The following is a 57,671-nucleotide window of genomic DNA, read 5'->3' as shown; positions in this document are numbered from 1 at the left end:
TCTCGACGGGGCGCGCACGGACCTTTTCCGGAACGCGCCGGAACGACCGCAACGTTACCGGCGGCGCGCAATTCCCGGCTCAGCGTTTGTTGCCCCAGGAATTGCGCGCCGCTCCCTTTCTAGCCTATTTTCTCGCCGGCCAGCCGTGCGTATTCCGGCCATTGTGCGGACTCGTCCGCCGGGAGCCACACCCAATCCTTCATGGGCCGCCCGCCGGCCGGATCGAATTCCGCCGCACCGGGCAACCGCTGCGCCGCGGCATGCGCCGCACTGCCGTTGCCGAGCTTGACGGCGGCGCCACCGGAGTGCAGCGCGACCACCGCCTTGCCGCCGTACTTGAGGCAGCGCAGGCCGAACATCTTGCCCTCGGCGAAGCCCTCCGCGGCCAGGGCCGCGGCGAGTTCGCTGAACGCGGCGTCGGCCTTGCTGTCATCCACCATGATCATCCTCCTTGGCTGGTGCTCGGTGCGGGGCCGGACAGGCGGGTCTCGGCCGGGCGCGGTGGTTCGGCCGGGGGCGCGGCCTGGTCCGCCGAGGGCTCGGCCCGCTCCGCCGGGGGCGCGGCCCGCTCCGCCGGGGGCGCGGCCCGCTCCGCCGGGGGCCGGCCGGGCAGCATGACGAGCGCCAGGACCACGCCGAGCAGGGCGAGCGCCGCGCCCACGTACAGCGCGACCCGGAACCCGCCGGTGAGAGACTCCGCCGCCGGGCCCGCCGGGGCGGCGCTGGCCGCCAGCGCGATCAGCACCGCCAGCCCGATCGCCCCGCCCACCTGCTGGGTGGTGTTGATCAGGCCGGAGGCCAGGCCGGCCTCCTCGCGGCGCGCGTCGGCGGTGCCGGCGATGGTCACGCTCACCACCCCGAGGCCCAGCCCGACGCCGATCAGCAGCGCCGGACCCAGCACGTCGCCCAGGTAGGTGCCGTCCGGCGACAGCTGGGCGAACCAGGCCAGGCCGGCGCACGACGACGCCAGGCCCAGCGCGGCGGTGATGCGGAGGCCGTAGCGGGCGATGAGCTGCGCCGCGAGCGCGGCCGCCGCGACCATCATGGCCAGGGCCAGCGGCAACTGGCCGAGGCCCGCCTGGAACGGACCGAATCCGAGCACCTGTTGCAGGTACAGCGTGACGAAGAAGAAGAACGGGAAGATCGAGGCGGTCATCAGCACGGCCAGGATGTTCGCCGAGCGCAGCAGCCGGTGCCGGAACACCCGCAGCGGCACGAGCGGGTTGCGGGCCCGGGACTCGATGCCGACGAACGCGACGAGCAGCACGGCGGCGACCGCGAGCAGGCCGAGGGTGCGGGCCGACGCCCAGCCGGCACCGGGCGCGCCGACCACGGCGTACGCCAGCACGGTCAGGCCGCCGGTGACGGAGAACGCGCCGAGCAGGTCGAACGACCGGTCGGTGCCGGTGGCCCGTTCACCGGTGAGCAGCACCGGGGCGAGCAGCACCGCGGCGATGCCGATCGGCACGTTCACCGCGAGGACGGACGGCCAGCCGAGCCACTCGGTCAGGACGCCGCCCAGCATGAAGCCGGCCGCACCGCCCAGCCCGGACATCGCGCCGAAGATGCCCAGCGCACGGTTGCGTTCGGCGCCGGCCGCGAACATGGTCACCACCAGCGTCATCGCGGCGGGTGACACCAGCGCGCCGCCGAGGCCCTGCACGGCACGGGCCAGCACCAGCCAGAGCGGCGTCTGCGCGACCGCGCCCAGCAGCGAGGCCGCGGTGAACAGGACCAGGCCGGCGATGAACATCCGGCGGGCCCCGACCAGGTCGGCCATCCGGCCGCCCAGCAGCAGGAAACCGCCGAACGCCAGAGCGTAGGCGTTCGTGACCCAGGCCAGGTCCTCGGCGGCGAAGCCCAGGTCGGTCTGGATCGTCGGCAGGGCGACGTTCATGATGCCCGAGTCGAGGGTGAGCACGAACTGGGTGGACGCCAGCAGGGCCAGCGCGAGACCGAGCCGGGCCTGCGGGACACGGGCTTGCGGGACAGCAGTCACCGGACCTCCAAAGGGAACGGGAGCACGGGCCGCGCCGGGGGACAACACGGCCCGTGCGGATCGGGCGTCAGGCCGCGCTCTCCCAGATCGGCCGCACCTCGGTGGCCGCGCCGGTCGGGCACATCCGGGCGATCTCCACCGCCTCGTCGAGGTCCTTGACGTCGATGACGTAGAAACCGGCGAGCTGGGCCGGCTGTCCCGGCGCGAACGGCCCCTCGGTGGCGGTCAGCGTGTCCCCGTCGCCGGCGCGCCGCAGGGTGACCGCGCTGCCGGAATCCTTGACCGCCTCGCCGGAGTACGCGATGCCCTTGTCCTGGAGCATCTTGGTGAAGGCGCCGTGCTCGGCCAGCGCCGCCTCCAGTTCCTCGGGCGGCGCCGCCTGCCAGTCCGTGTCCTTCTCGAACAACATGATCATGAACTTCATGTCAGCTCCTGGAGTGCGGTCGCGCGGGACCGGCCCTGGTCGTCGCGCGACGATCGTCGGATGGCTTCCCGAGGTAGTCGCGCACCGGACCCCGGAATCGACAGCACCGGGAAGAAATTTCCGGCGTCACGTGTACGGCATGGTCGGGAACCAGCCGAACCCGAAGATGGCGGGCACCCGGACCACCCAGTACACGACCGTGAACACGCCGAGGGCGATCAGCAGTGAACCGGTCACCGCCATGGCCCGGCGCGGGCTCGCCGTCATCAGCCGCAGGAAGCCGCCCCGGGTGACCGCGGTGAGCAGCGCGAACAGGGCCACCACCAGGAGCACGTTGCCGAGCGACTGGAGCACGAAGGCGGCCGCACCGTTCAGCGGGTTGCCGGTGTCCACGGCCCAGTGGAACAGCTTGTTGAACAGCGGGTACGGCCGGCCGATCAGGAAGCCGCCGATCAGCGCGCCGAGCACCACGACCCGGGCCCGCGGCCGCCCGGCGAAGACGTCCGGGATCACCCGCAACGCGGCCAGGCCGATCAGCAGCAGCGCCAGCCCGATCACGCCGAACACCACCGACGACTGGATGATGCGTACCGGCATCTCCCCCACCGTCCGGGTGGAGAGCTGCGGGAGGCGGTCGCCGAGCAGCACCCCGGCGAAGCCGTACACCGCCGAGACGGTCACCATGCCGAGCGTGAGGTAACCGACCGGGGCGAGCAGCGCCCGCCAGGTGCCGGCCGGCCGGGCCCGCGGACCGTCGCCGGCCTGGGCCATCGGGCCGATCGAGGCGGCCATCGCGATGTTGCAGGCGGTGAACGTGCCGGCCAGCCCGGAGACGAAGGCGAACACCAGACCGGCCGTGGTGCCCGCGATGGCGCCGGATCGGGCGTCGTACCCGAGCAGGCGGTCGGCGACGTTGTCGCCGATCACCCGGTCGACCAGATGGTACGACCAGAGCACGGCCAGGGCGATTCCGGCGAGGACGCTGGCCACGACGATCCGTCCGGTGCGGACCGGACGGTCGGGTGCGGTGGCCACGGGTGTCGACAGTGGACGGGACAGGGGCTCATGCGTGGCGGACATGAGCGCGACGCTGCCATCGGCCGGACAGACCGACTCGGTACATCTTGCTGACCTGGCCGGCCAGACATCATTTGGCACAGTCCCGCGGCGCCGGGAAACGTCGCGGCAACGCGCACCGCACGCACCGGAAACCGGACGTTCATCCAGGTCAGCGCAAGGTGGCACGCTCGATGCCGGCAACCGGACCACGCACCGCAACGTTCACATGATATTGACAGTCGTAGAAATCCGGGACGTACGATCGCGTCCTGAGGCGGGCCGAACCACCTGATGTCGGGGGACCGGTGTGATGGCAGACCGATTACTGGGCCGCGAACGCGAGCTCACCCAGATCTGCGGAGTGTTGGAGACGCTGGGCGACCGGGCCCAGGGCGAGGTGGTGCTGATCGAGGGCCCGCCGGGCAGCGGCAAGACGCGGCTGCTGGAGGACACCCTCGCGGAGGCGCAGCGGCGCGGCTTCACCGTCATGGACCGTCCCGCCGGGCGGGCCGGCGCGGTGATCGACGTGCACGAGATGGGCGCGCTGCTCGGCGCCCGCTCCTGCCGCGCCGCCGACGCCACGGCCGGGCCCTGGATCGCCGCCGTGGACGACCTGCACCTGGCCATGTCCGGGGCGGGCCCGGCGCCGTTCCGGCTGCGCGAGCAGATCGCGGCCGAACCGCTCGTCTGGGTGCTCACCGCGCCGTCCGGAGAACCCGGGCCGGAGGTACGGCGGCTGCTCGCCCGGAGCACCGTGCTGAGCCGGATCGAGCTGGGACCGTTGCCGTGCGACGCCGTCGTCGCCCTGGTCGCCGGGCGGGCCGGCGCGGTGCCGGCGGACGACCTGCGGGCCGTGGTCGCCACCGCCGCCGGCAACCCGCTGCTGATCGTCGAACTGGTGGAGGGACTGCGCGAGGAGGGCGGCATCGAGGTCCGGGACGGCCGGGCCCACCTGCTGGCCGACCGCGTCCCGCGGCGCGTGCACGAGGTGGTGCGGTACTGGTTCAGCGCGCTCTCCCCGCCGGCCCAGCAGTTCCTCCAGATCGCCGCGACCCTCGGGCAGACGTTCTGCTTCGAGACCGTGGCCGGCATCCAGGGCGGGACCGCGGCCGGGCTGCTGCCGGTGCTCAACGAGGCGATCGCGGCCGGGCTGCTGCGTTCCGTCGACGAGCAGACCACGTTCGTGCACGGCCTGGTGTGGCGCGCCATCGCGGAGAACGTGCCCCCGTCGGTTCGCCACGCCCTGCACCGGCAGTTCCGCGGGACACCACGCGACGGCGCGGCCGTGGGCGCGAGCGCCGACGCGCTCGTACCCGCCGTCCTGCTGGCCCGCGCCACCCTCACCGAACCGCTCGCCGCCGACGTCGTCGACGACCTGCGCCGCCTGCTCGCCGGCACCCCGGCCACCTGCCGGCTGCCCGGCACGGCCGACCCGGTGGGCGCCGCGGCGGACCGGATCGTCGGCCTGTTCGGCACGGACACGGCCGCGGTGACCGCCGAGGCGCGGACCATCGTCGCCGCCCACGCCGACCGGCCCGCGGACGCCGACCTGCTGGCCGCCACGACCGTGCTGTCCAATCTCAGCTGGGCGGCCGGGCAGCTGGACGACGGGCTGCACTGGGGCCGGACGGCGGCACTGTCCGCCGACGACTCGGCGCCCCCGGCCTGGCGTCCCTACCCGCGGCTGACGCTGGCCGCCAAACTCGCCGAGATCGGCCGGCGGTCCGAGGCGGAACGGCTGATCCAGGAGGCCCGGGACACCATCGCCCGCCTGGGCCTGTCCGCCCACCAGGCCCCTCCCCTGGTCATCCACGCCCGGATCCTGCTGCAGGCGGGTCGCACCAGCGACGCGTACGAGCGGGCCCAGGCCGGCCTGGCCCTGGCCGCGGAGGCGCCCAGCCGGTGGGTGACGCCGTACGCGCAGGCGGTCCTCGCGCTGGTGACGCTGCGGCTGGGCGACATCACCACCGCCGCGGACCACGTCTGGCGGTGCCGGGCGGCGGCCCGGGCGTACGGCACCGTGTTCCCGTCGGTCCGGATCGGCTGGTGCGAGTTCCTGATCGCGGTGGCCCAGCTCGGCGAGCAGCGGGCCCTGGACCTGCTCACCACCCGGCACGCCGACCTGCTGTCGCAGCGCTCGCTGTACCTGGAGGAACCGGGTGCCGCGGCCTGGCTGATCCGCATCGCCCTGGCCGCCGACCAGGTCGCGCTGGCCGCCAGCGTCGCCGCCACCGCCGAGGAACTGGCCGCCGCGAACCGCGGCTTCCCCACCGTCCGGCTGTCCGCCCGGCATGCCCGTGGGGTGCTCGACCAGGACCCGGACGCGTTGCGGGAGGCCGCCGCCGGCCACGGCGACCCCTGGGCCGCGGCGCTGGCCGAGGAGGACCTCGGCCGGCTCGGACGCTCCGGGCACCCGGTGGGTTGCGCGGAGACCGCCGAACGGCTCGGCCGGGCGCTGGCCGGCTTCCAGCGCATCGGCGCCCGCAACGACGCCGCCCGGGTGAGCACGCTGCTCAACTCCGGCACGCCGGCGCCGGTTCCGGCCGCACCGAACGGCACGGAGGTGACCTGGGCCCGGCTGAGCGACACCGAACAGGCGATCATCCGGTACGTCGGCGAGGGGCTCACCAACCGGCAGGTGGCGCGCCGGGTTTCCCTGTCGCCGCACACCGTGAACTATCACCTGCGGGTGTTGTTTCGTAAGTTCGGGGTGGGTTCCCGTGTCGAACTCGCCCGCCATCTGCCGCACGCCGACTGATCCGCCCGGAAGGACGCCCGTGCCGACACCGTTCACCGTCCCGGTCACCGTGCGCGTCTACGAGACCGACTCCCAGGGCCACCTGACCAGCAGCGCCTACCTGCAGTACGCCGAGCACGCGCGCTGGGAACTGCTGCGCGCCGCCGGGATCCGCCAGGCGGACCTGCTGGCGCACGGGATCGGGCCGGTCAACCTGGAGACGACCATCCGTTTCCACCGGGAGGTGCTGGCCGGCGACGAGGTGGGCGTGACGTGTGCCTTCCGGTGGGGCGACGGCAAGACGTTCCGGGTGGAGCAGGGGCTGCACACCGCCGGCGGCGACCCGGTCGCCGAGGTGCTGAGCGTGGGCGGGCTGCTCGATCTGCGCGAGCGACGGCTGCTGCCCGGCCCGGGCGGACACTTCCGGGCCCTGGCCGACCGGCCGGAGCTGCTCGGCCTCTGACGACCCGGCGCCGGCCGGACCGGTCAGCGGCGGCGGACCGCGGCGAACAGCGCCGGCACCTCGGCCGGGGTGGCCGCGCCGGGCAGGTACACCACCATCGTGGCCGCGGTCAGCTCGTCGACCTGCCACCCGTCCGCGAACGCCTCGGTCACGTCCGCCGGCCGCAGCTGCGGCATCCGGCTGGTGAGCGTCCCGGGCAGGCCCACCGCGGCGAAACGCTCGCGCATCACCGCCGCGGAGCCGCCGTCGAGCTCCAGCAGGAAGACCGTCGCGCCGGGGCGGCAGACGTGGCGCAGGGCCCCGGCGTACCGCCGGCGCAGGGTGGCACCGCACGAGTCGAAGAGCCCGCAGTCGACCACCGTGTCGAAGCGCTCCGGCCACGATCCGATCCCGGTGGCGTCGGCGGTGTCGAAGCGGACCTCCAGGCCCTGGGCGACGGCCTTCTCCCGGGCCCGGGCCACCGCCACCGGCGAGATGTCGAACCCGTGCACCCGGTGGCCGTGCGCCGCGAGCAGCAGGGCGTTCTCCCCGGTGCCGCAGCCGGCGTCGAGCACGTCGCCGCGGATGCGGCCGGACCGGTCCAGCTCGGCGATCACCGGCTGCGGTGCCCCGATGTCCCACGGCGCCCGGTCGCCCAGCGGGGTACGGCCGGCGTAGATGGCGTCGAAGGTGGCGCGGCTGGTCATGGTGCGGCCTCCGGGTCAGTGTCGTACGGCGGCGGTCAGGTCGGGGGTGGCCAGGTCGCCGCTGGGCCGGATGCCGGCCATGGTGGCCAGGAAGCGCTCGGTCAGGGCGGGGTCCGCGGCGACGGCCCGGAGCAGGCGCAGCCGCCGGCGCGGGCGTAACGCGGCGGTGGCGAGGGCGTCGCGGTAGCCGTCCCGGACCAGGTCGTCGCGGCGCGCCGCGTAGCCGGCCAGGGCGGCGTCCAGCCTGGTGGGGTCGTGCAGGTCGGTGCCGACCGCGTCGGCGAGCGCCTGCGCCTGGTGGAACGCGTCGGTGATGCCCCGGGCGGTGATCGAGTCCTTGTGGTGGCCGGCGTCGCCGACCAGGGCCCAGCCGGGACCGGCCGCCTGGCGCAGGTAGTTGCGCTGGTCGCCGCTGCCGTACAGGCGGTCCGCGGGGGTGCCGGCCGCGATCCGCTCGTACAGGCCGGGTGCCACGGTGCGCAGGCAGTCGTGGTGGGCGCGGTGCGCGTCCGCCCGGATCGCCGGGAACTCGGACTGCGGGAAGTACGTCGCGACCAGCGTCAGGCCGTCGTTGGTGGGCACCGAGCCGGCCCAGCGGCCGGTGGTGCCGTACGCCTCGAAGCCCGCGTCCACACCGGCCACGAACGTGTAGTAGACGCAGGTCAGCAGCGGATGGGCGGCGAGCAGGACGGCACCGGTGGCGGCCGCGGTCCGGGACCGCATGCCGTCCGCGCCGACGATCAGCGGGGCCCGCTCCGGCACCGTCCGCCCGCCGTGGCGCCAGCGGACGCCGGTGGCCCGGCCGTCGGTGAACGTGACGTCCTCGACCGTGCAGCCGGGCCGGAAGTCGACGCCGGCCGCCACGGCCGCGTCCGCGAGGATCTGGTCGAGCAGGTACCGGCGCGGTGCGTACGCCGCCCGGATGCCGTCGACCGGTGGGACGCTGCCGGCCAGGCGTACCCCGTCGACCTGGTGGACCACCCGCTCGATCGGCGGGCAACCGGTGGCGGTGACCGCGTCCAGCACGCCCCAGCGGTGCAGCAGCGCGATGCCGGGCTGGTGGATGTAGAGCGTGGACAGCGTGTCGCGGGGGAACCGGGCACGCTCCAGCATCAGCACGCGGTACCCCGCGCGGGCGAGCAGCATGGCGGTGGCGGCACCGGCACACCGCGCGCCCACCACGATCGCGTCGAAGCCGCCGGCCATCAGTCACCGACCCCCGACTTGTCGAACGCCTCCGCGACGGTGCGCAGGGTCCGCAGGCCCGTGCCGGCGTCGCGGCCGCCGGGCAGCACCGAGAGGGTACGCACGCCGGCGTCGGCGTAGGCCCGGATCCGCTCGGCGATGGCCGGCACCTGGCCCACCAGGCAGGTCCGCTCCACGAACGACAGCGGTACCGCGGCCGCCGCGGACCGGTAGTCCCCGTCGAGGTAGTGCCGTTGCACCCGGGCGGCGGCCGCGGCGTACCCGATCCGGGCGGCGTGCCGGTTGTAGAAGTTGTGCTCGCGGCTACCCATGCCGCCGAGGAAGTGGGCGGCGTGCAGGCGCAGCCGGTCGGCGCACTCCGCCGGGTCGTCGCCCACCGCGACCGGCACGGTGACCGCCACGTCCACGTCGTCCCGGTGCCGCCCGGCGCGGCGCAGCCCGGTGCGCAGCGCGTCGAGCTGGTCGCCGGCGGACTCGGGCGCGAAGAACACCGACAGCCATCCGTCGGCGATCTCCCCGGCCAGCGCGATGTTGCGGGGTCCCACCGCGGCCAGGTAGACGGGGACCGCGGCGCGGACCGGCCGCATGCCCAGTCGCAGCGCCGCGCCCTGCCCGGCCGCGTAGTAGTCGCCGGCGTGCACCAGCCGTTCCCGGCGGAGCGCCATCCGCACCACGTCGACGTACTCCCGGGTCCGGGCCAGGGGGTGGTCGAAGCCGGCGCCGTGCCAGCCCTCGGCCACCTGCGGTCCGGAGACCCCCAGCCCGAGGTGGAACCGGCCGCCGGAGAGCACGTCCAGGGTGGCCGCGGTCATCGCGGTCATCGCCGGGCTGCGCGCCGGGATCTGCATGGCGGCGGTGCCCAGCCCGATGCCGGTGGTCCGGGCCGCGAGCCAGCCGAGCAGGGACACCGCGTCGGAACTGAACGCCTCGGCGGTCCACACCATCGCGTAACCGAGCCGTTCGGCCGCCGCCACCAGGGTCGCCGACACGTCCGGCGGCGGGCCGCCGCCCGCGGTGCCGAGATAACCGAGGTTCAGGCCCAGTCGCATCAGCGGTCCCTCCCCGGCACGCCGATCGCCCTCGCCAGGAAATCGAGGACGGCGCCGGTGTACGTCTGCGGCGCCGCCGTCATCGTCTTCATGTGCGCGGCCCCGGGGATCACCACGACCTCGGCCCGGGGGCAGCCCGCGGCCACCCGGCGCACCTCGGCGGACGGCACCAGCCGGTCCGCGTCACCGGTCACGAAGAGCAGCGGGGTGTCGGCGTACCGCGGCTGGGCGGCGGTCGGCGGCCATGGCGCCGGCCAGCCCATCGTGACCGCGCTGAGCCGGCGGTAGGTGGCCGCCAACAGCCGGTACGCCAGGGACGCCGGTGGCATCGGCGGTACCGGCAGCAGCCCGGAGCGCAGCAGGTTGTCCGCGGTGCCGGCGGGCCGGTCGCTGGGCCCGCTGTCGCAGATCACCGCGTGCACCGGGTCGGGCAGCCCGGCGACCGCGTGCAGCATGGCGAACGAGGCCAGCGAGAAGCCGTACAGCGCGACCCGGGTGCCGGGCCCGGCGGACCGGGCCCGGGCCCACCGGACGACCGCCTCGACGTCCTGTCCGAACCGCCGGTGGTAACCGGTCAGGGCCCGGTCGTCGAAGCTGGCACCGTGGTTGCGGAAGTCGAACATCAGCACGGTGTAGCCGGCGTCGGAGAGGAACCGCGCGTACCGGACGCTGCGCGCCTTGTCCTGGCCGAGGCCGTGCCCGACGACCACGATCCGCGCGGGATCGCCGGGGCACAGCCATCCGCTCAGCGCGCGCCCGGCTCCGGCCGGGACGGCGACCTCCTCGGTGGCGAACCCGGGCCGGTTCGGGTCGCGGGCCGCCCGCCGGGGCGGATGGCAGGCGGCGTAGGCGAGCCGGGCCGCGACGACCGGCGCCAGCGCGAGCCGCACCGGCGCGGCGCGCCCGGCCGGGCGGTCCCGGGTCGACACGTCACTCACCTCAGATCACCAGGCCGCCGTCGAGCCCGATGACCTGTCCGCTGAGGTAGCGGGCCCGGTCGGAGACCAGGAACGAGACCAGGTCGGCGACCTCCTCCGGGGTCCCGAACCGGCCCAGCGTGACCTGTCGCAGGATGCGCTCGCGGACCTGGTCGGACAGGGCGTCGGTCATGTCGGTCTCGATCAGCCCCGGTGCCACCGTGTTGGCCCGGACGCCGTACCGCCCGCACTCCTTCGCCAGCGCCTTGGTGAAGCCGATGATGCCCGCCTTGGACGCCGCGTAGTTGGTCTGCGTGCTGTTGCCGTAGACCCCGGCGATGGACGACAGGGTGACCACGGTGCCCTGCCGGCGCCGCATCAGCGCGTAGATGGTGGCCCGGCAGACGTGGTAGGTGCCGGTCAGGTTGGTGTCCAGCACCGCGTGCCAGTCCTCGTCCGCCATCAGCGCCAGCGGCTTGTCCCGGACGATGCCGGCGGACGTGACCACGGCGTGCACCGGGCCCAGTTCCTGTTCCGCGCCGGACACGAAACCGCGTACCTGCGCCGCGTCGGTGACGTCGACGGGCCGGGCGTACACCCGGGCGCCGTGCTCGGCGGCCTCCTTCGCCACGTGGTCGGCGGCGGTCTGGTCGGACCGGAAGCAGAACGCGACGTCGAAACCGTCCTGGGCCAGGCGGAGCACCACGGCCCGGCCGATGCCGCGGGAACCGCCCGAGACCAGGGCCGCCGGCCGTCCGCTACCGGGCATCGGTCCACCCTTCGCCGAGCTTGGCGTCCACCAGCGCGCGGACCGAGCGCAGCGAGGTGAGCTGCTTGAACTCCGGCTCGGCCAGCTTGATGCCGTAGTGCTTCTCCACGCGCACCGCCACCTCGAGGGCGGTCAGCGAGTCGACCTCGAGGTCGTCGGCGAAGCTGGCGTCGTCGGTGATCTCGGCGGGGGTGAGTTCCAGGGCGTCGGCCACCAGGGTGCGCAGTTCCTCGATGTCGACGGTGGATGCGGTGTCGGACATGGGGTTCCTTTCCTCGGTCGGGGTCAAGCGCTGATCAGTTCGCCGCCGTCCACGCCGATCACGTTGCCGGTCAGCCAGGACGAGTCGGTCAGGGTGAGCAGGGCGATGAATTCGGCGACGTCCTCCGGTTCGGTGAGCCGCCGGTGCGGGTTGCGGGCCCGGCACGCCTCGGCGTACACCGCGCTGCCGGGGATCCGCGCCAGGGCCGGGGTGAGCGTGGTGCCGGCCCGCAGTGCGTTGACCGCCACGCCCTGCGGCGCCAGTTCCACGGCGAGCTGGCGGGTGTGCGCCTCGAGCGCGCACTTGGCGGCCGAGACCGCCCCGTACGAACCCAGCGCCTGGGTGCTGCCGGCGCTGGTCATCGAGAAGATCTTCGCGCCGCGCGGCAGCAGCCGGGCGGCATGGAGGTCCTGCGCCCAGTAGACGAGGCTGTGCGCCATCACGTCGACGGTCATCGCCATCTGCCGGGGGGTGATGGTCTCGGACTCCTGGGGCGACGGGATGAGCGGCAGCAGCGAGCCGAAGGCCAGCGAGTGCAGGACGAGCCGGACGCCGGCCCCGCCGGTCAGCTCGGCGGTGCGGGACACCACCTCGGCCCGGGTGGCGCCGCTGGCCGCGTTCTGGTTGAAGAAGTGGGCCTGCACGCCGGTGTCGCGCAGTTCGTCGGCCAGTTTGCGGGCCTCGTCGGCGCCCTGGGCGGCGTCGAAGTGCACCCCGATGACGTGGCCGCCGTGCCGGGCGACCTCGCGGGCGGTGGCCCGGCCGAATCCGCTGGACACCCCGAGGATCAGGGACCAGGACTGGTGCAGCTGGGTGAGCATGGCTACTCCTGTTCCGGGTGGTCGGGCGGGGTGATCCGGGCGAAGGCCACGCAGCCTTCGGCCGCCGCGGTGACGACCAGCTGGTCGGCTCGTCCGGCGGCCAGGTGACCGGCCACCCGGCGCAGCGGGGTGAGGCAGCCGGCCGGGGCCGGCACCAGGACCGGATCGAGGCCACGGGTACGCAACCAGCCGGCGACCCAGGCACCGGCCGGAGAGTCGTCGAGGACCGCCTCGACCGGCGGCACCGGCCCGGCGGCGACGGTGCTGTCCCACAGCCGGTCGAGTGCCTCGTCGCCGGTCCACGGCCCGAGGAACCCGGTGCGGACCCGGACACCGCCGTGGGCCCGGGCCCGGGCCGCCGCACCGGTCTCGCCGACGAGCACCACCGCACCGACGTCGCTGTCCGCGGCGCCGGGCTCGCCCGGCGGCAGCGTCTGCTCGGTCGCGCCGATCAGCAGCACGTCGGCGCGGCCGGCGGCGAGCGCGCGGCCGCCCAGCTGCACGCCCTCCAGTCCGGCGGTCCGCGGCGAGTTGACCGTCAGGGAGAACCCGTGCACGGTGTGCTCGGCGGCGAGCCGCGACCCGAACAGGCTGGTGGCGAAGTACGGGGTGGTCAGCGGGCTCAGGTCGTCCGCGCCGGTGGCGATGATCGTGCGGTCCTGCTGGTCCATCAGCTCGGCCCCGGCGTTGTTCAGCGCGGTCACCACGCCCCGCCGGTCCGCGGGTGCCGCGGCGAAACCGGGGCCGGCGTCGGCGAGGGCCTCGGCGGCGGCGGCGAGCAGGTACTGGCTCGCCGGCGGCAGCCGCCGGTAGCCGCGGCCGGGCAGGACCGTGGTCACGTCGAACCAGCCCGGCCCGGCGGGCGGGGACGGGTGCAGGGCGTGGGCCGGCTTGTCGATGCCCGGGAGCAGCACCCCGATGCCGGTCACCGTGACGTCGTTCATCGGTCCTCCCCCGGTGCGGTCAGCACGACGGACGCGTTGTTGCCGCCGAAGGCGTACGAGTTCACCAGCACCGACGGCCGGTCCAGCGGCGTCGGTGTGGACGGCAGCCAGACCGGGCAGTCCGGGTCCGGCTCGTCCCGGCGCGGCGCGGCCGGCACCATCCGGGACCGCAGCATCAGCGCCGCGGCGACGCAGCCCACCGCGCCGGCCACGCCGGCGGTGTGCCCGATCATGCCCTTGAGGTTCAGCAGCGGCAGGGCCGCGCAGTGGTCGCCGAAGACCTCGCGGAGCGCCCGGCTCTCCACCACGTCGTTGAGCGGGGTGCCGGTGCCGTGCGGCACGACCGCGCCCAGGTCGCCGGGGGCCAGGCCGGCCGCGGCCAGCGCCGCCCGGATCGCGCGGATCACCTGGGTGGCGGTGGCGTCCGGCGCGGTCGGATGGTGCGCGTCGCAGCTCCAGGCCGCACCCGCCACCTCCGCGTAGGCGCGGGCTCCCCGGCGCGCGGCGTGCCCGGCCGACTCCAGCACCAGCATCGCGGCGCCGTCGCCGAACACGGTCCCCCGGCGCTGCCGGTCGAACGGCCGGCAGCGGACCGGATCGGCGGCGCCGAGCCGGTTGAAGGCGCCCATCCCGACCCGGGTGACGCCTTCCGCGCCCCCGGCCAGGACGACGTCGGCCTCCCCGGCCCGGATCAGGTCGGCCGCCAGGGTCAGCGCGTAGGCGCTGGCCGCGCAGGCGTTGCCGACGCTGGTGTTCGGCGCCCGGCTGCCCAGGGCGGCGCCGACCGCCGCGGCGGTGACGGTCAGCGGTGTCCAGCGCCGCGGACCGGCGGTGGCGGCAGCGTCCGGCCCGGCCACCCGGCGCGCCTCGTGCAGGCCGGCGTTGCCCATCTCGACGCCGAGCAGCACCGGCATGTCGCGGAGCACCGGCTCGCTCAGGCCGGCGTCCGCGACGGCCTCGCGGGCGGCGGCCACCGCGTACCGCGGACCGGAGGCGAGCGGCACGTGCGCCACCGCGGCGGGCTCGGCCGGGAGGTCGCCGGGGAACAGGTACATCAGCGTGGTTCGCATGTGGGCGTGCGGGTCGGGCACCGGGCGGGGCCGGCCGCCGCCGCCGAGCATCCCGTGCCAGAGCGCCGGGGCCCCGGCGCCGAGGCAGGTGAGCGCGCCGAGTCCGGTGATCAGCACCCGGCCGGTCATGACGCCTGCCCCGGCGCGGTGAGCAGGAGCGCGGCCACGGCGGTGTGGTCGGGCCCGTCGGCGGACGTGGCCAGCACGGCGCCGGGCCCGGAGGCGTCGAGATAGCTGACGCCCGCGACGCACTGGAGCACGCCGAGCGCGCCGGAGCATTCGCCCAGCCGCGCGGTGAGATCCCTGGTGGTGGCACACCACGACGACGCGGCGTCGCCGGGTCGCGGGCCGGCCGGGGTGAGCCAGAGCCCGACCGGTTGCCGGTCGGTGCCGCGGACCGCGCGGACCGCGTCGGGCAGCGCCGCCCCGTGGGTGCAGGCGGTGATCACCGCCCGCGGCGGGGCGCCGCGGGACCGGCGGTGCGGCACGGACTCCAGCACCACCGCCGCCGCGCCGTCCAGCCGGGGGCGGTGGCCGACCAGCCGGGCCACCGGGGCGGTGTCGGGTTCGACGCCCACCACCAGTGCCACGTCGGCACGGTCCGCCGCGATCATGGCGCGGGCCCAGAACAGCGCGTCCAGCCCGCCGGTGCCGCCGTTGCACACGGTGAGGTTGGGTCCGCGCAGGCCGTACTCGATGGCCAGCCACCCGGCGACCGAGTTCGACGACGTGTGCGGCAGACCGAGCGGGCTGAGCCCGAGGACGCTGTCCTCGGCGATCGTGTCGGCGAACGTGCAGACGCTGTCCAGGTTGCCGAAGTTGGTGCTCACCACCACGCAGGTGCGCGACGCCGGCCCGGCGAACGTGGCGCCGGTGAGCAGGCCGGCGTCGCGCAACGCGTCCGCCGCGGCGCGCAGCGCGAACCGGGAGGCCCGGTCCTTGTGCCGCATCGCCCGGCCGGTCAGCCCGGTGGCCGGGTCGAAGGCTTCCTCGGCGCCGTCCGGTTGCAGCAGGTCGTCCGGGGTGCCGAGGCCGCTGACCGCGAGCCCGATGCCGGTCACCGCGGCCGGCCGGCCCGGGCCGGTCACGACCGCTCCACGACGGCCACGGCGTTGATGCCGCCGAATCCGAACGCGTCCACCTGGGCGGTACGCAGCGGCGCGGTGGCCGCCGTACCGCTGACCAGGCGCAGCCCGGCCGCCTCGTCGGCCGGATCGGTGAGCCCGGCGATCGGCGGCACCACGCCGCGGTGCAGCGACAGCACCGCCACGATGAGGCTGAGCAGGCCGGACCCGCCCAGGGTGTGCCCGGTCATCGACTTGATCGCGGTCATCAGCGGCCGGGCGGCGGCGTCCCCGAACACCGCGTGCAGCGCGGTGGCCTCGGCGGCGTCGTTGAGTTCGGTGCCGCTGCCGTGCAGCATCACCAGGTCGATCTCGTCCGGGCCGAGGCCGGCGCGGGTGTGTGCGGCGTGCATCGCGGCCGCGATGCCGGCCGGGTCCGGTGCCGTGGGGTGGTAGGCGTCGCAGTTCATGCTGACCCCGCGGATCCGGGCCAGAGCCGGCCGGTCGCCGTCGCCGTCCCGCCGGACCACCACCGCGGACGCGCCCTCGCCCATCAGCATGCCCGCCCGGGCCCGGTCGAACGGGCGCAGCGCCTCCGGGGTGCGATTCTGTACCCGGTCGAGGGTGCCGAACGCGCTCTCCGTGATCGCGTCGGTGCCGGCCACCACCACCGCGTCCGCCATGCCCAGGTCGAGCAGGTCGGTGGCCAGGCCCAGCGCGTACAGCGTCGCCGCGCAGGCGTTGGCGAACGTGTAGGTGCGGGTGAACCCGAACCGGCGGCGCAGGGCCGGTCCGAAGTGGAGGTCGGCCGCGGACACCTCGCCCTCGCCCCGCCACCACAGTTCCACGCTGCGCTGTTCCCGCAGCGTGGTGCCGAGCAGCACGGGCACCCGGGCGGCCGGCGTCAGCCCGCCGTCGGCGCACGCCTGCTCGACCGCGTCGACGAGCCAGCGGGTCGCCCGCAACGGTTCGTCCCGGCCCGGTCCGGTGCGGTCGTCGATCTCGTAGGCGTGGTGCGCCCGGTACCGGTTCAGGTCGAACGCGCGCAGCTTGGTCAGCCCGCTGGTGCCGGCGCACAGCGCGGTGAAGATCTGCTCCGGCCCGCCGCCGACCGCGGCCACCGCGCCCATCCCGGTGATGACGCAGCTCATCGGTCCCTCGCCAGGCCGCGGAGCTGGTAGCGGGCGAGCTTGCCGGTGGACGTCACCGGTAGCGCGTCGAGGACCTCGACCCGGGCCGGGCGCTTGAACGCGGTCAGCTCGGCGCGGATCGAGCGCAGGATGGCCCGCCGCACCTCGACCGGATCCGCGCCGGGTGCCGGGACCGCGTAGGCGACCGCGCTCTCCAGTCCGTCGTCGTCGGTGGCCGCGATGACCGCGCAGTCGGCGACCCCGTCGGTCTTGCGGATCACCCCTTCCACCTCGCTCGGAGCCACCTTGTAGCCGCCGAGGTTGAGCAGGTCGTCGGCGCGGCACAGGTATCGCACCTCGCCGTCGTCGGCGACGTGCACGATGTCCGAGGTGAACGCTCCGCCGACGGCGAACGTGCGGCGCTCGGCGTCCGGCCGGTTCAGGTAGCCCAGGGCCACACACGGCCCGGCGATGTGCAGCCGGCCGTCCGTACCGTCGGGCACCGGCCGGCCGTCGGCGTCGCGGACCGTCACGGTGACGCCGGGGACCGCGACGCCGGTCGACCCGGGCGTGGCCCGGTCCGGCGGCGTGGCCACGACGATGTGCAGCACCTCGGTCGCGCCCAGCCCGTTGACCACCGGCACCCCGAGGGTCTCCCGGACCCGTTCGCTCAGGTGGACCGGCAGGTGTTCGCCGGCGGAGACCGCCAGGCGCAGCCGCTGCCGCCGGAGGTCCTCGGCGCCGGCGCCGGTGACCGACAGCAGCGCGGCGTACATGCGCGGTACCGAGAACAGCACGGTGGGCCGGTGCCGGCGCAGCGCCGCCAGCACCACCTGGGCGTCGACCGGGCCGCGCAGCAGCACCGCGGCGGCTCCGGCGGCGAGCGGGAAGAGGACCGAGTCGCCGAACCCGTACCCGAAGGACATCTTGGCCGTGCACATGGTCACGTCGTCCGGGCCGAGGGCCAGCACCCGGCCGAAGCCGTCCAGGACCGCCTCGATGCCGGCCGCGGAGTGCAGCACCCCCTTGGGTTCGCCGGTGCTGCCGGAGGTGTACTGCAGCAGCGCCGGGCGGTCGGCCGGCCAGTCGAACGGGTCCGGGGCGCCGGCCGCCCGATCCCCGACGGCCGCCCGGACGCCGTCGCCGGTGGTGCCGGGCAGTCCGGCGAACTCCGCCGCCAGTACGGCCTGCCGGGCGGCCGGCGCGTCCAGGTGCACCATCGCGGCGCCGCAGTCGGCGGCCACGAAGCGCAACTCGGCGTCGGTGAGTGCGGGACTCACCGGGACCGGCACGCAGCCGTACCACCAGAGGCCGAGCACGGCGACCACGGTGGCCACCGAGTCGTCCGCCACCAGCAGGCCGTTCGCGCCGACCGGAATCCCGCGGTCGTGCAGGTCGGCGGCGTAGGCGCGCGCCGCCTCGTACAGCCGGGCATAGTCGACCGGACCGAGGTCCGGGTCGTGGTAGGCCACCCGCTCGCCGTCACCGGCGTCGACGTGCCGGCCCACCAGTCGTTGCACCAGTTTCATCGTCCACGCCTTTCCTCAGCTGATCGCACCCTTGTCCCGGAGCAGCGCCAGCGCGTCCGACAGGCGCTGCACGCGAGCGGCCTCGTCGGCCGCTATCCCGACGCCGAACTCCCGTTCGATCCGGACCGCGATCTCGACCTTCTCCAGCGATCCGGACTGCAGGTCGTCGTAGAAGTGGTCGTCGATCCCGACCTCGTCCGGGCGGAGTTCGAGGATCGACGCCACGATCGCGCGCAGCCGTTCACCGGCGGTGTCGCGGTCCACGGTCTTCATGAGTACGTCCCACCTCCGCGGGTCGGCGGTCATCGGTGCCAGTGCTCGGTGAGCAGCAGTGCCTGCTCGGTGTTGAGTCGCGGGTCGCACAGCGTGGTCCGGGGCCCGAGCGGGCCGTCGTCGGACCGGCACTCCACGACCGGGTCCGGGGTCGTCTCCAGGTGCAGTCCGCCCGCGACGCCGGAGGTGCCGTCGACGATCTCCTGGAAACACGTCAGTTCCCGCAGCAGCGCACCGATCCGGCGGGTCTTCACGCCGTCCGGACCGCGCTCGGTGTTGCCGTGCATGGGATCGCACAGCCAGATCACCGGGTGCCCGGCGGCACGCACGGCGCGGACCAGCCGGGGCAGCCGGGAACCGATCAGCTCGGCACCCATCCGCACGATGAACGTCAGCCGCCCGGGCGTGTGCCGGGGATCCAGCACCGCGCACAGGGTGCGCAGGTCGTCCTCGGTGACGCCGGGCCCGATCTTGCAGCCGACCGGGTTGGTCACGGCCGCCAGCAGGCGCACGTGCGCGCCGTCCGGCCGCCGGGTCCGTTCGCCGATCCACGGCCAGTGCGTCGAGGTGAGCGTGAGCTGGCCGTCCGGGTCCCGGCGTACCAACGGCACCTCGTAGTCCAGCACCAGCGCCTCGTGGCTGGTCCACACCGGGTCGGCACGGTCCGCCGTCGCGTCCAGGTACGCCATCGCGCCGCGGGCCGCCGTGTAGCAGGTGAGCAGCCGCAGCGGATCGGGGCGGCGGGCCGCCGGGTCCGGCGCCGGGCCGTTGACCAGATGGCCCCGGTACGCCGGCAGCTCCACGTCGCCGATCCGTTCGGTCGGCGTGCTGCGCGGCTTGGCGAACTGGCCGGCCAGGCGACCGACCCGGATCGCCGGCTTGCCGGACATGATGCCGACGACCTGCGCCATGGCGTCGAGCAGGGCGACCTTGCGGCGGAGCGGCCCGGGACGGCAGTCGTCCGGGTCCTCGGCGCAGTCGCCGGCCTGGACCACCCGGCGGCGGCCCGCGACCACCTCCGCCAGGACCCCGCGCAGCCGCTGCACCTCGTGCCAGCCGACCAGGCCGGGCATCCCGCCGAGGTCGTCGACGACCTGCTCGATCAGCCAGTCGTCGCCCCACTCCGGCTGCTGCGCGGCCGGCATCGCCCGCCACCGCCGGATCTCGTCCCGGCTCAGCCCGGACACCGATGCGGCGGGGCCCGCCCACGTCATCCGGGCACTCATACCGGCGTCGCCGCCGTCGTGGTCGTTGCGGTGTGCCCTGTCATGGCGACGAAGCTAGTGTCCACACCGGATCGGCCGGAACTACTCGTGCGGGTAGTCGGCCCGGCCCGGCGGCACCACGCCGACTCGTTCGAGTAGCTGCCCGGCGGCCGCTCTGCTGCCAGGCTCTGGCGGCATGGACAACGCGTTGCGCGCGGTGATCGACGGCGGCACACCCTTTCTGCTCCTGCACCGCCCGGCGGTGAGCGCCACCGGGGTGGAGGTGCTCACCGGTGACGTCCACGAGGCGGACGAGCTGGCCGCGCTGCCGCCGTCCGGACCCGGGCCGGCGCACCGGATGGTCGTCCTGGTGCCCTACCGCCAGCTACGGGAACGCGGCTTCGACTGCCACGACGACGGCGCGCCGCTGCTCGCCATGACGGTGCGCGACGACCGCACCGTGGACCGGGCGGATCTGCTGCGCTGCCTTCCGGACGACGTCGTCGACGTGACGGGCGGCGGTTTCGACGTCGGCGACGACGCCTACGCCGCCACCGTGCGCCGCATCGTCGACCAGGAGATCGGCCGCGGCGAGGGCGCCAACTTCGTGATCCGTCGCGCGTACCGGGCCACCGTGCAGGGCGACCCGGTCCGCGCCGCGCTGACCGTCTTCCGCCGCCTGCTGGAACGCGAGACCGGTGCGTACTGGACCTTCCTGCTGCACACCGGCTCGCGGGTGCTGGTCGGCGCGACGCCCGAGCGGCATGCCAGCCTGGCGGACGGCCGGCTGTGGATGACCCCGATCAGCGGCACGTACCGGGCCGCGGCGGCGCACCGCACCGTACCCGGGGTGCTGGATTTCCTGGCCGACCGCAAGGAGATCGACGAGTTGCACATGGTGGTGGACGAGGAACTGAAGATGATGGCCCGGGTGTGCACGCCGGGGGTCCGGCTGCACGGTCCGTACCTGCGCGAGATGGCGCGCCTGGTGCACACCGAGTATCTGCTCTCCGGGCCGACGTCCGCCGACGTGCGCACGGTGCTGCGCGAGACCATGTTCGTCCCCACCGTGACCGGCAGTCCGCTGCAGAACGCCTGCCGGGTGATCAAGCGGTACGAGCCGGCCGGGCGCGGGTACTACAGCGGCGTCCTGGCGGTGGTCGGACCGGGCCCGGCGCTCGACTCGGCGGTCCTGATCCGCACCGCCGAACTGGCTCCGGACCGCACCCTCACCATCGGGGTCGGCGCCACCCTGGTGCGCCACTCCGACCCGGTGGCGGAGACCGCCGAGACGCACGCCAAGACCGCCGCGCTGCTCGACGCGTTGCGCCCGGACGCGCGCCCGCCGGCCCGGCCGGCACCGGCGCTGGCCGGACATCCCGAGGTACGGGCGCGGCTGGCCGGCCGCACCGCCACGCTCGCCCACTACTGGCGCGGCGGTGCCGGTCCGGGGTCGCGCCGGCCGCGGCCGCTGGACGGACGGCGGATCCTGGTAGTGGACGGCGAGGACGCGTTCACCGCCATGCTGGAACATCAGCTCGCCACGCTGGGCACGCGCACCACGATCCGGGGGTTCGACGAGCCGGGTACCACCGACGACGGTGACGTCGTCGTCATCGGGCCGGGCCCGGGGGATCCCCGCGACCGGGGCGACCGGAAGGTGGCCACGCTGCGGTCCATGGTGGACACCCTGCTGCACCGGCGGCGGCCGCTGCTGGCGATCTGCCTCGGCCACCAGGTCCTCTGCGACCTGCTGGGCCTCGAGGTGGTACGCAAGGCGGCCCCGCACCAGGGAATGCAACGCGACATCGACCTGTTCGGCGAGCGCACCCGGGTCGGCTTCTACAACACCTTCGCCGCGCTCGCCCCGGCCGACGAGGTGGTCAGCCCGCGGCTGCCCGGCGAGGTGCTGCGGGTGAGCCGGGACGCGACGACCGGCGAGGTGCACGCCCTGTCCGGGCCGGGACTGCGGTCGGTGCAGTTCCACCCGGAGTCGTTGCTGACCCAGCACGGCGTGGCGATCCTGGCGGACATGCTGACGTCGCTCGCCGACGGCGCGGACACCGGACCGGTCCGCGCCGTCCTTCCCGGATGACCACGCGACCGGGCCGTGCCGACCCCCGGTGGGGGGCCGGCACGGCCCGGTGGTCAGGCGGTTCCGGTCAGGCGGTGGCGGTGCAGGTCGGCGTCAGGGAGCCGGCGGACCCGGTGCCCTGGAAGCCGAACTCGGCGGACTGGCCGGCGGCGATCCGGCCGTTGTGACCGACGTTGGTGAACTGCACGGCACCGCTGTTGCCGCTCCGGTTGGTGTTCCACGCGTTGGTGACCGTGGCGCCGGAGGGCAGCGTCATGCCGACGGACCAGCCACTGACCGGTGCGGATCCGGCGGTGACGCGGACCGTGGCGACGAACCCGCCGGTCCAGGAGTTGAGCGAGACCGTCGCCGTGCAGCCGGCCGGGTTGGGCGGCGTCGAGGTCGGCGGGTCGGACGGCGGGTTCGACGGCGGGTTGGACGGCTCGTTCGACGGCGGGTTGGAGGGCGGGTTCGACGGCGGGTTCGACGGCGAGGTTCCCCGGCCCTTGTTCAGCTCGTCGAGGACGGCGGTGTACGCCGCCTTCTTCTGGTAGTTGCCGTTACCGCCGGTGAACAGCAGGCCGCGTTCCGAGGCGCGCCACGACTCGCTGTCGGCGATGCCCCAGACCGTGATGCCGGTGCACCGCGCGACGTTCAGGCAGGCCCGGACGACCTTGCGGTAGTTCGCCGCCTGTCCCGCGCCGATGTCGTTGTTGCTCAGGTCGTCGTCGATGTCCAGCTCGGTGATGTGCACCTCGACCCCGAGGTCGGCGAACCGCTGGATGTTGGCCTGCAGGTCGTCGGTGATGATGCTGTTCGGGTTGTCGTTGAAGTGCGACTGGAACCCGACGCAGTCGATGTACTGCCGGTAGTTCCGGACGATGTCGTACAGCGCGTTGGCCTTGCGGTTCGGCGTGCCGCCCTGGACGGTCAGGCCCTCGACGTCGTAGTCGTTGATGCAGAGCTTGGTGGTCAGCCCGCCGGCCTGGACGACCTGCTTGGCCCGGATGAACGAATCCCGGATGACGTCGGTGTCCCCGGCGTCGAAGGTGTCGCCGTCGCCGTTCGCGTCCCGGTTCATGGTGTGCGGCCACTGGTTGCGGCGCCGGCCGGTGTTGTTGTCCTCCAGCGCCTCGTTGACCACGTCCCAGTAGGCGATCCGGTTGCCCCAGCGGTTCAGCGCGTTGCCGATGAAGTTGTTCAGCACCGCCTGGCTCTGGCCCTGCAGCGCACCCGCCTGCGAGTGCCAGACCATCGTGTGGCCGCGGACCAGCATGTTGTTGGTCTGGGCGTAGTTGACCAGGGTGTCCGCGTTGCCGGTGTTCTGCAGCCCGCCGCTGGAGTTGGCGATGGTGTCCGGCTTCATGTCGTTCTCGGGAGTCAGCTGGCCGAACTCCCGCGACACCGTGGCGTTGAGCCGGCCGGGCGAGGCGGCGACACCGAAGAACAGGCCGGCCTGAGCGGCGGCGGCCCGCAGGGTGTCGGCGGCCGCGGCGGCGGGCAGGCTGGCCTGCACCGTCAGTCCGCTGCCGACCAGGAGTGTCGCCGCGGCCAGCACGGCGAATCGTGATCGGGTCCTGGTGCGGCCCGGGCTGCTGCTCACTAGGGCTCCCCTTCCGGTGGGCACGGGATAAGAGCATCAGCGTCAGTCGATTATCGGTAATTGTCAATACGCGTTAATCAGAATGGGCCGTTCCTGATCGCCGAACGTTCAGGTTTCCGCAGCTAGGGGGCGCCGGGTGGGGCGATGGGCGGCGCTCGCGGCCTCCGGTAGTTTCGGAACGGCACGTCAGCTCCGCGGCCGGCCGGCCCGCTCCGGTCACCGATCCGACAGACACACCGGTCAGTCGTGCCTAGGCTGCCCTGATCACCGCACAGCGTCACCCACCACGCTCCGGCTGGAGGACACCATGCGCAGGATCCGGTCCGTACTCGCCGCCGCGGTGCTCGTCCTGTCCACCGTGCTGCTGGCACCATCCGGCGCCGCGGCGGCCGGCTCGGCCGGGCTGACGTTCACCGGCCGCGGTGCGGCGCGCCACCCGGGTGGCCTGAGCGTGACGCTGTCCGGCACGTACAGCTGCGGCCCGTTCACCGGCGGCGTGCCCGACCGGGGCGTCGTCGACCTGACCGTCTCCCAGACGGTCGCCGGGGTCGTCGTCAACGGGTACGGCTATCTGTACCCGACCGCCTGCGACGGCGCCGCCCGGCGGTACGCCGTCGAGGTCACCACGTTCGGCGAGCAGGGCTTCCGCCGCGGGGCGGCACAGTGGAGCGGGTCCGGCTACGTGGAGGGGGACGGCGGCATGCAGCACGGCTACGTGCCGCCGACGCCGATCCAGATCCGTTAGTCCGGCGGCGCGCGGCTATCGGCCGCGCCGCACGGTCCGCACCGCGTAGACGATCGTGCTGACGACCAGGACGGCACCCAGCAGCTGCAGGCCCGGCGAGTCGTCGGCCTCGCCGAGCACGATGCCGGCCACGCCGAGCGCGATCACCAGGACCGCGACGGCGGCGAGAAGATACTTCATGGCTCTCCCTTCGGGGCCGGCCCGCGAGGGTCCGGCCCGGTGGTTCATTCGTCGACCCACTCGAGCAGGTCGCCGGGCTGGCATTCGAGGACCCGGCACATCGCCTCCAGGGTGCTGAACCGGACCGCCTTGGCCCGGCCGTTCTTCAGCACCGCCACGTTCGCCGGGGTCAGGCCGACGCGCTCGGCGAACTCCCCCACGCTCATCTTCCGTTTGGCCAGTTCGACGTCGATCCGCACGACGATGGGCATCAGATCACCGCTTGCATGTCGGTCTGCAGGGTCGTGGCCTGGCGCAGCAGTGCGCGCATCACCACCATCAACAGCCCCAGCACGGCCACGCCGACCAGCATCAGAAAGAACAGCAGGGGCAGCCCGGGCTCCGGCGAGCGGATCACCACGTAGATCGACATGCCGAGCAGCACCACCCAGGCCGCGACGATCGCCCACACGATCGCGTCCACCCAGGCGAACGCGGCGTCGCTGAAGATGCGGTCGTTCTTGACCAGCGTGAGCAGCCGCCAGATGGACACGATCACCACCTGGACGCAGAGCACCCAGAACACTGACACCGCGGTCAGCGGCCACCGGAGATGGGCGAGGTCCGGGTTCTGCTCGGCCATGTACGCGAACTGCCCGGGCAGCGACATCACCTGGAACACGACCAGGACCCCGAACAACAGCACCAGGAAGACCCGGAGAGCGGCAACCGCTCGACGCTCAGTGATCACCAATCGACTATCGCTCGTATCCTATCGATTGTCAATCGACGCGCCGGCCCGATCGGACGATGTTCAGCCGCCTGGGACGAGCCTGGGCCGGCCCGGCACGCCGGTCAGCGTGTCGACCGTCCCGGTGTACCGCATGCCCGGAATCAGCCCGCCGACGTCCTGGCCCCGGGCCGGCAGGAGGACCAGGCGCAGCGAGCCGGCCGCGACGCTCTCGACGTCGGACTGGACCACCGGGACAACCCGCTGGACGACCGCGCGCACGGTGCCCTCCCGGCCCTTGGCCGTCAACTCGGCCGCCATGCCGGCCCCGATCTCGCTGAGGTTCTCGACCGGCACCTCGGCGTAGAACGTGAGTTTCGACGGGTCGTACAGCTCGACGAAGGGCTGGCCCGGCTGCAGCGTGCTGCCTACGGTGACCGGCTCGTCGACCACGATGCCGGCCCGCGGGGCCTCCAGGACGACGGTGCTCACGACCGGTTCGCCCTCCGAGTCGATGCTGGTGACCTCCACCGTGCCGAGTCGCTGGCCCGCGGTCACCCGTTGCTGCGCGACCACCGACACGGCGGTGACCTGGCCCGGACGCGGCGTCTCGACCGGGATGGCCTGGGCGGTCAGCGTGACGGTACCGATGTCGATCACGTTGGCGTCCGTGGCCCGTTCGTTGCTGATCCGCAGGAACAGCAGCACGGCCGCGGCGAGCAGGAGGAGAACGATGAGACGGGCGCGCCACTTGCGCAGGGCCGCGCGCCGCGCCGGGCGCGCCGGTGCCGCGGGCGCCGGCGACGGGGCGGACTGCGGTGGGGTGGTCACGGACGGCTGGGACATGATGGCCGGCTTTCAGGTCGTACGTGCGGAGGGCGGGTTGGTGGACACGTCGTTGGCGGCGGCGACCAGTTCGTCCGCCTCCTCCCAGCGCGTCGGCCAGGGCAGCGCCCGGGCGAGCAACGCGCCGGCCTTGCGCCGTTCCAGCCGTTCCTTGATGACCCGGGGTGCGATGACCGCCTCGGCCACGACCCGTCCCAGGACGACGACGTAGATGACGGCCCATCCTATGGAGAGCCCGACCGCGGCGATGTCGGTGCCGCGCAACGGCAGCATGCTGATGCCGACCGCCACGGCGACCGCGTTGAGCAGCAGCAGGACGACGTGCGGCAGAACGAGTTCGACGCCGGGCAGGCCGGTCGGACCGGCGTTGGTGACGGTCCACCGCACCTTGCGCTTGAACAGCGCCATGACCAGCGCCCGGACGTGGACCGGCGCGGCGGCGATGCTGGTGACGATCGCGGCCGGCTTGAACCCGCCCAGCTGCACCACGGTCACCAGCATGATGAGCAGGTAGAACGGTGCGTAGTGGACGAGCCAGGTGTTGATGTCGGTCCGGATCGGACTGAACCCGAAGAGCAGGTACACGGCAGGCAGGCACATCAGAATCAGGGCCGCCACGGACAACAAATAGTTCACGCCGGCGAGCAGGTACTGCACCCGCTGGTCCATGGTCAGCCCGCCGCGCCGGAACAGGCCGCCGCGGAACATCACCTCGAAGGCGCCGTACGCCCAGCGGAACTGCTGTTTGAAGAACGGCAGCAGGCTGTCCGGGGCCAGACCCCGGGCCAGGATCTCCGGTACGAAGAACGACCGCCAGCCGCGCCGGTGCAACTCGATCGAGGTCCAGATGTCCTCGGAGTTGCTGGCGGTGTGCATGCCGTGCACCTCGTCCAGGGCGGACCGGCGGAAGATCACGTTGGTGCCGACGCAGAACACCCCGTTGAACAGATTGCGGCCGGGCAGCACCAGTTCGTAGAAGATGCGCTGCGACTCGGCGGCGCCACGGGCGACCAGGCCCCGTGCGCTGGGGAACGCCTGTGGAGTCTGCACCCAGGCGACCAGCGGGTCCTGCATGTGCGGCAGCGCGCGCAGCAGAAAGTCCGGACTGGGGATGTGATCCGCGTCGAAGATCACCACGAAGTCGCTCCCGGTACGCCGCAACGCCGCGTTGATGTTCCCCGCCTTGGCGTGCAGGTGCTCCTTGCGGCGCAGGTAGCCGACCCCCTCGGCCCGGCAGGCGGCCTCCAGTTCGTCACTGTTGCCGTCGTCCAGCACCCAGGTGAGGTGCTCCACCCGCATGTCCCGGACGGCGCGGATGGTCACCAGCACGATCTCCAGCGGCTCGCCGTACACGGTGATGAACACGTCGATCGAGGGCTTGAGGTCCCCGGTGGTCAGCCGGCGGCGCCAGGCGTAGACCTCGGGCGGGTCCGGACGCGGCGTGTAGGCCAGGATCGTCCACCACATCGCCAGCGCGTTGAGAATGGTGATCCCCTCGGCGAAGAGCACCAGGACCCAGACCCAGGTGTCGCCACGGTACGAGGGATTCAGCAGGAAGATCATGTAGAAGACGGTCACGCCCAGTGCCACGAACACGATGAAGCGGGTGGACCGCTGGATCGGCCGCCGGGAGTGCTCCACGACCGGACGGTTCACCGTGCTGACTGGATCCGCCATGGCGATCACCCTCCCGAGGTGAACACGGCGATCCGGTCGACCAGCATCGGCACGCCGGACCTGGTGGCTGGAGTGGGTCCGCCGCCGACATTGGCCGGGAACACTCCTCCGATGGCGACGTTGAGGATCAGGAAGTAGCCGTGGTGGTTGGCGTCCGCCCAGGTCTTCGCGTCGACGCGGTCGGCCTTGACGGTGAACGTCCGGCGGCCGTCGACGAACCACCGGAGTTCCTCCGGGGCGACGCTGCGGTCGTACTCCAGGGCGTAGGTGTGGAAGCCGGTCCGGCAACCGGGGCAGGGCAGTTCACCACTGCTCAGGCCGCCCGGTTCGGCGCACGGCCCGCCGACCGGTACGCCGCAGTGCAGCGTGTGCCATACCGATTCGCGGCCGTTGACGTTCTCCATCACGTCCCACTCGCCGATCCCCGGCCAGTTCGTGGCACCGACCGGCCGGGCCGGCGCGCCAAGAGCCCAGAACGCCGACCAGTATCCGTTCGCCTCCGCGCCGCTGACCCCGGGCTGCTGGATCGACGCCTCGATCCGCAGACGGCCGCCGGCCGGAGCGGCGAAGTCGGTCCGCCGCGTCTCCACCCGTCCGGACGTCCAGGACCCGACCCCGGCGCCGGTCCGGACCGGCTTGATGGCGAGCCGACCGGCACCGTCGAGATAGACGTTCTCGACCCGGTCCGTCACGGTCTCGATCTGCCCGGTTCCCCAGTTCTGCGCGCCGCCCGGATAGCCTTTGCCGAGGGCGTAGAGCCAGGTCTCCTGCGACAGCTTGGTGCCGGCGGCGCCGTCGAAATCGTCGCTCCACACCGGGGTCCACCCGGACCGGGCGGGGATCTTCGACGGCTCGGTGGTGCAGGCGCTGGCCATAGCCAGGATCAGCCCTGCGGCCGTCAGTATGCGCCAGCTCGCCAGCACCATTTAGCCCTCGCCTCAACCGGATGGGCATCCGCCAGGAAGCGGACGACCGGCAACCGGGGTCCAGGGCTGTCGGCTTCACCATACATCGGTGTCACTGTGTCCGCATCTCGTCGACGGTCCCGGTCTGACGGCCGCCGAGGGCCCGGGCGACGGCCGCGGTGAACACCCGTACCCCCCGCGTGGAGGTGGCATCGATGCCGGTCAGCTGGCCGGCCCGCCGGATGCGGTAGTCCAGGGTGCGCGGATGGATGCGCAGCGCCGTGGCGGTGGCCGCGCGGGCCATGTCGTGGCGGTAGAACGCGTCCAGCGTGCGGATCAGGTCCGGACCGCCGGCCAGCCGGGCCGCGACCGCGTCCAGCCAGTCCCGCACCGGCGTGTCGCCCGCCACCGCCAGTTCCACGAAGGTGTCGGTCAGCGTGTGCAGCCACCGCGGCTCGCGTTGCGGCGGGGCCACCTCACTGATCCGCCGCGCCAGGGCCAGGCCGCCGGCCATCCGGCCGGTCCGCCCGACCGCGGTGCCCACCGCACACGGCCGGCCCGCCGCCGCCACCAGCGGAGCGAGGAGCGCGAGCGTCCGGGTGCGGACCGGGTCGGGCAGGACGTCGTCGTCACCGTCGGCGTCCGGCAGCGGCACCAGCAGCAGGCACTCGCCGGGATCGGTCCAGTCGACCGGCACGACCAGGCCGGCCAGCGCGTCCGCCACGGCACACCCGCGCTCCTCGGCGGAGAGCGGCGCCGGCGTACCGAACCGGGCCACCACGATCAGATGCCGCTCGGCCGGTGACGCCGCCCCGGCGGCCGGCGGCTCGTCCGCCAGCAGCATCCGGGCCAGCAGGCGGCACCGGGCCACCACCGGCCAGGTCCGCTCCACCGACGACAGATACCCGGCGAAGTAGGCGTCCCGGGCCCGCGGGCCCTCGCGCCCGAGCCAGCCGACCAGATGGAGCAGGTCGCCGGTGTCCGCCGGGGTGGCCGCCTCGTAGCACTCGCGCACCATCAGCGCGGTGTGCACGCCCACCACCCGGTGCTGGGCGGACAGCGACAACCGCATCGCGGCGCGCTGGGCGCCGGCGGCCCCGATCACCGACAGGTCGTCGGCGAGGAGTCCGTGACCGGACGCGGCGCAGTCCAGGGTCCGGGACCGGAGGAACGTGCCGAACTCCAGAATGCTGGCCCGCGCCCGCTCCTCACCGGCCGGAGCACGATACTCGGTCACCTGGTCGGCGAACACGTCCACCGCCTGGCGCGCGTTCGCCCGCGTGCGCCGGCGCAGCACCTCGAACAGATCCGTCATGACTCCAGTCTGGCCGGACCGCCTGGAACCGGGCTGGAGGGCCGATGGACGCCGCGGCGGACGTGGCTCAGGCCGGCAGGCGCAGGTAGCCGTTCGCGGCGAGAGCACCGCCGTGCCGCTGGTAGTGCTCCGGATCGTCGGGCAGCGCGGTGCCGAGCCCGTCCACGTACCGGTTGAACATGCAGAACGCGGCCGCGACCAGCACGGTGTCGTGAATGGAGCGGTCGTCGGCCCCGGCGGCGCGGGCCCGCTCGACGTCCTCGGCGGTCACCGACCGGCCGTCCACCCGGACCTTCTCGGCGATCGCCAGCAGCGCGCGCAGTTTCGGGTCCGCGCCGGGCGGCACGCCGTCGCCCGCGTCCGGCCCGGGCCCGTCGGCGCCGCCGAGCTGCCGCGCCACGGCGGCGTGCGTCTCGGCGCAGAACGTGCACTCGTTCCGGCGCGACACGTACGTGCCGATGATCTCCCGCTCCAGCGGGGTGAGCGGTGAGGGCCCGCGCAGCAGCGTCTCGGCCAGCTGGGTGAGGGGTCCGGCGGTCTCCGGGTGGCCGACCAGCAGGGCGGCGAGGCCGGGAAGCGGCGGCAGATCGATGTGCGGCATGCCCTACGTGAGCACGCCGCCGGTGCGTTGTCCAGAGCCGGCCCTCTCAGCGGGTTCGTGGTCGTCGGACTCTCTGCGACGGCTGGAGGAAGCCGCGGAACCATCCGACCTGCCGCCCGCGCCCAGCCTCACCCGGTTCTGGCGGGTCGACGTGCGCTGGCCGTCTCGCACCGGATGGTGGTGGAGGCCGCCGGGAACGGCGGCACGGACCTGGCGTGCCACGCACGTTCCGCCTGACACCCGGAACCCTCCGGAGCGCCCGTACCGGGCGGCGGTCACTGGTGCTCAAGCCCGCCGCGGAGTACGGCGGCCGGGGCATCGTCTTCGGTCACCGCTCGTCGCCGGCCGAATGGAGCGCGGCGCTGGACCGGGCGACAGCCGACGCCGCGGCGACGCACGTGTGCCAGGACCTGCTCGGCGACCCGTGGACGTACCCGGCCTTCGACGGCCAGGAATGGGGCGACCACGAGGCGTGTCTCGGCCCGATGTTCTACCGCGGCCGGTACGCCGGAACGGTGCTGCGTCAGGCCCGGCACACCGGAGCCGGCTCGATCATCAACGTCGCGCGGGGCGCCCGGGCCGGTGCGCTCGTGACCCGCACCGGAGATAGACGGTGGACGATCGATCCGGGCTCTGTTAGAAACTGATTACTCCGACGTTTGCAATCGATTTCGCGAATCGCGAACGCCTGGCCGCGAAACCCGAAGGGTGGGTCGATGATCGGTCGCACCGGCACGCGGCCCGTCCGGGCGCCGGTGTCGTGGCGCCGCCGGGGTGACCGGGCGGCGTACCTCTTCCTCGCCCCGTGGCTGCTCGGCATGGCGGTGTTCACGCTGGGGCCGATCCTCGCCTCGCTGTACCTGTCGTTCACCGAGTATTCGCTGGTGGCGCCGCCGGAGTGGCTCGGCCTGGAGAACTACCGGGAAATGCTCGACGACTCCCGGCTGCGCAGCGCGCTGGTCGTCACGTTCACCTACGTGTTCGTCTCGGTGCCGGTCCAGCTGACCCTGGCCCTGGCCCTGGCGGTGGCGCTGAACTCCGGCGTACGCGGGCTGCGGTTCTACCGGTCCGTCTACTACCTGCCGTCGCTGCTGGCCGGCAGCGTGTCGATCGCCATCCTGTGGCGTCAGGTCTTCGGCGGCCAGGGGCTGGTCAACCAGCTCCTGGACCGGTTCGGTATCCAGGGCACCAGCTGGATCGGCCATCCCGACTATGCGCTGGGCACGCTGGTGGTGCTCAACGCCTGGACCTTCGGCGCACCGATGGTGATCTTCCTGGCCGGCCTGCGGCAGATTCCGGCGATGTACCACGAGGCCGCCGCGGTCGACGGGGCCGGGCGGGTGGCGCGGTTCTTCCGGATCACGTTGCCGCTGCTCACCCCGATCATCTTCTTCAACCTGGTGCTGCAGGTCATCGACGCCTTCCAGAGCTTCACCCAGGCGTTCGTGATCAGCGGCGGCACCGGCGGGCCGGCCGACTCCACCCTGCTCTACACGCTGTACCTCTACGAGCGCGGCTTCGGCTCGTTCGACATGGGGTACGCGGCGGCGCTCGCCTGGTTCCTGCTGGTCGTCATCGCGGCCCTGACCGCGGCCAACTTCCTCCTGGCGAAGCGGTGGGTGTTCTACGGTGACTGACCTGACGGCCGCGCCGGGCCGGTCCCGGCGGGTGTTCAAGCATGCGGTGCTGATCGCGTTCGGCGTGGTGATGCTGTACCCGCTGCTGTGGATGGTGGCCAGTTCGGTCAAGCCGACCGAGACGATCTTCCGGGACCCGTCGATCTGGCCCTCCGGGTCCACGGTGGACAACTACGTCGCCGGCTGGACCGCGCTGAACAGCCCGTTCCACCTCTACCTGTGGAACTCCGCGGTGATCGCGGTGGCGGCCATCGCCGGAAACCTGCTGTCCTGCTCGCTGGCGGCGTACGCGTTCGCCCGCATGCGGTTCCCCGGGCGCCGGGTCTTCTTCGCCGCGATGCTGGCCACGCTGATGCTGCCGCTGCACGTACTGATCGTTCCGCAGTACGTGCTCTTCTCCCAGCTCGGCTGGGTCAACACGGCCCTGCCGCTGATCGTGCCGAAGTTCTTCGCGGTCGACGCGTTCTTCATCTTCCTGATGGTGCAGTTCATCCGCTCGCTCCCCCGGGAGCTGGACGAGGCCGCCCGGATCGACGGCTGCGGGCACGGCCGGATCTACTGGCGGATCATCATGCCGCTGTCCGTCCCGGCGCTGGTGACCTCGGCGCTGTTCACCTTCATCTGGACCTGGAACGACTTCTTCAGCCAGCTGATCTACCTGGCCGACCCCCGGCTGCACACGGTGCCGGTGGCGCTGCGCACGTTCGTCGACGGCCAGGGCGGCACCCAGTGGGGGCAGCTGTTCGCGATGTCCATCGTCGGCCTCGCCCCCGTCTTCGGCTTCTTCCTGGCCGGTCAGCGCTATCTGACCCAGGGGCTGGCCACCACGGGTTTCAAGTAGGTCCCAACCCACCTAAGGAGACCTCCGATGCGTACCAGACTCCCCCGACCCCGGCGGCTGGCCCCGGTCTGCCTCGCCGTCGCGGTCGCGCTCACCGCCGCCGGATGCGGCTCGGGCGACGACCCGGCCTCCGGTGGCACCGTCGAGCTGCGCTTCGGCTGGTGGGGCAACGCCGACCGGGCCGCCGCCACGCAGAAGGTCATCGCGGCGTTCCAGGCCGAGCACCCGACCATCAAGGTCAAGGGCGAGACCACCGACTTCAACGCCTACTTCGACAAGCTGGCCACCGAGGTCGCCGCCGGCGGCGCGCCGGACATCATCACGCTCGGCGGGGCGTACCCGCGCGAGTACGGCGACCGGGGCGCGCTGCTGGACATCGCGAAGGTCGGCGACCGGCTGAAGACCGACCGGATCGACGCCGCGGCGCTGGGCAACGGCACATTCGACAACGTCCAGTACGGCGTGCCGTCCGGCGTCAACGCGATCTCCGCGGTGCTCAATCCGGCCCTCTTCCAGGCCGCCAAGGTGCCGCTGCCGGACACCGACACCTGGACCTGGGACGACTACCAGCGGATCGCCCGGGAACTGGCCGTCAAGCTGCCGGCGGGCAGGTACGCGGTGGCCGACCCGACCCGCACCGACATGCTCGACGTGTTCTCCCGCCAGCGCGGCGAGGCGCTGTACACCGCGGACGGCAAGGTCGGCATCAGCACCCGGACGCTCACCGACTGGTGGACGATGACGACCGCGCTGCGCGACGCCAAGGCCAGCCCGCCCGCCGCGACCACCGCCGAACTCCAGGGCCAGCCCGCTCCCGAGCAGTCGCTGATGGGCCGCGGCCTGGCCGCCATGGCGTTCGACTGGAGCAACCAGGCCAAGGCCCTGACCACCGCGGCCGGCCAGCCGCTGGAGCTGCACCGGGTGCCCGGGGAGAGCACCGCCGCCCAGCCCGGCCAGTGGTTGCAGGCGTCGCAGATCTACAGCATCAACGCCAGGACCCGGCACCAGAAGGAGGCGGCCACGTTCGTCGACTTCCTGGTCAACAGCCCGGCCGCCGGGCGGATCATCCTGACCGACCGCGGCATCCCGGCCAACTCCCAGGTGCGCGCGGCCATCCTGCCCGCGCTCAGCCTGGACGAGTCCCGGCAGGTGAAGTACATCGAGGCGCTGACACCCAAGGCCGGGCCGCCGCTGGTGATCGGCCCCACCGGCTCCACCGACACCCCCGGCATCCTGGACCGGCTCAACGTCGACGTGCTGTTCGGCCGCACGGCGCCGGCCGCGGCGGCGGAGGACTTCGTCAAGCAGGTACGGTCGGCGATCAAGGAGTGACCGTGGACCGCCGTGCGCTGGTGGACCGGCACGCGGTCGACGTCACCGGGATCCTCCCCGGCTCGCCGCTGACCGTGGGCAACGGCGAACTGTGCTACACCGTCGACGTCACCGGCCTGCAGACGCTGCCGGACCACTACCCGGTCCCGGACGCCACCGCGGCGGTGCCCGGGACGCTGCTCGCCACCCTGTCGCAGTGGGGCTGGCACAGCGTCCCCGGCGCGGACCGGTACGACCTGGACCAGACCCGCCGCGCGTACGCCACACCCCGCGGCCCGGTCGACTACGTGGACATGCGCGGCGACCTCACCGCCACCACGGAGCACCCCGCGTCGGCCGCCGAGGGCTGGCTGCGCGCCAACCCGCACCGGCTCGACCTGGCGCGGATCGGGCTGGTCTTCGCCGGCGACGGATCGGCGCAAAACGTCACGGCGGCCGAACTGTCCGACGTGCACCAGCGCCTCGACCTGTGGACCGGCATGATCGACAGCCGGTACCGCCTGCGCGGCCGGTCGGTCCGGGTCGTCACGGCCTGCCACCCCGACCGGGACGTGCTCGCCGTCCGGATCGAGTCCGGCCTGTTCGCCGCCGGCCTGGCGGTGCGCGTCGCCTTCCCGTACGGCTCGACGGCCTGGGGGAACGCCGCGGACTGGTCGCGGCCGGAGGCGCACCGGACCGACGTCCGCGTCACCGAGCGCGGCTGCGACGTCGCCAGAACCCTCGACGAGACCACCTACCGGGTCCTGATCGAGACCGCACCGCACGGCACGGTACGCCGGACCGGGCCGCACGAGCTGACCGTCCGCACCGCGCTCGGCGTACTCGAGCTGGTGATCGGTTTCGGCTCGGGCGGCGCCGGCCCGGCGCTCGGCAGCGGCCCGGACGTGCGCGACGCGGCCCGCGCCCACTGGTCCGCGTTCTGGACCCGCGGCGGCGCGGTGGAGCTGGCGGACAGCGCCGACGACCGGGCGGCCGAGCTGGAACGGCGGGTCGTGCTGTCGCAGTACCTGACCGCGATCCACGGTGCGGGCCAGTATCCCCCGGCCGAGACCGGCCTGATGACGAACAGCTGGCGGGGCCGGTTCCACCTGGAGATGCACTGGTGGCACGGGGCCCACTTTCCGCTGTGGGGCCGCCCGGAACTGCTCGAACGCAGCCTCGGCTGGTACGCCCGCATCCTGCCCCGGGCCCGGCGGACCGCCCGGCGCCAGGGGTACGCCGGCGCCCGCTGGCCCAAGCAGGTCGGACCGGACGGCCGGGAGAGCCCCAGCCCCGTCGGGCCGTTCCTGATCTGGCAGCAGCCACACCCGATCTACCTGGCCGAGCTGGTGCGGCGCGGGCCACGACCGGAGGCGGCACTGCACCGGTACGCCGACGTGGTGCTCGCGTCCGCCGAGTTCATGGCCGACTTCGTGACGGCCGGACCACGCGGGTACGGCCTCGGTCCCCCACTGGTGCCGGCCCAGGAGTCGTACGCCGGGTACCGCGCCGGACTGACCAACCCGACCTTCGAGCTGGCCTACTGGGCGTGGGCGCTGCGCGTGGCGGCGCGCTGGCGTACCACGCTCGGCCTGGCACCGCAGACGTCCTGGACGGCGATCGCCGACCACCTGGTCCGCCCGCTCGTCCGGGACGGCAGGTACCAGGCGGTCGACGTGGCGCCGTACACCCTGCTCGACGACCACCCCTCGATGCTGTACGCGCTCGGCGTGGTGCCGCCCACCGCCCTGATCGATCCCGCCGTCATGCGCGCGACGCTGCGGCACGTGCGGGAGAACTGGCCGTGGCAGACCACCTGGGGCTGGGACTACCCGGCGATGGCCATGACCGCGGTGCGGCTGGGCGACCCGGAGGCCGCGCTGGACCTGCTGCTGATGCCCACCGCGAAGAACGAGTATCTGCCGAACGGGCACAACCGGCAGTCCGGGTCGCTGCCGGTGTACCTGCCGGGCAACGGCGGGCTGCTGACCGCGGTGGCGCTGATGGCCCGCGGCGCCGACGCGGACGCCGGACGGGCGACGCCCGGCTTCCCGGCGGACGGCCGCTGGACGGTCCGGCACGAGGGCCTGCGCCCGCTGCCCTGAGCGGGACTGGACGGCCGTGCGGGACCGGACGGCCGTCACGCCGCGGGTGGCCGTCCGCTCCGGTCGGGTTCTGTCGCTGCGGACATCGCCTTCGTACGCCGGGCCTCCAGGACGGCGATCACCGCGAACGCGGCGACGGCCGCCGCGACTGCGGCGACGTAGCACCACGGAGCAGGCAGATGCCCGCGATGAGCGTGACAAGCATTGCCAGTCCGACCCGCGAGTCCTGCTCCGTGCCACCCTCGAGGAACTGCTTCCGCTCGACGAACAGCGCCGCACGCGCCTGCGGGTGATGACCGCCTACTACGCGCGGAGCCTCACCGATCCCGCGCTGGCAGCTGTCTTCCTGCACCGGGAACACCCGCTGGAAGACCTGGTCACCGCCCTGATCACGGCGGCCGGCGCCCGGCCCTCGGTCGACCCCGCCCAGGAGGCGAACCTGCTCGTCGGCGGCATCAGCGGACTCGGGCTCGACCTGCTGCACCGGCGCCGTACCCCGGCGGGCGTACGGCGCACCCTGGACTACCACCTGAACCGCATCCTGGCGCAGCGGTCTTGACCGACAGCTTCCAGATTCCGGTGCCGGAACCTCCGGTTGACCCCGCCCCCCGGGGGAGGGTCCACGGTGGTTCCCGGTCACAACGAGTGGAGGACGCCGCGCATGCAGCCGTACATCGGTAGCGGACCGTACCGTTACGCCGACTCGCTGGGCTGAGCTCGCCGTCCGGTCGGGCCGGGCGTGCCCCCCATGGCACGGCCGGCACCGATATCGTGGCCCGATGGAGTTCCAGGATGTCGTCCGCCGACGCCGCATGGTCCGCAGCTACGAGGACCGGCCGGTCCCGCCCGAGGTCGTCGACCGGATCGTGCAGAACGGGCTGCGGGCGCCGTCGGGGGGGTTCTCCCAGGGCTGGGGCTTCCTGGTGCTGGACGATCCGGCGGACATCGCCCGGTTCCGGGCGGCGGCGCGCCCGGACACCGACCCGGACCGCTGGTTCGCGGCGAACGTCGAGGCGCCCCTGCTGATCGTTCCCCATTCGCACAAGGACGCCTATCTCGATCGGTACGCCGAGCCGGACAAGGGCCTCCAGGACCGCTCGGAAAGCTCGTGGCCGGCGCCGTACTGGGACATCGACACCGGCATGGCGTCCCTGCTGATGCTGCTCACCGCGGTCGACTCGGGACTGGGCGCCTGTTTCTTCGGCATCCCGGTGGACCGGATCGACACCTTCCGCGCGGAGTTCGGCGTTCCGCCCCAGTTCAGCCCGATCGGGGCGATCTCCGTCGGGTACAGCCAGGAGCCGCCGCGCGACCTGTCCGGCCGCCGGCGGCCGACCGCCGACGTGGTGCACCGGGGTCGCTGGGGCGCGCCGGCCGGCTGAGCCGCCGGGGTGACCGCTGACCCGGTGTGCGGCCGCGCCTTGGGGCGAGCCGTTACGGTGCATGACTATGGCGACCTACTCAGGCCCGGCAACGCTGATCCTCGTCGACGGTGCTCGGGTAGCCGGCATGGCTTCCCTCGGCACCAACAACCGCGGGGACCTCAACGGCTGGAGCGGCACGTTCCGCCCCGACCACGTCAGCGCCGACCTCCGCGACGCGAGCGACGGGCTGCAGCTGGAGCTGCCCTACGACCAGATCGGCGCGGTCGCGGTCACCAAGATCCGAAAGCTGCTGGCCACCCAGGTGCTGGTGTCGCTGGTGGGCCGCGGTCCGGCGCCGTTCTGACCTCCGGCCGGGTTGACCTGGAGCGCGCTCCAGCGCCTAGCGTCCCGATCGGCGCCGCCACCGACGTGCGGCGTGGATTCGGGGGAACACCATGGAGTACACCCACCTCGGCCGGACCGGACTCGAGGTCAGCCGGCTGTGCCTGGGGACGATGACGTTCGGCCGGGAGATCGGGGAAGCGGAGAGCCACCGGCTGATGGACCGCTTCGCCGAGGCCGGCGGCACGTTCGTCGACACCGCGGACGCCTACGGCGAGGGCCGGTCCGAGGAGATCGTCGGCAGCTGGCTGAAGGGCCGCCCGCGGCAGGACGTGGTGATCGCGTCCAAGGTGCGGTTCGGCCCCGGCCGGAACCGCCGGGGCCTGAGCCGCAAGCACCTGCTCGACGCGGTCGACGGCAGCCTGCGGCGGCTCGGCACCGACCACCTCGACCTGTACCAGCTGCACATGTGGGACTACGGCACGCCGCTGGAGGAGACGCTGCGGGCGCTCGACTCGATCGTCCGGGCCGGCAAGGTGCGCTACGTCGGGGTGAGCAACTTCAGCGGCGCGCAGGTGCAGCGGACCGTCGACCTGTGCCGCACCGCCGGATGGGAACCGTTGGCGTCCCTGCAGCCGCTCTACAACCTGCTGGACCGGGAGGCGGAATGGGAGCTGCTTCCGGTGTGCCGGGAGGAGGGCGTCGGCGTCCTGCCGTACAGCCCGCTGCGGGGTGGCTGGCTCACCGGCAAGTACCGGCGTGGGGCCCCGCCGTCCGGCACCGGGAGCCGGGTCGCGGCGACGAACCGCGCCGGTGAGCCGGTCTGGACCGAGGCCTGGGGCAACTACGACAACGACCGGACCTGGGACGTGGTCGAGACGCTGGTCGCCGTCGCGGACGAGATCGGCCGCACCCCGGCGCAGACGGCGCTGACCTGGCTGCTGCACCGCCCCGGCGTCACCGCGCCGATCGTCGGTGCCCGGTCGGTGCGGCAGCTCGACGACAACCTGGGCGCGGTGGACGTCACGCTGGACCCGGCGCAGCGGGACCGGCTGGACCGGGTCAGCGACAAGCCGCGGCCGTACCCGTACCAGCTGCTGGCCGACCTGCGCGACGCGTAGCTAGTCGAGCCAGCGGGCCTCGTCGGTGGCGCGGACCTCGCCGCCCGCCTCCACCGCCGCGTACACCCCGAGGGTGTTGCCGAGTTCCCGCGCCACCCAGCGCAGCACGCCCCGGTCGTGCGGCACGGTGGGCGTCTCCTTGGTGATCATCACGCACCGGTCGCAGCCCCCGGTGAAGCGCAACCGCACCGCGCCGACCGCCATCCGCCGGCCGATCCAGCGGTGCTCGGGGTATCCGGTGGCGGAGTCGTCGGCGACGTCGTCGAGCACCAGGTTGGGCCGGAACCGGGTGACGTCGAGCGCGCTGTCCGGCAGCGCCCGGGCGAGGGTGCGCAGCGTGGTCGTGGTCAGCACGTGCAGCGCGGCGTCCGGCGTGTCCGGCCGGTGCCCGGCCAGCCGCACCTTCGCCTCGACGGCGGCGCTGAGCCGGGCGTCGGCGTCCGGCGCGTCGGAGCGGACCCGCGCGCCGTCCGGCAGGATCAGCTCGGCCACCCCCGGGCCGGCCGTGACGGCCCGCACCCGCATGAGACCCGGTACGGCGCCCGCCCAGGTGACCTCGTCGCGTTCGTCGAGCACGGCGAGTACCCGGTCGCCGGCCAGCCCGGACGGGCCCGCCGTGGCGGCGGTGAGCCGCTCACCGCCCACGGACTTCACCGGGTAGCGCCACAGCTGCTCAACCCGCATCGCGTCCCCCATGCGTCCGCCCGTCCGGCGATGGTAACCCGGTCACAGCCGGAGGCGGCCGGCTTCGCGGAGGACGGCCAGCGCGTCCACGGTGACCCACGGATTGGCGCGGCGGGTGCTGGTGCCGCCCCAGTCGACCGAGTCGTTATGCAGCGCCACGTCGGCGGAGGCCCGGTAGTAGCGGGCGTGCGCGGGCCAGCCGTCGGCCTGTTGCAGCGACTCGATCAGGTCCAGCGCGTCGGTGCACCGCGGGTCGCCGAGCAGGCCGAGTTCGGCCAGGCCCTTCAGCCCGCCGAGCACGTCGTAGTGCCAGTACAGCGGGTAGTGCAGCTTGACGAACTCCGGTCTGATCAGTTCTCCGGTGCTGACCCGGTAGGCCAGCCGGCGGACGAGCAGGACCTCGGCGGCGCGGCGGGCGGCCGCGGCGGCGTCGCGGTCCGGGTACGCCGCCAGCCCGCGCATCGGCAGCAGCGTCTCGCAGAACGACGACGTGTCGGCGGCCCGAGTTGGACCACAAATCCACGGCGACCGGTGGCCGTGGATCATGTACTAAAGTGTGTCCGGAGGGGGACTTGAACCCCTACTACATGGTGCAGCTGCATGAGGACCTGTTGCTGCCCTGAACCGCCGTCGGGGGTGGGGATTTGAACCTGCGACCCCTTGTACTGAGTCACACGAATTCCGGTCCTTTCATCACTTGCCACCAACGCGCTGCTACCTGCGTAAACATCGAGTAGGTGCGCCTGGGCGCTTGCATCACTTGTCGTGTCTTCGCGCTGTTTTCGAGGGGTAAACGAGGGGCAGCAACTCCTCCCCCGGCGGCCACGGCGGCCGAAACGAGGGATCCACGAGTCCACCTCCGCCGTCACCCAAACCGACGACGGGCCGGGACGCCTACGGCCGAAGCCTGCCGTGGGGCTTCAACTCCGGGCTCGAGTTGGATACGAATTCATGGCGACCGGCGGCCGTGGATCATGAATTGAGGTGTCCGGAGGGGGATTCAGGTCCCCGAAATCCGCTTGGATACGCACTATAAGTGCGCATGCCAGAATAATAGCGGCCCCATCCAACTGGCGCCACTGCCTCGACCGGTAGGACGATTTGTCGTTGCTGCTGCACCTGCAGACAAGCCTCGGCAGCACTCTGCTTTCAGCCGAATGACGTTCTCAAGCCGCCATCGACATTGCGGCCCGCGCACGCGTCAGGCCCGCCAGGGGCCGGACGGTGTGGTGTGTCTGTCCTCGAGACGGTCCAGCGTGTAGGCAGCAACCGCCGCGATGTCGCCGTCAAGGAAAGGGAAATGCGGGACCGGTGCCGGCGCCTCGGTTGCGGCCTCGACGTCGGCTAGGATTTCCGGGCCTGGATCATTCAGTAGTTGCGCGAGGCCGATTCCGGTAGCCCACCGCTCAGCCAAGTTTTCGGCACGTTCCCAGCGGGCGGCGATTGCCGCCGCGGCTGCAGGGTCTTCGGTGCCGCGGGCGCAGATGCCGGCTGCCACCGCGGCGGCTGACGCCACGATGGGATCCTCTCCACCGATCAGCGGAATCAACGCCGGTACTACCGACGGTGATTCCTCCGGGAAGTACGCCAGTAGCTGAGCGGCGTAGATCTGGGTGGCAGGGTGGTTGGCTGACAGAGCGACGACGTATACCGGCACACCGGCTCGCACGGCGTCATATGCCTCGATGTCCCACTGCTCGGTCAGACGATCTCGTTCGACGTTCGAGAAGGAGGTGCGCCGCTCGCGCGCGGCGCGCTCCTGCAGGTCCGCGGCGCCAGCGACCCACGCGGCCTCATCCGCCTTCAGTTCCTCGACTGTCATGGTTGCCCTGCGCGCCGCCTCCTGCCGCAGGTGCGCGAAGTTCGGCCGCTCGTTGAGCGTGAACTCCTCCTCGCCGATGGCGATCTGCCGTAGCACCTGGCAGGCGGCAAACCGGTCTGGCGCGGCAGGGTCGGCGACTACATCGATAAGGAACGGAACTGCCGCGGCGGAGGCCGGCGAGCGGGATCCTTGGTGCACGAGCCGGTCAGAGAGGTACTCGTAGCCGAGCATCCGCCGCTCGGGATCGCTCGACCAGATCGCGTGGAGCGCCACAGGAACCTCTTCGGGCGGGCCGTACACCTCGAGCGACGCCCAATGGACGGACTCCGCATCGTTTCGACGTTCGGGCATGCGAATCACCTTAACAACGGTCGCCTGGCCGCCAGCAGCGGCCGGGCAACGTGCGCGAGGGGTCAATCCAGGACAAGTGGACTCTGCGGCTGGCACTCCGGTATCGGAACTGGGGCTAGCGCGCACGGACCGTACCGGACGAGGAAGTAGAGATCCGCGGCCATGCCGAACGCGCCCAATGTGCCGGCAGTGCCACTCATCCCGCGGCCCATGTTGCCGGTACCGCCCCGTGGGCGGACCGGCGTCTTCCCGGCGTGCGGTTCGGCTGGGCTTAGCTGCTGCGGCTTCGTCTTGATCGGCGCGCGGGGAGACACGATGTTGCCTTTGAGTTGCGCCGAGGAGTTCGTCTCGCCGAACGGTACCGGCGCCTTGCCTGGTTCCATATAGAGGACACGAATGCCCTTCTTGGCGGCAGTATCGGCGAGGAACGGGCGGCAGGAGTTGCACGACGGCGCACCCTCCTTGTTGACGGTGATGACAAGCGTGTAGCCGGGTTTGAGTTTGCCGGCCGACTCGTACCACTTCACCACGCGAGGCTCAATGTGCTGATCGCCCTGGATGCGTTCGTCCGGCAGCAAGCCGCCGCCGCTGCGGAAGTTGTCGTCCTGAGCGACCAGGTTGCCGTCATTGTCGTATACCGCCGCCGCACCGAACAGGGTCTTGTCGGTGACTCCGTGGCCGTAGATGTGCGAGTACTTGCCGCTCTTCGGAGTCTTCCGGACGGTGTTCCAGTAGTGCTCCATCCACGACCCCTTGGGCGCTGAGCCCTTGCCCGCGGAGGTGATGACCCACTTCCCGCGACTGTCCTGCCGGGTCTCCAAGCCTTCTTCCTGAAGGATCCTCCGGTCCTCGAGTGGGTCGCCCCCGGCGAACAGGGGCCGCAGTCCGTCCGGGTCCGATCCGGTGACGGGCGAGTTGTTGGCGTAGCTGTAGCCGTTCCACTGCTGTGGATCGTTGAGGTCCTGCACCGGGTCGACCGAGGTGAAGCGGCCGATGGCCGGGTCGTACATCCGGGCGCCGAGCTGCGTGAGGCCGGTCGGGTCGACGTTTCCGCCGACGAACCCCTTGCCGTTGGGCCACGTCACGGTCGCGCCGCGGGACTCGCCGAACGGCTTCTGCCGGCGGACCACTGCCGCCTGCGTACGCTCGTTGATCGCGACTGTGCCGGTGCCCTGGTGATCCGGCGCCAACCAGGTCAGGCCGGCCGCGTTCCGCGAGGCGATCGAGGAACCGGCGTATGAGTAGTACCGGGTTGTCGCGACCTTGCCGGTGGCCTTGGTCCAGCGTCGGTCTTCGCCGGCCAGGTAGAGCGTCGACCCGGCCGGGTCGCGGCTGATCAGCCGGTTGCCGTCGGCGTCGTAGATGTAGGTGGTGCTCCCGCCCGAGTCGGTGCTGGTGCCGAGCCGCGCCTCGGGGTCGTAGGCAAGCGTCTGGGCGCCACCGGCGACCGGCCGGGATTGCATGCCGCCGGTGGCGTCGTAGGAGTACGAGCTGGTCGTGGTGGTGCTGCCGTTAGTCACGGTGGTGCTGGCCAGCGCGTGCGGCTGAGTGCCGCCGGCCGCCGGGTAGTCGTACCGGGTGGTGCGGTCGGTGGTGACCGAGCCGACGGCGTGGTCGACCTGGGTGAGCCGGTTGCCGACGGCGTTGTATGTCCACGACTGCCAATACGGCGCCGGTCCGCCGAGCAGCGACGTTGCTGGGTTGGTGCTGCACGGCGCCGTGGCCGGCGTCCACGCCTCGCTGAGCCGCCGCAGTCCGTCGTATCGGAAGCACTGGGCGTCCCCGGCCGCAGCGTCCTGGGCCTGAGTGATGTTGCCGGCGGCGTCGAAGGTGTAGCGGGTGTTCGCCACCGTGTGCGGGCTCACCGACTCCCGGTCGGTCCGAATGCCGATCACGCGCCCGGTTTCGAGTTCGCGGTCGATGACCCGGTAGACCCGGCTGCCGGTTTCTGAGTAGTGGCCGGTGTAGAGCACGTACTGATTGATCGAGTTTTGGGCGTCGTAGTCGGTGCGCGAGACGTAACTCGTGGATGTGGTGCCGTACGTGCTCATGAGCTGGTTGACCAGGCCAGTGTTCTCGTTGTAGCGGTACTGGGTGGTCTCCAGCGGGAGGTCGGCGGATTCCGGATAGGTGGTGGCCGCGAGGCTGCCGTCGAGCGCGTAGCTGTTCGCGAACGTGTATGTGCCGGCCAACCCAGCCTCGGCGGCGGGGACGGTGACCGTCTCGCTCGTCGGCTTGTAGCGGTCGTCGTACGAGTTGATCCTTTTGATGTAGCTGGCCGTGCCGACCAGCCGCACCGACTGTGTCAGCTGTCCCGTGGCCACCGTGTCGTACGTCCAGCGGGCCCGCGCGCCGACGCCGGACTGCAGCAGCGCGGTGCGCCGGTCGAGTTCGTCGTACTGGTAGATCAGCTTGATGCCGCGTGCGTCGGTGGCGGAGGTCATCCGGCCGGCGTTGTCGTATTCGTTGGTGGTCTTGCCCTTGTCGGGGTCGGTGAAGGTGAGCTGGCGACCGCGCAGGTCGTAGGTGTACGACCAGGTGTTGCCCGCCGTGTCGGTGACCTTCTGCAGCTGCCGTTTCGCGTTGAATGTGTAGGTGGTGGCGTCGTAGTCACCGGTCGGGGTTGGACCGTGGTATTGGCGGGTGGCTACTGTTCGGCCGAGCGCGTCGGTGTAGGTTGCCGTGGCCGTTCCGCCGGTCGGCGGCGTGACGTCGATGTGGTCTCCGCCGTAGCGCATCGCCGTTTGCCAGCGCTCTTTGGTGTACGGCTGGAAGATCTCCGCGGTGACCCGGCCGGCGCCGTCGTACACGGTTCTGGTCTGCTTCGGCACATCCTGCCGATCGGTGGCTGTGTTGAGGTCACCACTCGGCGTGCCGGACGCGTAGTAGGCGCCGTGTTCGCGCACTTTGCGGCCGGACGTGTCGTAGAAGACATCGGTAAGTAGCCGTCCGCCGCTCGCAGACGGAACCTGGGTCTGCCGGGTGCGCAGCAGGCCGTCGTAGAGCGTGTAGGTCGTGACGTAGTTGCCGGCGGGGTTGAGGGTGCTGCTGCTGACCCAGCTCGTCTCGTCGTTGCGGATCCTGTAGGCGAACTTCTCGTTGGGGGTGTCGACGCCTTGGACGCGGCCTGGTTTCCACACCGCCGTGGCTCGGCCGAGCGGATCGTATGTCGCTGTGGTGACCTTGTCGTTCGCGTCCACGATCCTGGTGGGCAAGCCCCACGCTGGGTGCAGCGTGGTGGTGGTCTCGTGGCCGAGGGCGTTGGTCGCTTTGGTGTGGGTGGCCAGTCCGCCTGTCGTCGGGGTGTAGGCCGTCGCGGTGACGTGATCGAGTCCGTCCCACGACGCCGTAATCCGTCCGTGGGTGTCGTAGCTGGCGCGGCTTACTTGCTGGAATGTGGGATTGCCGGTGTTCCAGGCGGACGCCGCCTCGCTACGGGTCAGCAGACCTTTGCTGGGTGGGGCGCCGTGGTCGTGGTCGTCGTAGAAGGACCGGGTGTCCGAGATGACGTGGGATTCGGTGAGGTTTGCTAGGTCGGCGGCCGCCGCGCAGGTGGTGGCGAACGTCTGCTCTCGGTGCTCCGGGGTGAGCAGCCAGATGGTGGTGTTGCGCGGTTCGAGCGCGGTTTTCGTGCAGGACTCGTCGCCGGTGACAGCGGTGTCGCCGCTGTCGTCCTCGGCGATCACCATGCCGTACTTGTCGAAGGTTTTGCGGATGGTGCGTACCTGGTCCGGGCGGCCGCCGTCCCGCACGGTGCGGTGGTGGGTGGCGGTGACGCCGGAGAAGCGGGCCTCCACGGTGTCGCCGTTGATGGTGCGCGAGGCCGTGATGCCGGACCGCCACGGTTCACTGACGGACCTGGAGATGATGGCGGATCCTGGCCCGTTGTGGACGGTGCTCTCCCGGACCATTCCCGCGTACGAGTCCTCGTCGTTGACCGTCGGGACGCCGGTGCCCGGCATCGTCACCGTCCGGGTGCCGGAGGACGCTTTGTCGCCGTGCATTCCGCGGAAGTACGTGCTCTCGGTGTACTGCTGCTCCCCCGCGTCGCCGGTGGTGACGCCGACCTTGCTGTAGCCGCGCCACACCGACCAGGTCTTGTCCTTCTTCTCGACCAGGCCGTCGTCGTCTGCGTAGTGCCAGGCCGGATCGCCGTGGTACGAGTAGGTAGTGACCTTGCGCGGGCTGCCTTTCGGTGTGACGCCGCCGGTGTTGTCGGCCTCGTACACGGTCTTGACCAGGTACCGGTGGAAGTAATCGGTGACCGGGTTCTGGTAGCCCTCCGGCGTCCACCGCACCGGGTAACAGCGCAACGTGTTGTTCGCAGGGTCTGTCGGCACGCGGGTCTTGGCAACGCAGTCGGGGTCGGAGTAGACCACGCTGATGGTGCCGCCGGTCTCGGTGCGGATCTGCGAGATACGCCACCAGTTCATCGCGGCGGCGAAGTCGATGGTGTCGACCCGGTTGGCGAGTTGGACGCCGGTGAACTCGGTGTCCGGCACGGTTTCGATGCCGCCGACCAGACCGGCGTGCGACAGCTTGGACAGCCATAGTCCTGCGCGAGTGGTGTCTCCCGGGTCGGGGAACGTGTGGGTCAGTGTCCATCGCTCGACGTCGTCCCAGCCCGTGCCATCGCGCAACTGGGTGGTCACCGACGCCAGCCGCTTGGTGGACCAGAACGTCGGCGAGACGTTGCGGCAGTCGTCCTTGTCAGCCTGGCAATCCTGGTCCCATGGTGTGTCTGGCCAGCGCGCCTCGTTGTGGGTGCCGCAGTCGGACAGGCAGCGGTCGGCGACCGCGAAATCGATCCGGGCCGGCGCCTGGGTATTGAGCACGGTTTCTGTGCCGTCGTCGCGCCGCGTGCCGTAGTCAGCGTGATCCAGGTATCCGCCGCGGTCGTACAACGCGAGGTCGGTGGCCTTCTTGTTGCGCGCGTACCGGTTGGTCTCTTTCTGGTACCAGTACGAGGCGGAGTTGCCGTGCAGGTCGACGACGTAGTCGAGGTTCCAGCGCCAGGCCTGGGTGCAGTCGGAGTCGGCGTATGCGCTCTCGTTGCAGGGTTCACGGGAGTGGTTGCCGAAGACGGGCACGGTCCACGTCGAGTTGGTAACCGGGTCGTTGGCCGCCCAACCGGGCAGCCGGTGGGCGCCGAACCAGTACTGGGTGCCGTCGGTGGTGGTCACCACCCACCATTCGCCGTCGTCGTCGCCGTTGACTGCGCCGGTCTTGCGCTCGATCCGGGAACCGTCGTCGTTACGCAGGTGCCAGCGCTTCTCGGTGGCGTTGTAGAGGAGTTCGCCGGAGTGGTTGCCCAGCGACAGCATCGCGTTGTCGGTGGCCCAGCACAGATCGCCGGTTTTCTCGGTGTTGTTCGGCTTGTCGCCGGCCGCGTTCGCGTCCATGTCCTGCAGGCAGGACTCGTAGCGGCGTTCGATGAAGCCGCCGGTGGTGGTCTCGAAGCCCTCCCCCGCCCAACCCGGCTGATTGTTGCTGGCCGCGTGCCGGCCGTCGACCGACTGCGAGGAGTAGGACAGCCCGGCGGCCGGCGCCGGGCCGTTGGCGGCCGGCGGCACCCGCATGGGGTACGACCAGCCGAAGGTGCCGCTGTTGCCGCCGGCCGACCAGGTTGACGATGGCTGCAGCGAGGTGGCGGTGAATGCGCCTGCCGGTCCGGACGGGCCGGCGGTCACGGCGATGAGTGTGCCGGTGGCGAGCGGCACGGTGGCCGACACAGAGCCGGCTTTGGCGTCGTTGCGCGACGGCAAGGCTGAGCCCGCGCAACCGATCTTGTCCGGTGTGGTGAGGGCGCATTCCGGCAACGTGGTCAGCCGGAGCCGGGTGGCCCAGTCGCCGCCGTACGCGGTGCGGAACGAGCGGTAGTCGACGGTCACGTTAACCGAGTCGGCGGCTGGGGCCGGCGTGGCGCGACCGAGCCGGATCAGCAGTCCGCGGACGCCGGCCCGATCGGTCGTGGACCGGTCGAGCACGTCGACCCGGACCTGCCCGGTGACGGCACCCGTCCGTGAGACCCGGACCGGTGACGTCACCGCTTGTTTCGAGGTAGCGGCCAGGTTGACCAGGGCGCTGGACGCGGCAGGCCATTGCGGCGCAGGCTTGGTCGCCGCCTGTCGTATCTCGGGTTGTGCCGGCGGGGCAGCCGGTGGCACGGCGGTGGTTGGCACCTTCTTCTGCGTCGCGGGTGCACCCGGCCGGTAGTCGGGCTCCTTCGGTTCGGCGGTGGCCGGCGTGCCGACGGCCAGGGCAAGGGTGGTGATCACTGCGGTCAGGGCGGCGACCGCGCGGCGGGAACGCTTCACCGGGACTCCTCCGGTCAGGGAGATTCGGGGCAGGGCGGGATGCGGGGACCTCACTGCGGCGGATCGAAGCGCAGTCCGGTGCCGGGCCGCAGCACCGGCTGGCGGTAGGTGTACTGCAGCGCCACGGTGCCGTCGGCGTTTTCGATGCCGATGGTCGCGCCGCCGCCCTTGGTCAGGAACGTCCCGTCCATGTCCGGGTAGCTGAATGACCAGCCGCCGGCTTCATCGAAGGCAACCTGGAACGTTGTCCTCGTGGTCGGGTCCTCGTAGGAGGAGACGTTGCGCCACTCGACCACGAACTGCCGGCTCGGCGCGGCGCCTCTGGTCGCGGTACGGACGCTGGCGTCGCTGTCGACGACCCAGTCGTGCCAGAACGGGTAGACCGCGGCGTTCGGTTCCTCGGGGTTGCGTGGCGACGGGATGGGCCACGCATCCGAACTCGGCGTGCCGGGGTCCTGGAAGGCGATGAGGCCGTTGCCGTCCACGTAGCCCGTCGCGTACGTCTGGCCGTAGAGGTTGACCGGGAACGGCAGCGGTACCGGCTCGTAGTCCTCGTCACCGGTGACCGGCAGCACCGCGCCGTCGGCCGGGGTGTACGCCACCGCCCGCTCCGACAACCGGTATCCCGCGCCCGCCGGGGTGCTCAGCCCGGCGAAGTCAGCCTCGGCGAGCGTGCCGGTGCCGACGGTCACGTTCGCCACCGCCGAGCCGGCGCAGGCGCCGCCGGTCCGAGTCGCGATGACCGCGTAGGTCCCGGCCGGCACGTTGTCGATCCGGTACGAGCCATCGGCCGCCGTGGTCGTGCTCTGGCCGGCCGCGGCCACTGTGGCGCCGCCCACCCCGGCGCCCTCGCAGGTCACCGTGCCGGTGATGCTGCCTGCGCCGGGTGGGTTCGGCCTGAACGTCACGCCTTGTCCGGAGGCGAGTAACGGTTCGCGGTAGAGGGACTGGAACCCGATCGTGCCGGAGGCGTTCTCGATGCCGGTGCTGGCTCCGGAACCTCGTTCGACCGGGTGGGAGTCGGTGATGTCTTTGTAGGCGAACGTGATGTCGCCGTTCTCGCTGAAGATGGCTTCGAACGACGCCCGTGCGGTGGTGTCCGGGTGCAGGTAGACGTTGCGCCATTCGACCACCCATTGGCGGTTCGGCGCGCTGCCGCTCGATTTTGTGGCGATCTTGGAGGAGGCGTCCACCACCCAGTCGTCCCAGTGCACGTAGACGGCGGCGTTCGGGCTTCCGGGTACGGCCGGCGATGGCAGCGCGCTCGGGATCGAGCCGATCCAGCCGAAGAACATCGGGTCTTTGAAGGACACCAGGCCGTTGGCGGAGATCCAGGCGGAGGTGTACGACTCGCCGTACAGTTTGATCGGGAATGGCGGGTTCTTCTGCCAGACGGTTTCGTCGCCTTGCCAGTCCTCGGTGATGTCGCCGGGGACGTAGGTCGTCGCGCCCGTGTCGCACCGGTAGCCGAATTCGTCGCCGTCGGTCATGACCGACAGGTCGACATCTTTGGTGCCGCCGGCGAAGTTGATGATTTCCTTGGCGTACTGGCCGGGGCAGCGGCTGTCGCCGGTACTGACCTGCACGGTGTACTCGCCCACCGGCACGCCGGTGAACTGATAACCGCCGTTCGCGTCGGTGACCGCGGTGCGGCCGCCCGGGTTGAGCGTCACCGTGCGGCCGGCCGCTGGGCCGCCGGTCACAGCGACGGTGGTGGTGCCGCGGACAATGCCCGGCGCCGCCGGGGTGAAGGTGATGGCGCCGGTGGAGTTGACCCGCGCTTCCTGGAAGGAGAACAGCGTGGCGACCGTGCCGGAGGCGTTCTCGATGCCGATCGTCGCCGCCGCGCCCTGCTGCAGCGTGGTGGTCAGCGTGCCGTAGTTGAAGACGATATCCCCGGCCTCGCCGAAGACCGCTTCGAAGGTGATCCGGTCCGGGCCGTTCGGGCGGAACTTGGCATTGCGCCACTCGATCACGAACTTGCGGTTGGGCGCAGTACCGGTGGTCTGGGTGCGCACACTCGCCGAAGCGTCGATCTCGAGGTCGTCCCAGAAGGGGGCGACCACGGCGTTCGGCGCCGCCGCGGTCGGCATGGCCGGGTTCACATACGTGTCGGCGCCCAGTGCGGTGTCGAAGGTGAGGAAGCCGTTGGTGCTGACCGTGGCCGACGTGTACGTCCTGCCGTGGAAAGGCATCGCGAAAGGCAGCGTCAACGCGGTCGTCGCGTCGTCGCCGGTCAGTGCGAGCACGTTGGCGGCCGGCACGAAGTTGCCCGGGCCTTGCGCGCAGACGTAGCCCATGCCGCCGTAGTCCAGGCCCCGGCGCAGGTCGCGGACGGTGTCCGCGGTCAGCTCGACCGTGTCCTTGGCGACCTGAGGGCACTTCTGATTCTGCGCCGAGAACACCGTGTAGGTGTCCGAGACCAGCCCTTCGAAGCGGTATGTGCCATCGGACGACGTGGTGGTCTGCATCCCGCTCGGGTCCAGCGACACCCGGGCGCCGGAGATGCCGTTGCCGGTCATGTCGAGGACCCGGCCGGACAGCGAGTGCACCTCCAGCGCACCCTCACCGCCTTCGGACTGCTGGAAGACGACCGCCTGCCCGTTAGCCAGGGCCGGGGTGTTGCGCGAGAAGGTCAACCCGTCCTCGGCCGCCGGGGCGGCGATGCCGACCGCGGCCGAGGCGCCTTTCTCAGCGTCGGTGTCCAGCCCGGTGTAGTTGGTGGTCACCGTGCCGTCGGCGGACAGCAGCGCCGTGAAGGAAACCCGCTGCGAGGTGGCCGCTTTGCGGTGCGCGTTGCGCCATTCGATCGCGAACGTCGCGGTGCTGCCGCTTCCGGTCGTGGTGGTGCGGACGCTCGCCGACGAGTCGATGACGAGGTCGTCCCAGAACGGCGCGATCATCGCGTTCGGGTTCGCCGCGGAAGGCAGCGCCCCTCCGTCGTACGGGTGGGAACCGCCCGGGTCGGTGAAGGAGAGGATCCCGTTGGTGTCGACCCATGCCGACCGGAACGCCTGGCCGTAAAAGGGGAACGCGAAGGGCAGCGTCACCGTCGCGACGGCGTTGTCGCCGGTCAGCGCTACCACGCTCTGGTCGGCCGGGCTGAACACCTGGGCCCTGGTGTCGCAGGTGTAGCCGAGCCCGTCGGCCACCGGCGTCAGCACCAGGTCGAGGTAGGACTCGCCAGTAACTTCGACGTCCTCCGCCCTCCCGGACAGTCCGCAGACGCCGCCGGATGTCCCGGTGACCGTGTACGTCCCGGAGGGGAACCCGGCCACCGTGTAGGCGCCGTCGGCGGCCGCAGTCGCGGTCACACCACCCGGGTCAAGGCGCACCACCGCACCCGGCAACGGGTTGAAGTCTGCGTCGGTGACGAAGCCACTGAGCGTCGCCGGGTGGATCACCGACAACTGCACGATGCCGGGTGTCGGCGAGACCCGGCCGCCCGAGTCCACCGCCAGGGCGTAGACGGTGACGGCGCCGCCGGTGGCCGTGGTGAGCGGGATGGTGACCGAGCCACCGGCCGCGGGAGGCGTCGCAGTCAGGTTCAGCGTCGTCGAGTTGATGCTGTACCGGTACGACACGATGTTGGTGTCACCGCCGGAACCGATGACCGCGCTGGCGGCCGCGCCCACCGGCACCGAGTCGCCGCCGGGCAGGGTCACGGCGGGCGGCAGCGGAGCGGCCAGCTCGGTGATCTTCGCTACGGCCGGGATGAAGCTGTAGACCCGGACGTCGTCCACGGCGCCGTTGAGGAAGCCGTCGTCCCCGCCGTTCCAGCGCCGCTTGCCCACCGCGAAGCCGGCGGCTGCGTTGAACCCGCCGGTCAACGTGGCGGTCGCCGTCTGGGCGGTTCCGTCGACATACAGCGTCAGCCTCTTCGTGGACGCGTCGTAGGCGGCGGCGAGGTGGGTCCATTTGCCGGCCACCGGTCCTGCATTGGACAGCACCGAGAACAGCGCGGGGTTGTCGGCGTCGGCGCCGGCCATCGTGAACCGCCACTTGTTGTCGGCGGCCGAGTAGCCCAGCGTGTAGGCGCTGGCCCGGTTGCCGAACGCGGCGACGGCGGTGTGCTGCCCGGTGAGGCCGGAGGTGGTGGTCAGTCGAACGCGAGCGGCCACCGTGAAGCTGGTGTCCGTGCGCACCGGCGTGGCAGCGCCGGTGGTGGGGTGCGGCGCGGTGATCGGCCCGGCGAGCGTGGCCGCGCCGGTCAAGCCGTTGAGCAGCAACGCCGAGCCAACCCCGCCTCGCCCGGTCGGCCGGGTCACGCCGGAGGCCAGCGCGAGGGTGTTGTTGTGGCCGGAGTCGTCGGTGGTGGTGTCGCCGGCGTCGTCGAATGACCACTGGCCGGCCGGGCCGGTACCGGCCCTCACCGTGAACGAGTACGTGAGCGGCGCCGCCGAATACCAGCCGGCCTTGTCCTTCGTCCACACCCTCATGGTCTGGACGCCGTCGCGTAGCGGGACGTACGGCACGGTGACGCTCTGGCCGGGGCTCGCCGCGATCTGCTTGGCAGCCGACGCCTGCACGCCCTGATCCAACGTCCAAGCGTACCCGGCGAGGTCGGTGGCGCCACTGGCCGGAGGCGAGATGGTGAACTGACCGGAAACTCCGACGCCGCCGCCCGGCGTACCGGCCGGGTAATCCGGTGACGCCACCGCGCTCGGCCCCGCCGGAGCCGTCACGTCCACGGCGAACTCACAGGTCGCCGAAAACGCACCGGTCGCGTGCTTGTCAGCGGTACGGGCCTGCCACACGTACGTCCGGCCGTCGGCCAGCCTGCCGGCCGGGATCACCTTGGCCACGGTGGTCTTGTTGCCGGCCGCCTGCGACACCTTGTTCGACTCGCTGCGCGCGCTGCCCGACTGCCACCAGTAGAACGACGTGGTCAAGCCCTGGTCGTTGTCCGGGTCGACCTGCTGTGCGGCCAGTGTGGGGGTCAGAGTCCGAACGTACGGCCGGGCCGCCCCGGTCGCACAGCCCTTCGCGTCGGAGTTGCGGTTGCCCGGCGCCGCAGGGGCGGTGTTGTACGTGATCGCAAGCTTCGGCGACGAGTGGTTGAACCGCTTCCAGTGCTTCAGCGTGCCCTCGTCGACCGCCCGCAGACCGAGGTTCAGCGTCGTCCAGTTGCTGGCCGCCGCCTTGGCCACCATCGAGGTGGCGTTGAACTCGATGGTGCCGGCCCCGGAGCAGCCGTGCGCCGCGCCAGCCTTGCGGTTCGCCGCGGTCTGCGCCGTGTAGCCGGAATACCAGTTGGGCTGGTTGTTCCACGTCGTGCTCGTGGAGATCCCACCGATCATCCACAGCTTGGCGTTCGACTTCGGGTTGCAGGTCCAGGCGTGCCGCTGCTCGACCCGGAACGTCGCGGACAGGATCTGCTTCTTGCGTACCTTGCTGGTGTCCATCCGGAAGAACGACCGAACGACGTGGTCGGAACATCCGGAGCAGTCCTCGGTACGCCCAGCGCCGGCCGAGCCGTACGTCGAGCCGTTGGTCAGCGCTGACGAGTTCTTCCAGAACGAGCTCGACTTGTGCTTGCTCCACACGGAGGTCCACGCGCTACCAGAGATGGCACCGGTAACCGACGGGTCGATATAGACGGGGTACTTGGTGTCCGGGTCGGCAAGAAGCTTGCGATCCGGTCGAAGAGTCAAAGTGTCCTTGCTGACGGTCATCGGCATCACCACGCGCCGATCCATCGCCGCGACCGTGTCCCTCCGGCCGGCCGGCTTCGCGGACTTCCTGTCGGCCTTCTTCATCGCCGGCTCGCCCTTGGCGGTGTCCCCGCCGGCCGAGGCGATCGAGGCGTCCCACATCAGCGGTGCGGGCGCGGTGAACACCGTCCGGCCGCCCTTGTCAGTCGCGGCCAAGCCGCCCTGACCGGTCGCCCGCACCTTCACGCCCTTGGTCGCGAGGCCGAAGTTCAGCGAATCGAGCCGGCCGTCGGTGGCGGCTTCACGGGTACGCACGATGAGCAGCTCCGAGAAGCCGAGTGCGTCGACAACCACTTGGAGATCCACGTCCGGCAGCACGTTGCGGTAGAGCGCGATGTTGCCGCGCAGCACCGGCTTGGGCAGCGTGCCCGGCCAAGAGAAGCTGATCTCGTTCGACCCGTCACGCAGCCGGGCCAGCGGTCCGTCGCCACCGCCGGACAGCGTCGTCGGCAAAGCGGCGGCCCGCGGTTTCACACCGGTCGCTGTGGCCTTGAGCGTGGTGTCAATCGGCACCCAGTGGGTGCCGTGCTTGACCCGGACCGGCTCGATGGACTCCTCGACGGTCTGCGTACCGTCCGGATTGACGAAGGTCTGGGACACCTCGGACCGCTCGTCAAGAATCTCCACTCGCTTGCCACAGGTGCGAGTCATCGCGGCGGCGGCAGCCACGGTGCGCTGCTCGGCGACACATGGCTGCTTCGCTGTCACCGCAGAGGCAGGCGCAGCAACACCAGGGACCGCCGGCAGGGCCACCAACGTGGACAGCAGGAGGAGTAGAGCGGCGTGCCACACGGACCAACGGCATCGGTGCGCACGCGGCATTACGCGATGGCCAGCAGGCATCGATCTCTCCCCCGTGATGACAATCCGTGACGCAGCAATCACAGCGAATCAAGCGCTGTAAGTCAATATGGAAGATCACCACTGTGGCGCGAAGACCCGGATTGACCTGATAGTCGGTATCAGTGCAGGGCGTGCAGACGTCTGATCCGCCCGTTCCGTCCTCACCGGACATCCACAGTCCCGCTATACGCATCAGGCTGTGACCACCGGCATCAAGTGCGGAGGCGCCCTCGCGCCCCGAGGTTGTCGTACCCGGTCGACATACTGCCGTCATGGGGATAGGCCTGTCGACTGAGGAGATGGCCGCGGACTTCCTCAAGGCGGGAATCGAGCCTAGGTGGGGCTCGTTCTGGTCGGGACGCCTGGAGGAGTGGCTGGCCGTAGTACTGCCGCCCGGCGCGGAGGAGCGCTACAGCGCGACCGGGGCCTCCGGTGGAGAGCCGGGTGCGGACCGGCCCGGGCCGCACGAGACCGTGTGGGAATGGACGGAGCGCCGTCGGCAGGGTGCGCAGACGTGGTCCTTCCCGACCAACGCGCTTCGCGCCGAGTATCTGTCCACCATTTCCGCTCGCAGTGAGGCCGACGTACTGGCTCTGCTGCGGCTCTTCCTTTTCGAAGAGTCGTGCTTCGGTTTGGATGGCGACCATCTGGATCGGGTGCTCGATTCTTCGGACGTCCGCAAGTTTCTCGACGACCTGCCGAAGGAGTACTCGCGGCGACTGATGCGGTGGATGTCCGGGACGGCCAAACCACACCCGAGTATCCGGTGGGTTCTCGACCTCCTGCCGCACGCACCGCAGCAAGCGATTGACGCGGTCATGGGGTACCTCAACGTGTATCGGTCCCTGCGGCCGTCAGGGCGTTCGGATGGCTGCTGGATGCGGCCGCGGTCATTCGCGCGCGCTGGATCGACGACTTGAACGGCGGTACTGAGGCGCTATTCCGGCTTAGCCCCCGAGATTTCGAAGCGTTGGTAGCCGCCCTGTATCGGAAGCTCGGCTATGACGTTGAGCAGCAGCGACCGGGGCGTCGCTGGCCAGCGACATCAGCGATGGACTCGCTGCCGGCGCACTCAGTCCGTCGTCCACGGAAGACATCACCGGCTGATATCCCTTCATCGGCTATCTCACAGCAGCGACGCACCGCAAGACACAACGACGGCAATCGCCGAGCCAGTATCAGCCGACCCAACACCATGTACGAGCGAACCCAGTGGCGACGCCTACACCCCGACACGATGCCTCCCTGCCTCCCCACCCGCGACGGCGGTACCACGCCAGGCCGGAAGACTTAGTGACCCCATCTATTTGATCAAGATGGCGGGTATAGTGCTGCGAACACCTAACTCGGACTTGCCCCCTGCGACCGCCACCTCACGAAGACTCGATCCTGAGAACCAGAGTGAATAAGGACGCGCTAGACGATCATTAGCAACGCAGGTCGATAAGCCCGCTCCCCGCGCACGCGGGGGTGATCCCCGTGCTGCCTGCTGTCCGGCCGGATCTCCGCTCCGCTCCCCGCGCACGCGGGGGTGATCCCCCGGGGCTGTTCCGGCAGTTCCTGGACGTCATCCGCTCCCCGCGCACGCGGGGGTGATCCCGTGATCGGGGTGCCGCCGCGTGACACGGACACCCGCTCCCCGCGCACGCGGGGGTGATCCCCTCGTCACCCGCGCACACCGCGCCCTCGACCCCCGCTCCCCGCGCACGCGGGGGTGATCCCTGCAAGACCGAGTGGGAAGAGGACGCCCCGACCCGCTCCCCGCGCACGCGGGGGTGATCCCTGCTGGTCGAGTGCCGCTGCACGACCAGGTCGCCGCTCCCCGCGCACGCGGGGGTGATCCGGTGCGCAGTTCGCCGCGGCCGCCGGCGAGCACCCGCTCCCCGCGCACACGGGGGTGATCCCCGGTCGACCATCGCCTCGCGCCGGGTGACCGTCCGCTCCCCGCGCACGCGGGGGTGATCCCATGTCCTGGTCGTCCACCGGCGCGCTGTCGCTCCGCTCCCCGCGCACGCGGGGGTGATCCCAACTTCGACGGCGGCCCGGCCGGAACTACCCTCCGCTCCCCGCGCACGCGGGGGTGATCCCGAAGCGGCGGACGCGGCGAGCCCGTCCACGTGCCGCTCCCCGCGCAGGCGGGGGTGATCCCGGCCCACAGCCGGACGGCCTGCCAGCCGCGGGCCGCTCCCCGCGCGCGCGGGAGTGATCCCTCGAGGACCGCGCTGTGCCCAGCTGAGGCGGTCCGCTCCCCGCGCACGCGGGGGTGATCCGATCGAGCCGAGGACGTCACCTTTGGCCTGCGCAGCCGCTCCCCGCGCACGCGGGGGTGATCCCTGCACCTACTTCTGCTGCCTCGGTGACAACGTCCGCTCCCCGCGCACGCGGGGGTGATCCCTGCACCTACTTCTGCTGCCTCGGTGACAACGTCCGCTCCCCGCGCACGCGGGGGTGATCCCGCGACCCCGCCGGTACTGGCCGCGCTCACGACCCGCTCCCCGCTCACGCGGGGGTGATCCCGCATCGCCGCGCACCCGTGGCTGCCCGACAACCCGCTCCCCGCGCACGCGGGGGTGACCCCCGCCGGCAGCACTCAACCGGCTACGTGCCGAACCGCTCCCCGCGCAAGCGGGCGTGATCCCCGGCCATATGGGATCTCGTCGCCATCGACGGCCCGCTCCGCGCACGCGCACGCGGGGGGTGATCCCATCCAGCAGACCGCGCAGTACAACCCCAACACCTACTCCCCGTGCACACAGGGGTCATCCCAGCCCGGTGAGGCCGTTCACGACCAGGAAGACCTGCTCCCCACGCACGCGGGGGTGATCCCGCCTGGGCCTGCCCCGTTTTGGCGGACATCTGAGATCAGGAGCCGTAGGGCTCCGGGAGGATGTCCAGCATCATGGAGAGCGTGGGGAAGAAACGGTCGAGGCCTCGGCGGGCGTTCACGCCGCAGTTCA

At 71.9% G+C, this 57,671-nt stretch carries 46 protein-coding genes and 1 CRISPR repeat array; of the genes, 14 read left to right on the top strand and 32 right to left on the bottom strand.

Translation table 11 applies throughout. From position 1 onward, the window contains the following. Window positions 1-119 precede the first annotated feature (119 nt). The 4 genes from LDL48_RS36355 to LDL48_RS36340 all read right to left on the bottom strand — a co-directional run bounded on the left by LDL48_RS36355 (window position 120) and on the right by LDL48_RS36340 (window position 3,503). On the bottom strand, window positions 120-440 hold the full coding sequence (locus tag LDL48_RS36355) for a hypothetical protein (RefSeq protein WP_225259695.1): 321 nt from the start codon (window positions 438-440) through the stop codon (window positions 120-122). A gap of 2 nt (window positions 441-442) precedes the next feature. Next, the gene (locus tag LDL48_RS36350; RefSeq protein WP_225259694.1) at window positions 443-1,999 is read right to left on the bottom strand and encodes an MFS transporter; all 1,557 of its coding nucleotides are present in this window, start codon (window positions 1,997-1,999) and stop codon (window positions 443-445) included. A 67-nt stretch (window positions 2,000-2,066) separates the two neighbouring features. Further along, on the bottom strand, window positions 2,067-2,423 hold the full coding sequence (locus tag LDL48_RS36345) for a YciI family protein (protein ID WP_225259693.1): 357 nt from the start codon (window positions 2,421-2,423) through the stop codon (window positions 2,067-2,069). A 126-nt stretch (window positions 2,424-2,549) separates the two neighbouring features. Further along, window positions 2,550-3,503: a hypothetical protein gene (locus LDL48_RS36340; RefSeq protein WP_225259692.1), complete on the bottom strand. Its 954-nt coding sequence runs from the start codon at window positions 3,501-3,503 to the stop codon at window positions 2,550-2,552. Window positions 3,504-3,792: 289 nt separating this feature from the next. On the opposite strand from LDL48_RS36340, the gene LDL48_RS36335 reads away from it, so the two are divergent. Together LDL48_RS36335 and LDL48_RS36330 are read left to right on the top strand one after the other, a co-directional pair. Then, a complete protein-coding gene (locus LDL48_RS36335) occupies window positions 3,793-6,240 on the top strand; it encodes a LuxR C-terminal-related transcriptional regulator (RefSeq protein WP_225259691.1) in 2,448 nt (815 codons plus the stop codon). A 19-nt stretch (window positions 6,241-6,259) separates the two neighbouring features. Further along, entirely contained in the window at window positions 6,260-6,682 is a 423-nt protein-coding gene (locus LDL48_RS36330) for an acyl-CoA thioesterase (protein ID WP_225259690.1), read from the top strand. A gap of 23 nt (window positions 6,683-6,705) precedes the next feature. On the opposite strand, the gene LDL48_RS36325 is transcribed toward LDL48_RS36330, so the two are convergent. From LDL48_RS36325 to LDL48_RS36260, 14 genes are read right to left on the bottom strand one after another with little or no spacing between them, the layout of a single operon-like run. Further along, on the bottom strand, window positions 6,706-7,368 hold the full coding sequence (locus LDL48_RS36325) for a class I SAM-dependent methyltransferase (protein ID WP_225259689.1): 663 nt from the start codon (window positions 7,366-7,368) through the stop codon (window positions 6,706-6,708). A 15-nt stretch (window positions 7,369-7,383) separates the two neighbouring features. Then, window positions 7,384-8,574 carry an NAD(P)/FAD-dependent oxidoreductase gene (locus tag LDL48_RS36320; RefSeq protein ID WP_225259688.1) on the bottom strand — a complete coding sequence of 397 codons (1,191 nt, stop codon included), beginning with the start codon at window positions 8,572-8,574 and terminating at the stop codon, window positions 7,384-7,386. Next, entirely contained in the window at window positions 8,574-9,623 is a 1,050-nt protein-coding gene (locus LDL48_RS36315) for an LLM class F420-dependent oxidoreductase (protein WP_225259687.1), read from the bottom strand. Before LDL48_RS36315 ends, LDL48_RS36320 begins: the two co-directional genes overlap by 1 nt. Beyond that, on the bottom strand, window positions 9,623-10,552 hold the full coding sequence (locus LDL48_RS36310) for an alpha/beta hydrolase (RefSeq protein ID WP_225259686.1): 930 nt from the start codon (window positions 10,550-10,552) through the stop codon (window positions 9,623-9,625). The genes LDL48_RS36315 and LDL48_RS36310 overlap by 1 nt, the downstream gene beginning before the upstream one ends. Before the next feature lie 10 nt (window positions 10,553-10,562). Continuing rightward, entirely contained in the window at window positions 10,563-11,309 is a 747-nt protein-coding gene (fabG, locus tag LDL48_RS36305; protein ID WP_225259685.1) for a 3-oxoacyl-ACP reductase FabG, read from the bottom strand. After that, the gene (locus LDL48_RS36300) at window positions 11,299-11,571 is read right to left on the bottom strand and encodes an acyl carrier protein (protein ID WP_225259684.1); all 273 of its coding nucleotides are present in this window, start codon (window positions 11,569-11,571) and stop codon (window positions 11,299-11,301) included. The genes fabG and LDL48_RS36300 overlap by 11 nt, the downstream gene beginning before the upstream one ends. Before the next feature lie 23 nt (window positions 11,572-11,594). After that, the gene (locus LDL48_RS36295) at window positions 11,595-12,392 is read right to left on the bottom strand and encodes an SDR family oxidoreductase (protein WP_225259683.1); all 798 of its coding nucleotides are present in this window, start codon (window positions 12,390-12,392) and stop codon (window positions 11,595-11,597) included. A 2-nt stretch (window positions 12,393-12,394) separates the two neighbouring features. Further along, window positions 12,395-13,336 carry a beta-ketoacyl synthase N-terminal-like domain-containing protein gene (locus tag LDL48_RS36290; protein WP_225259682.1) on the bottom strand — a complete coding sequence of 314 codons (942 nt, stop codon included), beginning with the start codon at window positions 13,334-13,336 and terminating at the stop codon, window positions 12,395-12,397. Continuing rightward, a complete protein-coding gene (locus tag LDL48_RS36285) occupies window positions 13,333-14,535 on the bottom strand; it encodes a beta-ketoacyl synthase N-terminal-like domain-containing protein (protein WP_225259681.1) in 1,203 nt (400 codons plus the stop codon). The genes LDL48_RS36290 and LDL48_RS36285 overlap by 4 nt, the downstream gene beginning before the upstream one ends. After that, on the bottom strand, window positions 14,532-15,494 hold the full coding sequence (locus LDL48_RS36280; RefSeq protein ID WP_225259680.1) for a beta-ketoacyl synthase N-terminal-like domain-containing protein: 963 nt from the start codon (window positions 15,492-15,494) through the stop codon (window positions 14,532-14,534). Before LDL48_RS36280 ends, LDL48_RS36285 begins: the two co-directional genes overlap by 4 nt. Then, on the bottom strand, window positions 15,491-16,621 hold the full coding sequence (locus LDL48_RS36275) for a beta-ketoacyl-[acyl-carrier-protein] synthase family protein (protein ID WP_225259679.1): 1,131 nt from the start codon (window positions 16,619-16,621) through the stop codon (window positions 15,491-15,493). Before LDL48_RS36275 ends, LDL48_RS36280 begins: the two co-directional genes overlap by 4 nt. Further along, entirely contained in the window at window positions 16,618-18,120 is a 1,503-nt protein-coding gene (locus LDL48_RS36270) for an AMP-binding protein (RefSeq protein ID WP_225259678.1), read from the bottom strand. The genes LDL48_RS36275 and LDL48_RS36270 overlap by 4 nt, the downstream gene beginning before the upstream one ends. A 24-nt stretch (window positions 18,121-18,144) precedes the next feature. Further along, window positions 18,145-18,402 carry an acyl carrier protein gene (locus tag LDL48_RS36265; RefSeq protein ID WP_225259677.1) on the bottom strand — a complete coding sequence of 86 codons (258 nt, stop codon included), beginning with the start codon at window positions 18,400-18,402 and terminating at the stop codon, window positions 18,145-18,147. Between the two features lie 29 nt (window positions 18,403-18,431). After that, a complete protein-coding gene (locus tag LDL48_RS36260) occupies window positions 18,432-19,616 on the bottom strand; it encodes a 3-deoxy-7-phosphoheptulonate synthase (protein WP_225259676.1) in 1,185 nt (394 codons plus the stop codon). Window positions 19,617-19,803: 187 nt separating this feature from the next. On the opposite strand from LDL48_RS36260, the gene LDL48_RS36255 reads away from it, so the two are divergent. After that, window positions 19,804-21,702 (top strand): anthranilate synthase family protein, encoded by a 1,899-nt coding sequence (locus LDL48_RS36255; RefSeq protein ID WP_225259675.1) that lies wholly within the window; start codon window positions 19,804-19,806, stop codon window positions 21,700-21,702. Between the two features lie 67 nt (window positions 21,703-21,769). Here LDL48_RS36255 and LDL48_RS36250 read toward each other — a convergent pair whose 3' ends face one another. Beyond that, window positions 21,770-23,284 carry an endo-1,4-beta-xylanase gene (locus LDL48_RS36250; RefSeq protein ID WP_225259674.1) on the bottom strand — a complete coding sequence of 505 codons (1,515 nt, stop codon included), beginning with the start codon at window positions 23,282-23,284 and terminating at the stop codon, window positions 21,770-21,772. Window positions 23,285-23,591: 307 nt separating this feature from the next. On the opposite strand from LDL48_RS36250, the gene LDL48_RS36245 reads away from it, so the two are divergent. Next, complete coding sequence (locus tag LDL48_RS36245; protein ID WP_225259673.1) at window positions 23,592-24,029, top strand: hypothetical protein; 438 nt, start codon at window positions 23,592-23,594, stop codon at window positions 24,027-24,029. A gap of 15 nt (window positions 24,030-24,044) precedes the next feature. Here LDL48_RS36245 and LDL48_RS36240 read toward each other — a convergent pair whose 3' ends face one another. From LDL48_RS36240 to LDL48_RS36205, 8 genes are all read right to left on the bottom strand, one after another. Beyond that, complete coding sequence (locus tag LDL48_RS36240) at window positions 24,045-24,209, bottom strand: hypothetical protein (protein WP_225259672.1); 165 nt, start codon at window positions 24,207-24,209, stop codon at window positions 24,045-24,047. Window positions 24,210-24,253: 44 nt separating this feature from the next. Next, on the bottom strand, window positions 24,254-24,460 hold the full coding sequence (locus LDL48_RS36235) for a helix-turn-helix domain-containing protein (RefSeq protein ID WP_120783492.1): 207 nt from the start codon (window positions 24,458-24,460) through the stop codon (window positions 24,254-24,256). After that, complete coding sequence (locus LDL48_RS36230; RefSeq protein ID WP_225259671.1) at window positions 24,460-24,939, bottom strand: DUF2975 domain-containing protein; 480 nt, start codon at window positions 24,937-24,939, stop codon at window positions 24,460-24,462. The genes LDL48_RS36235 and LDL48_RS36230 overlap by 1 nt, the downstream gene beginning before the upstream one ends. Window positions 24,940-25,002: 63 nt before the next feature. Next, complete coding sequence (locus LDL48_RS36225) at window positions 25,003-25,749, bottom strand: biotin/lipoyl attachment domain-containing protein (protein WP_225259670.1); 747 nt, start codon at window positions 25,747-25,749, stop codon at window positions 25,003-25,005. Window positions 25,750-25,776: 27 nt separating this feature from the next. Continuing rightward, entirely contained in the window at window positions 25,777-27,441 is a 1,665-nt protein-coding gene (locus tag LDL48_RS36220) for a glycosyltransferase family 2 protein (RefSeq protein ID WP_225259669.1), read from the bottom strand. A 5-nt stretch (window positions 27,442-27,446) separates the two neighbouring features. After that, on the bottom strand, window positions 27,447-28,316 hold the full coding sequence (locus tag LDL48_RS36215; RefSeq protein ID WP_225259668.1) for a glycoside hydrolase family 16 protein: 870 nt from the start codon (window positions 28,314-28,316) through the stop codon (window positions 27,447-27,449). 142 nt (window positions 28,317-28,458) lie between these two features. Next, window positions 28,459-29,661, bottom strand: coding sequence for a helix-turn-helix domain-containing protein (locus LDL48_RS36210; protein ID WP_225259667.1), 1,203 nt, complete (start codon window positions 29,659-29,661; stop codon window positions 28,459-28,461). Window positions 29,662-29,728: 67 nt separating this feature from the next. Then, window positions 29,729-30,262 carry a carboxymuconolactone decarboxylase family protein gene (locus LDL48_RS36205; protein WP_225259666.1) on the bottom strand — a complete coding sequence of 178 codons (534 nt, stop codon included), beginning with the start codon at window positions 30,260-30,262 and terminating at the stop codon, window positions 29,729-29,731. A gap of 215 nt (window positions 30,263-30,477) precedes the next feature. On the opposite strand from LDL48_RS36205, the gene LDL48_RS36200 reads away from it, so the two are divergent. The 9 genes from LDL48_RS36200 (at window position 30,478) to LDL48_RS36160 (ending at window position 38,983) form a co-directional block, all read left to right on the top strand. Then, window positions 30,478-30,909 carry a hypothetical protein gene (locus LDL48_RS36200; protein ID WP_225259665.1) on the top strand — a complete coding sequence of 144 codons (432 nt, stop codon included), beginning with the start codon at window positions 30,478-30,480 and terminating at the stop codon, window positions 30,907-30,909. A 69-nt stretch (window positions 30,910-30,978) separates the two neighbouring features. Beyond that, window positions 30,979-31,899: a carbohydrate ABC transporter permease gene (locus tag LDL48_RS36195; protein ID WP_225259664.1), complete on the top strand. Its 921-nt coding sequence runs from the start codon at window positions 30,979-30,981 to the stop codon at window positions 31,897-31,899. Continuing rightward, window positions 31,892-32,740, top strand: coding sequence for a carbohydrate ABC transporter permease (locus tag LDL48_RS36190; RefSeq protein WP_225259663.1), 849 nt, complete (start codon window positions 31,892-31,894; stop codon window positions 32,738-32,740). Before LDL48_RS36195 ends, LDL48_RS36190 begins: the two co-directional genes overlap by 8 nt. Window positions 32,741-32,767: 27 nt before the next feature. Further along, window positions 32,768-34,072: an ABC transporter substrate-binding protein gene (locus LDL48_RS36185; RefSeq protein WP_225259662.1), complete on the top strand. Its 1,305-nt coding sequence runs from the start codon at window positions 32,768-32,770 to the stop codon at window positions 34,070-34,072. Between the two features lie 2 nt (window positions 34,073-34,074). After that, window positions 34,075-36,156 (top strand): hypothetical protein, encoded by a 2,082-nt coding sequence (locus LDL48_RS36180; RefSeq protein WP_225259661.1) that lies wholly within the window; start codon window positions 34,075-34,077, stop codon window positions 36,154-36,156. 16 nt (window positions 36,157-36,172) lie between these two features. Continuing rightward, window positions 36,173-36,715 carry a TetR family transcriptional regulator C-terminal domain-containing protein gene (locus LDL48_RS44815; RefSeq protein WP_308016537.1) on the top strand — a complete coding sequence of 181 codons (543 nt, stop codon included), beginning with the start codon at window positions 36,173-36,175 and terminating at the stop codon, window positions 36,713-36,715. Window positions 36,716-36,935: 220 nt separating this feature from the next. Next, window positions 36,936-37,538: a nitroreductase family protein gene (locus tag LDL48_RS36170; RefSeq protein WP_225259660.1), complete on the top strand. Its 603-nt coding sequence runs from the start codon at window positions 36,936-36,938 to the stop codon at window positions 37,536-37,538. Window positions 37,539-37,605: 67 nt separating this feature from the next. Further along, window positions 37,606-37,884 carry a hypothetical protein gene (locus tag LDL48_RS36165; protein WP_225259659.1) on the top strand — a complete coding sequence of 93 codons (279 nt, stop codon included), beginning with the start codon at window positions 37,606-37,608 and terminating at the stop codon, window positions 37,882-37,884. A gap of 91 nt (window positions 37,885-37,975) precedes the next feature. After that, window positions 37,976-38,983 carry an aldo/keto reductase gene (locus LDL48_RS36160; RefSeq protein ID WP_225259658.1) on the top strand — a complete coding sequence of 336 codons (1,008 nt, stop codon included), beginning with the start codon at window positions 37,976-37,978 and terminating at the stop codon, window positions 38,981-38,983. Here the strand turns inward: LDL48_RS36160 and LDL48_RS36155 are convergent, their stop codons facing one another. The 5 genes from LDL48_RS36155 to LDL48_RS36135 all read right to left on the bottom strand — a co-directional run bounded on the left by LDL48_RS36155 (window position 38,984) and on the right by LDL48_RS36135 (window position 54,522). Then, window positions 38,984-39,667: an MOSC domain-containing protein gene (locus tag LDL48_RS36155; protein ID WP_225259657.1), complete on the bottom strand. Its 684-nt coding sequence runs from the start codon at window positions 39,665-39,667 to the stop codon at window positions 38,984-38,986. Window positions 39,668-39,709: 42 nt separating this feature from the next. Further along, window positions 39,710-40,213 carry a hypothetical protein gene (locus LDL48_RS36150; protein WP_225259656.1) on the bottom strand — a complete coding sequence of 168 codons (504 nt, stop codon included), beginning with the start codon at window positions 40,211-40,213 and terminating at the stop codon, window positions 39,710-39,712. A gap of 655 nt (window positions 40,214-40,868) precedes the next feature. Next, entirely contained in the window at window positions 40,869-41,840 is a 972-nt protein-coding gene (locus LDL48_RS36145) for a HEAT repeat domain-containing protein (RefSeq protein WP_225259655.1), read from the bottom strand. A gap of 62 nt (window positions 41,841-41,902) precedes the next feature. After that, a complete protein-coding gene (locus LDL48_RS44810) occupies window positions 41,903-48,157 on the bottom strand; it encodes an RHS repeat domain-containing protein (RefSeq protein WP_225259654.1) in 6,255 nt (2,084 codons plus the stop codon). Between the two features lie 50 nt (window positions 48,158-48,207). After that, window positions 48,208-54,522 carry an NIDO-like domain-containing protein gene (locus LDL48_RS36135; RefSeq protein ID WP_225259653.1) on the bottom strand — a complete coding sequence of 2,105 codons (6,315 nt, stop codon included), beginning with the start codon at window positions 54,520-54,522 and terminating at the stop codon, window positions 48,208-48,210. Between the two features lie 464 nt (window positions 54,523-54,986). On the opposite strand from LDL48_RS36135, the gene LDL48_RS36130 reads away from it, so the two are divergent. Next, entirely contained in the window at window positions 54,987-55,634 is a 648-nt protein-coding gene (locus LDL48_RS36130) for a hypothetical protein (protein WP_225259652.1), read from the top strand. A gap of 529 nt (window positions 55,635-56,163) precedes the next feature. Then, window positions 56,164-57,352: a CRISPR direct-repeat array (repeat unit 28 nt; unit sequence CCGCTCCCCGCGCACGCGGGGGTGATCC). Window positions 57,353-57,671 lie beyond the last annotated feature (319 nt).

Source organism: Jidongwangia harbinensis (assembly GCF_020216025.1).
GTDB classification, from domain to species: domain Bacteria; phylum Actinomycetota; class Actinomycetes; order Mycobacteriales; family Micromonosporaceae; genus Actinoplanes; species Actinoplanes harbinensis.
The sequence above is the reverse complement of the archived record's forward strand: the minus strand, read 5'-3'. Positions and strand labels throughout refer to the sequence as shown.

Bases quoted from the DNA above. Each gene is read 5' to 3' on its own strand.
- LDL48_RS36355 (WP_225259695.1), bottom strand. From the start codon at position 440: ATGGTGGATGACAGCAAGGCCGACGCCGCGTTCAGCGAACTCGCCGCG.
- LDL48_RS36345 (WP_225259693.1), bottom strand. From the start codon at position 2,423: ATGAAGTTCATGATCATGTTGTTCGAGAAGGACACGGACTGGCAGGCG.
- LDL48_RS36340 (WP_225259692.1), bottom strand. From the start codon at position 3,503: ATGTCCGCCACGCATGAGCCCCTGTCCCGTCCACTGTCGACACCCGTG.
- LDL48_RS36335 (WP_225259691.1), top strand. From the start codon at position 3,793: ATGGCAGACCGATTACTGGGCCGCGAACGCGAGCTCACCCAGATCTGC.
- LDL48_RS36325 (WP_225259689.1), bottom strand. From the start codon at position 7,368: ATGACCAGCCGCGCCACCTTCGACGCCATCTACGCCGGCCGTACCCCG.
- LDL48_RS36320 (WP_225259688.1), bottom strand. From the start codon at position 8,574: ATGGCCGGCGGCTTCGACGCGATCGTGGTGGGCGCGCGGTGTGCCGGT.
- LDL48_RS36315 (WP_225259687.1), bottom strand. From the start codon at position 9,623: ATGCGACTGGGCCTGAACCTCGGTTATCTCGGCACCGCGGGCGGCGGC.
- fabG (WP_225259685.1), bottom strand. From the start codon at position 11,309: ATGCCCGGTAGCGGACGGCCGGCGGCCCTGGTCTCGGGCGGTTCCCGC.
- LDL48_RS36300 (WP_225259684.1), bottom strand. From the start codon at position 11,571: ATGTCCGACACCGCATCCACCGTCGACATCGAGGAACTGCGCACCCTG.
- LDL48_RS36295 (WP_225259683.1), bottom strand. From the start codon at position 12,392: ATGCTCACCCAGCTGCACCAGTCCTGGTCCCTGATCCTCGGGGTGTCC.
- LDL48_RS36290 (WP_225259682.1), bottom strand. From the start codon at position 13,336: ATGAACGACGTCACGGTGACCGGCATCGGGGTGCTGCTCCCGGGCATC.
- LDL48_RS36285 (WP_225259681.1), bottom strand. From the start codon at position 14,535: ATGACCGGCCGGGTGCTGATCACCGGACTCGGCGCGCTCACCTGCCTC.
- LDL48_RS36275 (WP_225259679.1), bottom strand. From the start codon at position 16,621: ATGAGCTGCGTCATCACCGGGATGGGCGCGGTGGCCGCGGTCGGCGGC.
- LDL48_RS36265 (WP_225259677.1), bottom strand. From the start codon at position 18,402: ATGAAGACCGTGGACCGCGACACCGCCGGTGAACGGCTGCGCGCGATC.
- LDL48_RS36260 (WP_225259676.1), bottom strand. From the start codon at position 19,616: ATGACGTGGGCGGGCCCCGCCGCATCGGTGTCCGGGCTGAGCCGGGAC.
- LDL48_RS36255 (WP_225259675.1), top strand. From the start codon at position 19,804: ATGGACAACGCGTTGCGCGCGGTGATCGACGGCGGCACACCCTTTCTG.
- LDL48_RS36245 (WP_225259673.1), top strand. From the start codon at position 23,592: ATGCGCAGGATCCGGTCCGTACTCGCCGCCGCGGTGCTCGTCCTGTCC.
- LDL48_RS36240 (WP_225259672.1), bottom strand. From the start codon at position 24,209: ATGAAGTATCTTCTCGCCGCCGTCGCGGTCCTGGTGATCGCGCTCGGC.
- LDL48_RS36235 (WP_120783492.1), bottom strand. From the start codon at position 24,460: ATGCCCATCGTCGTGCGGATCGACGTCGAACTGGCCAAACGGAAGATG.
- LDL48_RS36220 (WP_225259669.1), bottom strand. From the start codon at position 27,441: ATGGCGGATCCAGTCAGCACGGTGAACCGTCCGGTCGTGGAGCACTCC.
- LDL48_RS36215 (WP_225259668.1), bottom strand. From the start codon at position 28,316: ATGGCCAGCGCCTGCACCACCGAGCCGTCGAAGATCCCCGCCCGGTCC.
- LDL48_RS36210 (WP_225259667.1), bottom strand. From the start codon at position 29,661: ATGACGGATCTGTTCGAGGTGCTGCGCCGGCGCACGCGGGCGAACGCG.
- LDL48_RS36205 (WP_225259666.1), bottom strand. From the start codon at position 30,262: ATGCCGCACATCGATCTGCCGCCGCTTCCCGGCCTCGCCGCCCTGCTG.
- LDL48_RS36195 (WP_225259664.1), top strand. From the start codon at position 30,979: ATGATCGGTCGCACCGGCACGCGGCCCGTCCGGGCGCCGGTGTCGTGG.
- LDL48_RS36185 (WP_225259662.1), top strand. From the start codon at position 32,768: ATGCGTACCAGACTCCCCCGACCCCGGCGGCTGGCCCCGGTCTGCCTC.
- LDL48_RS36170 (WP_225259660.1), top strand. From the start codon at position 36,936: ATGGAGTTCCAGGATGTCGTCCGCCGACGCCGCATGGTCCGCAGCTAC.
- LDL48_RS36165 (WP_225259659.1), top strand. From the start codon at position 37,606: ATGGCGACCTACTCAGGCCCGGCAACGCTGATCCTCGTCGACGGTGCT.
- LDL48_RS36160 (WP_225259658.1), top strand. From the start codon at position 37,976: ATGGAGTACACCCACCTCGGCCGGACCGGACTCGAGGTCAGCCGGCTG.
- LDL48_RS36155 (WP_225259657.1), bottom strand. From the start codon at position 39,667: ATGCGGGTTGAGCAGCTGTGGCGCTACCCGGTGAAGTCCGTGGGCGGT.
- LDL48_RS36150 (WP_225259656.1), bottom strand. From the start codon at position 40,213: ATGATCCACGGCCACCGGTCGCCGTGGATTTGTGGTCCAACTCGGGCC.
- LDL48_RS36145 (WP_225259655.1), bottom strand. From the start codon at position 41,840: ATGCCCGAACGTCGAAACGATGCGGAGTCCGTCCATTGGGCGTCGCTC.
- LDL48_RS36135 (WP_225259653.1), bottom strand. From the start codon at position 54,522: ATGACTCGCACCTGTGGCAAGCGAGTGGAGATTCTTGACGAGCGGTCC.
- LDL48_RS36130 (WP_225259652.1), top strand. From the start codon at position 54,987: ATGGGGATAGGCCTGTCGACTGAGGAGATGGCCGCGGACTTCCTCAAG.